Annotated in this window: 43 protein-coding genes; 24 read left to right on the top strand and 19 right to left on the bottom strand. The window is 38.6% G+C overall.

Features of this window, described 5'->3' with window-relative positions:
* Positions 1-74: 74 nt before the first annotated feature.
* On the bottom strand, positions 75-491 hold the full coding sequence (locus ABDZ53_RS05275; RefSeq protein ID WP_343754547.1) for a GNAT family N-acetyltransferase: 417 nt from the start codon (positions 489-491) through the stop codon (positions 75-77).
* 110 nt (positions 492-601) lie between these two features.
* Here ABDZ53_RS05275 and ABDZ53_RS05270 point away from each other — a divergent pair, with 110 nt between their 5' ends.
* The 7 genes from ABDZ53_RS05270 (at position 602) to ABDZ53_RS05240 (ending at position 7,301) form a co-directional block, all read left to right on the top strand.
* Positions 602-1,426, top strand: a complete 825-nt coding sequence (locus ABDZ53_RS05270) for an SMP-30/gluconolactonase/LRE family protein (protein WP_343754546.1) — start codon at positions 602-604, stop codon at positions 1,424-1,426.
* Between the two features lie 118 nt (positions 1,427-1,544).
* Complete coding sequence (locus tag ABDZ53_RS05265) at positions 1,545-1,922, top strand: GntR family transcriptional regulator (protein ID WP_343754545.1); 378 nt, start codon at positions 1,545-1,547, stop codon at positions 1,920-1,922.
* Between the two features lie 3 nt (positions 1,923-1,925).
* Positions 1,926-3,041: a DUF1648 domain-containing protein gene (locus ABDZ53_RS05260; protein ID WP_343754544.1), complete on the top strand. Its 1,116-nt coding sequence runs from the start codon at positions 1,926-1,928 to the stop codon at positions 3,039-3,041.
* A 17-nt stretch (positions 3,042-3,058) separates the two neighbouring features.
* Entirely contained in the window at positions 3,059-3,262 is a 204-nt protein-coding gene (locus tag ABDZ53_RS05255; RefSeq protein ID WP_343754543.1) for a PLD nuclease N-terminal domain-containing protein, read from the top strand.
* The gene (locus ABDZ53_RS05250) at positions 3,262-4,179 is read left to right on the top strand and encodes an ABC transporter ATP-binding protein (protein WP_343754542.1); all 918 of its coding nucleotides are present in this window, start codon (positions 3,262-3,264) and stop codon (positions 4,177-4,179) included. The genes ABDZ53_RS05255 and ABDZ53_RS05250 overlap by 1 nt, the downstream gene beginning before the upstream one ends.
* Positions 4,176-4,943 carry an ABC-2 transporter permease gene (locus ABDZ53_RS05245; RefSeq protein WP_343754541.1) on the top strand — a complete coding sequence of 256 codons (768 nt, stop codon included), beginning with the start codon at positions 4,176-4,178 and terminating at the stop codon, positions 4,941-4,943. The genes ABDZ53_RS05250 and ABDZ53_RS05245 overlap by 4 nt, the downstream gene beginning before the upstream one ends.
* Positions 4,944-5,225: 282 nt before the next feature.
* The gene (locus tag ABDZ53_RS05240; RefSeq protein WP_343754540.1) at positions 5,226-7,301 is read left to right on the top strand and encodes a catalase; all 2,076 of its coding nucleotides are present in this window, start codon (positions 5,226-5,228) and stop codon (positions 7,299-7,301) included.
* Between the two features lie 449 nt (positions 7,302-7,750).
* Here the strand turns inward: ABDZ53_RS05240 and ABDZ53_RS05235 are convergent, their stop codons facing one another.
* A complete protein-coding gene (locus tag ABDZ53_RS05235) occupies positions 7,751-8,251 on the bottom strand; it encodes a hypothetical protein (RefSeq protein WP_343754539.1) in 501 nt (166 codons plus the stop codon).
* 242 nt (positions 8,252-8,493) lie between these two features.
* On the opposite strand from ABDZ53_RS05235, the gene ABDZ53_RS05230 reads away from it, so the two are divergent.
* Positions 8,494-9,021: a cupin domain-containing protein gene (locus ABDZ53_RS05230; protein WP_343754538.1), complete on the top strand. Its 528-nt coding sequence runs from the start codon at positions 8,494-8,496 to the stop codon at positions 9,019-9,021.
* A 43-nt stretch (positions 9,022-9,064) separates the two neighbouring features.
* Here ABDZ53_RS05230 and pulA read toward each other — a convergent pair whose 3' ends face one another.
* From pulA to ABDZ53_RS05215, 3 genes are all read right to left on the bottom strand, one after another.
* The gene (gene pulA, locus ABDZ53_RS05225; RefSeq protein ID WP_343754537.1) at positions 9,065-11,053 is read right to left on the bottom strand and encodes a type I pullulanase; all 1,989 of its coding nucleotides are present in this window, start codon (positions 11,051-11,053) and stop codon (positions 9,065-9,067) included.
* 107 nt (positions 11,054-11,160) lie between these two features.
* Positions 11,161-11,754 (bottom strand): TVP38/TMEM64 family protein, encoded by a 594-nt coding sequence (locus ABDZ53_RS05220; RefSeq protein WP_343754536.1) that lies wholly within the window; start codon positions 11,752-11,754, stop codon positions 11,161-11,163.
* A gap of 83 nt (positions 11,755-11,837) precedes the next feature.
* On the bottom strand, positions 11,838-12,488 hold the full coding sequence (locus ABDZ53_RS05215; protein WP_343754535.1) for a metal-dependent transcriptional regulator: 651 nt from the start codon (positions 12,486-12,488) through the stop codon (positions 11,838-11,840).
* Positions 12,489-12,663: 175 nt separating this feature from the next.
* Here ABDZ53_RS05215 and ABDZ53_RS05210 point away from each other — a divergent pair, with 175 nt between their 5' ends.
* The 4 genes from ABDZ53_RS05210 to ABDZ53_RS05195 are packed head-to-tail and all read left to right on the top strand — an operon-like array spanning position 12,664 to position 16,217.
* Positions 12,664-13,602, top strand: coding sequence for a metal ABC transporter solute-binding protein, Zn/Mn family (locus tag ABDZ53_RS05210; protein ID WP_343754534.1), 939 nt, complete (start codon positions 12,664-12,666; stop codon positions 13,600-13,602).
* A 29-nt stretch (positions 13,603-13,631) separates the two neighbouring features.
* Positions 13,632-14,396: a metal ABC transporter ATP-binding protein gene (locus ABDZ53_RS05205; RefSeq protein ID WP_343754533.1), complete on the top strand. Its 765-nt coding sequence runs from the start codon at positions 13,632-13,634 to the stop codon at positions 14,394-14,396.
* Positions 14,389-15,315 carry a metal ABC transporter permease gene (locus ABDZ53_RS05200; RefSeq protein WP_343754532.1) on the top strand — a complete coding sequence of 309 codons (927 nt, stop codon included), beginning with the start codon at positions 14,389-14,391 and terminating at the stop codon, positions 15,313-15,315. The genes ABDZ53_RS05205 and ABDZ53_RS05200 overlap by 8 nt, the downstream gene beginning before the upstream one ends.
* Positions 15,312-16,217, top strand: coding sequence for a metal ABC transporter permease (locus ABDZ53_RS05195; protein WP_343754531.1), 906 nt, complete (start codon positions 15,312-15,314; stop codon positions 16,215-16,217). The genes ABDZ53_RS05200 and ABDZ53_RS05195 overlap by 4 nt, the downstream gene beginning before the upstream one ends.
* Positions 16,218-16,355: 138 nt before the next feature.
* Here the strand turns inward: ABDZ53_RS05195 and ABDZ53_RS05190 are convergent, their stop codons facing one another.
* The 3 genes from ABDZ53_RS05190 to ABDZ53_RS05180 all read right to left on the bottom strand — a co-directional run bounded on the left by ABDZ53_RS05190 (position 16,356) and on the right by ABDZ53_RS05180 (position 21,055).
* Entirely contained in the window at positions 16,356-17,327 is a 972-nt protein-coding gene (locus tag ABDZ53_RS05190) for a LacI family DNA-binding transcriptional regulator (RefSeq protein ID WP_343754530.1), read from the bottom strand.
* 97 nt (positions 17,328-17,424) lie between these two features.
* Positions 17,425-19,488, bottom strand: a complete 2,064-nt coding sequence (locus ABDZ53_RS05185) for an RNA degradosome polyphosphate kinase (RefSeq protein WP_343754529.1) — start codon at positions 19,486-19,488, stop codon at positions 17,425-17,427.
* 10 nt (positions 19,489-19,498) lie between these two features.
* Positions 19,499-21,055, bottom strand: coding sequence for a Ppx/GppA phosphatase family protein (locus ABDZ53_RS05180; RefSeq protein ID WP_343754528.1), 1,557 nt, complete (start codon positions 21,053-21,055; stop codon positions 19,499-19,501).
* Positions 21,056-21,385: 330 nt separating this feature from the next.
* Here ABDZ53_RS05180 and ABDZ53_RS05175 point away from each other — a divergent pair, with 330 nt between their 5' ends.
* The 5 genes from ABDZ53_RS05175 (at position 21,386) to ABDZ53_RS05155 (ending at position 26,375) form a co-directional block, all read left to right on the top strand.
* A complete protein-coding gene (locus tag ABDZ53_RS05175; RefSeq protein ID WP_343754527.1) occupies positions 21,386-22,606 on the top strand; it encodes a 3D domain-containing protein in 1,221 nt (406 codons plus the stop codon).
* A 194-nt stretch (positions 22,607-22,800) separates the two neighbouring features.
* Positions 22,801-23,589, top strand: a complete 789-nt coding sequence (locus ABDZ53_RS05170; RefSeq protein WP_343754526.1) for an AAC(3) family N-acetyltransferase — start codon at positions 22,801-22,803, stop codon at positions 23,587-23,589.
* Between the two features lie 76 nt (positions 23,590-23,665).
* The gene (locus tag ABDZ53_RS05165) at positions 23,666-24,271 is read left to right on the top strand and encodes an MptD family putative ECF transporter S component (protein ID WP_343754525.1); all 606 of its coding nucleotides are present in this window, start codon (positions 23,666-23,668) and stop codon (positions 24,269-24,271) included.
* On the top strand, positions 24,271-24,969 hold the full coding sequence (locus ABDZ53_RS05160; protein ID WP_343754524.1) for an energy-coupling factor transporter transmembrane component T: 699 nt from the start codon (positions 24,271-24,273) through the stop codon (positions 24,967-24,969). The genes ABDZ53_RS05165 and ABDZ53_RS05160 overlap by 1 nt, the downstream gene beginning before the upstream one ends.
* Positions 24,966-26,375, top strand: a complete 1,410-nt coding sequence (locus ABDZ53_RS05155; protein WP_343754523.1) for an ABC transporter ATP-binding protein — start codon at positions 24,966-24,968, stop codon at positions 26,373-26,375. The genes ABDZ53_RS05160 and ABDZ53_RS05155 overlap by 4 nt, the downstream gene beginning before the upstream one ends.
* Before the next feature lie 213 nt (positions 26,376-26,588).
* Here ABDZ53_RS05155 and ABDZ53_RS05150 read toward each other — a convergent pair whose 3' ends face one another.
* Entirely contained in the window at positions 26,589-27,992 is a 1,404-nt protein-coding gene (locus ABDZ53_RS05150) for an aldehyde dehydrogenase family protein (protein WP_343754522.1), read from the bottom strand.
* 138 nt (positions 27,993-28,130) lie between these two features.
* Here ABDZ53_RS05150 and ABDZ53_RS05145 point away from each other — a divergent pair, with 138 nt between their 5' ends.
* Together ABDZ53_RS05145 and ABDZ53_RS05140 are read left to right on the top strand one after the other, a co-directional pair.
* Positions 28,131-28,634, top strand: a complete 504-nt coding sequence (locus ABDZ53_RS05145) for an immunoglobulin-like domain-containing protein (protein WP_343754521.1) — start codon at positions 28,131-28,133, stop codon at positions 28,632-28,634.
* Between the two features lie 50 nt (positions 28,635-28,684).
* Positions 28,685-29,185 (top strand): hypothetical protein, encoded by a 501-nt coding sequence (locus tag ABDZ53_RS05140; protein ID WP_343754520.1) that lies wholly within the window; start codon positions 28,685-28,687, stop codon positions 29,183-29,185.
* 45 nt (positions 29,186-29,230) lie between these two features.
* Here ABDZ53_RS05140 and ABDZ53_RS05135 read toward each other — a convergent pair whose 3' ends face one another.
* Both ABDZ53_RS05135 and ABDZ53_RS05130 read right to left on the bottom strand, forming a co-directional pair.
* Positions 29,231-29,671 carry a YtoQ family protein gene (locus ABDZ53_RS05135; RefSeq protein ID WP_343754519.1) on the bottom strand — a complete coding sequence of 147 codons (441 nt, stop codon included), beginning with the start codon at positions 29,669-29,671 and terminating at the stop codon, positions 29,231-29,233.
* A 69-nt stretch (positions 29,672-29,740) separates the two neighbouring features.
* Positions 29,741-30,601, bottom strand: a complete 861-nt coding sequence (locus ABDZ53_RS05130; RefSeq protein WP_343754518.1) for a DegV family protein — start codon at positions 30,599-30,601, stop codon at positions 29,741-29,743.
* Positions 30,602-30,719: 118 nt separating this feature from the next.
* On the opposite strand from ABDZ53_RS05130, the gene nth reads away from it, so the two are divergent.
* Together nth and ABDZ53_RS05120 are read left to right on the top strand one after the other, a co-directional pair.
* Positions 30,720-31,352, top strand: coding sequence for an endonuclease III (gene nth / locus ABDZ53_RS05125; protein ID WP_343754517.1), 633 nt, complete (start codon positions 30,720-30,722; stop codon positions 31,350-31,352).
* A gap of 479 nt (positions 31,353-31,831) precedes the next feature.
* The gene (locus ABDZ53_RS05120; RefSeq protein WP_343754516.1) at positions 31,832-32,176 is read left to right on the top strand and encodes a hypothetical protein; all 345 of its coding nucleotides are present in this window, start codon (positions 31,832-31,834) and stop codon (positions 32,174-32,176) included.
* Between the two features lie 367 nt (positions 32,177-32,543).
* Here the strand turns inward: ABDZ53_RS05120 and ABDZ53_RS05115 are convergent, their stop codons facing one another.
* A complete protein-coding gene (locus ABDZ53_RS05115) occupies positions 32,544-32,906 on the bottom strand; it encodes a DUF6568 family protein (protein WP_343754515.1) in 363 nt (120 codons plus the stop codon).
* Positions 32,907-33,096: 190 nt separating this feature from the next.
* On the opposite strand from ABDZ53_RS05115, the gene ABDZ53_RS05110 reads away from it, so the two are divergent.
* Entirely contained in the window at positions 33,097-34,161 is a 1,065-nt protein-coding gene (locus ABDZ53_RS05110) for an NAD(P)-dependent alcohol dehydrogenase (protein ID WP_343754514.1), read from the top strand.
* Positions 34,162-34,248: 87 nt separating this feature from the next.
* Here the strand turns inward: ABDZ53_RS05110 and ABDZ53_RS05105 are convergent, their stop codons facing one another.
* Positions 34,249-34,728, bottom strand: a complete 480-nt coding sequence (locus ABDZ53_RS05105) for a YehS family protein (protein WP_343754513.1) — start codon at positions 34,726-34,728, stop codon at positions 34,249-34,251.
* A 144-nt stretch (positions 34,729-34,872) separates the two neighbouring features.
* Here ABDZ53_RS05105 and ABDZ53_RS05100 point away from each other — a divergent pair, with 144 nt between their 5' ends.
* The gene (locus tag ABDZ53_RS05100; protein ID WP_343754512.1) at positions 34,873-35,856 is read left to right on the top strand and encodes an HRDC domain-containing protein; all 984 of its coding nucleotides are present in this window, start codon (positions 34,873-34,875) and stop codon (positions 35,854-35,856) included.
* A gap of 85 nt (positions 35,857-35,941) precedes the next feature.
* On the opposite strand, the gene ABDZ53_RS05095 is transcribed toward ABDZ53_RS05100, so the two are convergent.
* The 4 genes from ABDZ53_RS05095 to ABDZ53_RS05080 all read right to left on the bottom strand — a co-directional run bounded on the left by ABDZ53_RS05095 (position 35,942) and on the right by ABDZ53_RS05080 (position 38,422).
* Positions 35,942-36,097: a hypothetical protein gene (locus tag ABDZ53_RS05095; RefSeq protein ID WP_343754511.1), complete on the bottom strand. Its 156-nt coding sequence runs from the start codon at positions 36,095-36,097 to the stop codon at positions 35,942-35,944.
* 309 nt (positions 36,098-36,406) lie between these two features.
* Positions 36,407-36,889 (bottom strand): hypothetical protein, encoded by a 483-nt coding sequence (locus tag ABDZ53_RS05090; protein WP_343754510.1) that lies wholly within the window; start codon positions 36,887-36,889, stop codon positions 36,407-36,409.
* 119 nt (positions 36,890-37,008) lie between these two features.
* Positions 37,009-37,569 carry a sugar O-acetyltransferase gene (locus tag ABDZ53_RS05085; protein WP_343754509.1) on the bottom strand — a complete coding sequence of 187 codons (561 nt, stop codon included), beginning with the start codon at positions 37,567-37,569 and terminating at the stop codon, positions 37,009-37,011.
* Positions 37,570-37,642: 73 nt separating this feature from the next.
* Positions 37,643-38,422 carry a dihydropteridine reductase gene (locus tag ABDZ53_RS05080; protein WP_343754508.1) on the bottom strand — a complete coding sequence of 260 codons (780 nt, stop codon included), beginning with the start codon at positions 38,420-38,422 and terminating at the stop codon, positions 37,643-37,645.
* 171 nt (positions 38,423-38,593) lie between these two features.
* On the opposite strand from ABDZ53_RS05080, the gene ABDZ53_RS05075 reads away from it, so the two are divergent.
* The gene (locus ABDZ53_RS05075; protein WP_343754507.1) at positions 38,594-39,331 is read left to right on the top strand and encodes an alpha/beta fold hydrolase; all 738 of its coding nucleotides are present in this window, start codon (positions 38,594-38,596) and stop codon (positions 39,329-39,331) included.
* Between the two features lie 290 nt (positions 39,332-39,621).
* On the opposite strand, the gene ABDZ53_RS05070 is transcribed toward ABDZ53_RS05075, so the two are convergent.
* Together ABDZ53_RS05070 and ABDZ53_RS05065 are read right to left on the bottom strand one after the other, a co-directional pair.
* On the bottom strand, positions 39,622-40,083 hold the full coding sequence (locus ABDZ53_RS05070; RefSeq protein ID WP_343754506.1) for an epoxide hydrolase N-terminal domain-containing protein: 462 nt from the start codon (positions 40,081-40,083) through the stop codon (positions 39,622-39,624).
* Between the two features lie 579 nt (positions 40,084-40,662).
* Positions 40,663-40,965 carry a hypothetical protein gene (locus ABDZ53_RS05065; RefSeq protein ID WP_343754505.1) on the bottom strand — a complete coding sequence of 101 codons (303 nt, stop codon included), beginning with the start codon at positions 40,963-40,965 and terminating at the stop codon, positions 40,663-40,665.
* Positions 40,966-41,161 lie beyond the last annotated feature (196 nt).

The following is a 41,161-nucleotide window of genomic DNA, read 5'->3' as shown; positions in this document are numbered from 1 at the left end:
ATTCAGAACTGAAAAAGTAATGGCTACGCACTATCCCAAAAGGGCGAAGGCGTAGCCGAAGCTTTTTTTAACACTTACAGACTAAAATCATATCGGACAAAGGCCACTCCGTTCAATTGCTGAATGGCTTTGAAGCCGACACTTTGGTAGAAAGCTTTGGTGCTCTCAGTATCATCCGTGATTAAAACCATTTGCCTAATGGATGCATTGTCTGCTATCACTCTTTCCATCAGTTCTTTTCCAATACCTCGTCTCTGAAAGTCAGGATGGACAAGAATATCTTGAATATATAAGATGGAAGCTCCATCACCAATCGTCCGGATTAGACCCACCAAACGCTCGCCTTTCCATGCGCTGATGTAGTAATAGGAGCCGGCTAATAGTTCTTTCATTTTTTCAGGATGATCAGTATAGCCTGTCCATTTAACGCTAGCGTACAAATCAGTTAAGGTATCAACCGAAATAGAATCATTCACTTTGTATTGAATCATGGGTTCACTCCTTTATGGCTCATTTTATCATATAATGGCAATGATTGGAGAAGAGCTGTCATAATCGGTATAGTATAAATAGACACTTAATTTGGAAAGGGTTGAATGACATGACTCATGATTTGAAACCGGAATTGGTTTACTATGCTGGAAACAGCTTATTGGAGGGACCGCTTTGGGATGACGAGCATCAGCTCTTATATTTTGTATCGATTTCAGATAACGTGATTTATCAGTTCAATGAAGAGACGACAGAAATTCAATCGTATGTAACGAGCGGACCAGTCGGAGCAGCGGTGCTAGATAAGAATGGACACATTTTGGCAGCTGAAAAAGAGGGCATTTATTCCATAGACCCGGAAACGAAAGAGCGCACGTTTGTGGTTCAGCCAAATGAAGATGGACGTCTACGCTACAACGACGGAAAAATGGACCCAAGAGGGCGTTTTTTAATAGGGACAATGGGCTACGAAGAAGTGATTGAAGGAGCTGCTCAATTGTTTGTCGTTGAAGGGGATAGCTATAAAGAAATCTTATCAGATTTATCAATAGCGAATGGTCTCGGCTGGTCTAAAGACGGGAAAACTTTCTATCATATCGATACGCCCACTAAAAAAGTCAGACAGTTTGATTATGATTTAGAAACGGCTGAACTATCTAATGAACGGACAGCAGTCGAAATTACAGATGGTGGTTCACCGGATGGTATGTGCGTAGATGTGGATGAGAATATATGGGTAGCCGAATACGGAGGCAAGCGCATATGTAAATGGGACCCTAAAACAGGAGAACAGCTGATTGAGATTCCTATGCCTGTTTCCAACATCACCTCGTGCTGTTTAGGGGGAGTAGATAAAGAGTATCTCTATATCACGACTGCAAAAGAAGACGGCGAACCCCTGTCAGGTGGATTGTTTAGAGTGAAAATCAGATAACGAGCAAGAAAGACTTCTTTTAAAAAGGAGTCTTTTTTTTGAATCAAAATATTTTAGTAGTCAAAATCTGAAATTAGTGTTATACTTGTTATATAACAAACGGACGGGAGTGACTCATATGTTTATCGAAATTGATACGGTAAGTCCGGAACCTATATACACTCAATTAATAAAGCAATTAAAAAAAGCGATTGTAAAAGGTGAAATCGAAAAAGGAGAGCTGTTGCCTAGTGTTAGACAGCTGGCAGGTGATTTAGGAGTGAATATGCATACAGTGAATAAAGCATATAACCTACTAGTAGATGATACTATCTTAGTGAAGAGCCAGAGAGGGTATATGATTAATCCATCAAATGAGAAACCATTAGACTTGGAAGGTCAGATGCAAGCCAGAATAGAAGATTTATTGGTGGACATTTACATTCATGAAATACCTTCTGAAAAAGTAAAAAAATGGACAGAACAGATATCCAACGAATTAAAAAAGGAGTGGTAAGACATGTGGGTATTCAGTATTTTAATGTTTTTTATATTTATCATTATGGGGATCACGACAGGATTAACCCCTCTCTTTAGTCGTCAAGCCACGCCATTTGGGGTAGCTGTGGCCGGGAAACATACTTTCGTTGAAAAACAGAAGAAGAGATTTGCCTTATGGAATGTATCAGCCAGTGTCGTACTCGGCCTGCCTCTGTTTCTCATTCCCTTCATGGAGGATGCAGAAAGAGCAGAATGGGCATCAGCCATCTATGTGACCGCAGGAATGGGTGTCTTTTTATTTTTTTCATTCATTTTATACTTGAAGTTTAGAAGCAACATCTTGAAATGGAAACAGAGCCTGCCAGAAGTGGAACAGAAGAAAGCTAAAAGAGTCGTCGTTGATATGAATTACCATCAAAAGTTAAAAGCAAAAAGCCACGCTACTTTCTTTATATGGCAGCTGGCCATTATACTCATTCCGGTTATTCTGGCATTCGCTTTCTATGACCGGATACCAGAAGAAATTCCTATTCATTGGGATAGTCAATTTGAAGTAACACGCACGATTTCAAAGAGTATATGGGGAATATTGGCTCTTCCTGGCATCCAAGTGCTGATGATCCCGGTATTTAATTACAGTAATCATGCCATAGTGAGATCCAAGCAGCGGCTGTCTCCTCTCGATCCAAAAGAAGCCAGTGAAAAAAGCAGACGGTTTCGTGAAGCTTGGTCGAACTTTACTTTTGGCATAACGATAGCGACTCAATTACTCCTATCATCCTTGTTTTTATATTCTTTATTTAGTCAAGCCCGATTCAACTGGTTTTTAATTACTGTAATTATACTTTATCTCTTATTTACAGTAGGTGGAACGCTTTATTTGACTCTTAAATATGGTCAGGCTGGAGAAAAACTGTTGGAAGAAGAAGAGCAGTACTATGAGGATCCGGACGAAGAATCGCAGTGGGTATACGGCATCTTTTATTACAACAAAGAAGATCCTTCTGTTTTCGTGGAAAAACGCTTTGGAATAGGATCAACGCTTAACTTGGCCCGTTGGCAATCCTGGTTAGTTGTAGTAGGTATCGTGTTGTTCATCGTATTAACTATCGTTTGGAGTATCACACTCACTTAAAAAAGGAGAATCAGACCATGGCTTCAGAAATTATGAACTTTTTACCCATCATCTTGCCGCTACTCGTCTTGCAATTGATTTTACTGGTTGTAGCGATTGTTCACTTAGTTAAAAATGATCGATTAGATCAAACCCATAAACTCATTTGGGCATTAGTGATTGTGTTCGTTAATATTATCGGACCGATTTTGTATCTTATTTTCGGAAGGAAAGATGACTGATGACTATACTGGAAGTGACTAACGTCTCAAAGTCATTTGGTTCTCAAAAAGTATTGGATGGGATTTCTTTTTCTGTCCCTAAAGGATCGGTTTATGGATTTATAGGCAAAAATGGTGCGGGGAAAACCACCACAATGAATATTGCTTTGGGCTTGTTAAAAGCTGACGAGGGTGAGATAACCATACAAGGGCAGACCGTTCGCTATGGTGAAACAGAGACGAATAAGCTGGTCGGTTATTTACCAGATGTTCCCGAATTCTATCCCTTTTTAACTGCTAGAGAGTATTTGAAACTGTGTGCGGATATTAGTGGAATGGATGCTAAGGAAGCTAAACAGAAAATAACCGAATTACTTGAAATGGTTGGATTGGATGATTCGAAAAAGAGAATTAAAACGTACTCCCGGGGGATGAAGCAGCGGTTAGGTATTGCGCAAGCTTTGATAAACGATCCCGTCTTACTCATCTGTGATGAACCGACATCCGCTTTAGACCCTGTTGGAAGAAAGCAGTTGCTCTCAATTTTAAGAAAAGTAAAAGATAAAACCACAGTTATTTTCTCTACGCATATTCTATCAGACGTGGAAAGTATTTGTGATGAGGTAGCCATACTAAATAACGGAAAGATAGTCACACAAGGCACTCTTTCTGAGTTGAAAAGTCAGGTGACATCAGAAAAAATCGCTGTCTTATTTGAAAAGGAAACAGATGCCAGTCACATAAGAGAAATATGGGAGAGTCTCTCTATTTTTTCAGAAATAGAACACTCTACTCTTTTGCTTGAAGGCACAACGACTGACACCAAACAGGCAATGGCTCTCACACTAGACTGGTTAACGAAAGAATCCATCACACCTAAAAAAATCGAGACGAAAGAAGCCAGCATGGACGATGTCTTTTTGGAGGCGATCAAATGAAAGGATTCAGCGCCTTTTTAGGAAAAGAAGTCAAAGAACAGCTCAGAAATTACAAATTTCTTATACTAGGCATTGTGTTTGCTATTGTCGGCTTGCTTAGTCCGTTAAGTTCCAAGTTTCTACCGGTGCTTTTGGAAAGCTTAGTGGATGATAACATTACCATATTATTAGAGGATCCCACTTATATTGATTCATGGATTCAGTTCTTTTCCAATACCAATCAAATAAGTATCATTGTTCTCTTATTACTTTTTAGCCCCATTCTTTCAAAGGAATATGAAAAAGGCTCATTGGTTCATATGGTAACAAAAGGCTTATCTCGACAAAGCATAGTGCTGGCTAAGGGTACTTTGCTGTTCTTCTGCTGGACAGTGGCTTATTGGATGAGTGGCCTGATCACGTGGGGCTACACCCATTATTATTTCTCGGATAGTACAGCAGAGGGACTCTTTTTACCCCTCTTTAGTTTATACAGTTTCGGTTTATTATTATTAGCCGTCTTATTATTAGGAGCGGTTTTATTCAATAGTGCCTTTGTGCCATTACTAACGGTCGGCGGCTTTGTCATTGTCAGTTTTCTAGCGGATATTGTTCCGGTGATACATGAATGGAACCCGCTACAACTAGCGACAAGAAATACCGAAATCCTTGTTTTACAAGAAGGGGATCGGTTATTAGCTCAAGCTATGGGAGTGAGCTACTTCATCTGTATAGGATTGGTTATTCTATCTATAGTCATTTTCAGACGTAAAAATATAGCCTAAATCAAAAAGTCAGTCTTTTAGACACGATTTTAATATAACCCCCCTTAAGAGTAATTAATTTTCATTTAAAGGCGATAAAACTCAGTTTATCCCCCTTCGTAAGTATATGACTATCGTGAAGGGCGATTATCTCATTAATTAACTCCTTTCGCATGTGTTTCTTACAGTGAAGGGAGTTAATTTTTAATTCAAAAAATAATAAAACACAAGATGTATTCTTTGGCTAGACAACTTTTATAATGGTAACTTTAAATTGACCATATTTATGAAAGGATGAGTGCCTTGGATAAAAATAGGGAGCAAATGGATAAGCAGACAAGTAGAGGAGAGCAGCAGGATAATTCAAATAAGAAGCAGGAGCAATTGGATCAGTTTCGAATTGATGATACCAAAGGAGATTTAACAACAAATCAAGGGTTGAAAATGTCAGAAGATGAGTTTTCACTAAAGGCAGGCGAACGCGGTCCGACTCTAATGGAGGATTTTCATTTCAGAGAAAAGATGACCCACTTTGACCATGAGCGTATTCCTGAACGTGTGGTGCATGCTCGTGGATTCGGAGCGCATGGGGTTTTTGAAGCCTATGGGACAGCAGAACCGTACTCTAAAGCTAAATTTTTGAAAAAAGGAAAGAAAACTCCCGTTTTTGTCCGTTTTTCAACTGTTCAAGGATTTAGGGGATCAAACGATACCGTCAGGGACACTCGTGGATTTGCGACTAAGTTTTATACAGAAGAAGGGAACTATGATTTTGTAGCGAACAATATGCCGGTGTTCTTTATCCAAGATGCCATTAAGTTTCCTGATGTTGTACACGCTATCAAGCCAGAACCTCGAAATGAAATACCACAAGCAACAGCTGCGCATAATACGTTCTGGGACTTTGTAGCTAATAATACGGAGAGTGCCCACCACGTCATCTGGAATATGTCACCAAGGGCTCTGCCTCGAAGTTACCGAATGATGGAAGGCTTCGGTGTGCATACTTTCCGATTTGTCAATGATGAGGGAAAAGGGACATTCGTAAAAATGTTCTGGAAACCCAAACTCGGCGCTCACTCACTTGTCTTTGAAGAAGCTCAAATGATAGCTGGAAACGACCCAGATTTTAATCGAAAAGATTTATTTGAAGCAATCGAAGGCGGTAACTATCCAGAATGGGAGTTGGGTGTTCAACTCATTCCTGAAGAAGATGAACACAAATTTGACTTCGATTTACTTGACCCGACAAAACTGGTTCCAGAAGAAGATGTGCCAGTGACACCCATTGGAAAAATGACTCTGAACCGAAATGTCGATAATCATTTTGCAGAAACAGAACAGGTGGCTTTTCATCCTGGACACGTCGTACCAGGAATCGATTTCACCAATGATCCCCTACTTCAAGGACGACTCTTCTCCTATACAGACACTCAATTGATTCGATTAGGCGGGCCTAACTTCCATGAATTACCTATCAACCGTCCAATTAACGGCTTTACAAACCATCAACGGGATGGATACAACCGAATAGCTATCAATACGTCTAATACGGCTTACCGCCATAACTCTATAAATAATAATAAGCCAGACGTTGCTTCACCAGAAGACGGGGGATACGAGCATTATCAAGAAAAAGTGGAAGGACGAAAAGTGCGTGCTCGAAGTGATAGTTTTAAAGATCACTATACACAAGTGAAGTTGTTCTGGAATTCAATGAGCAAGCGGGAGAAAGATCATATTGTATCCGCATACAGTTTTGAGTTAGGCAAGTGTGATATGCCGATACGAGAAATGAATATCAAAGTATTATCAAACGTAGACTTGGAACTCGCTCAACGCATAGCTAAAAATATCGGCGTGACCCCACCGGAATCAGGCGGACTGGATTATGATAAATCCTCCCCCGCTTTAAGTCAGGATAATACGCCACATATGCCAGATACTTTAAAAGTAGGCGTACTGATTGATGATGGCTTTAACGATGAAGAAGTCCAACGCCATTTAGAGGCTTTTGCTTCTGCTAATTTACAGTCCGTTATTGTGAGTGAAGACCAGAATCCGGTGAAAGGGGCAAATGGTACGGAGTTGGAAGTGGAACACACCTTTGACACGACAGATGCGGTATTATTGGATGCCTTGTATGTCGTCGGTGGTCCCGATTTATCCAAAGACTTTGTAAAAGAAACGGTTAAATTCCTACAGAAAGCTTTTGATCACTTCAAACCGATTGGAGCGACACAAGCCGGCATCCCTTTCTTAAGAGAAGGAAATATGCTCGACCATGAAGGCGTTATAACAACTGAAAACACTAATGATTTCTCTACTGATTTTATAGAAGCTATGACAAAACATCGTTTCTGGTATAGAGAAGTGTAAATCGACTCAAAAAAATTCACAGTTAAAAATGAATCCCCCTTAAAGTTGACTGTCAGGTCCAACTTTAAGGGGGATTGTTTCATTACATAAGGGTTTAAGATATTTTAATAGTTAGCCTTATAGTTTGTTACTTATAAAAGTTAAAAAAAGAACCATATCATATGAGTGTCAAAAAAACATCTGAATGAGGGGCAAAAGGGCTAACCCTATCATATGAACGTCTGAAAATTCGTGGAATGATAAGGAAACCGTCTCACCCTATCATATGAACTTTTTTAAAACGACGGTATGAGGGAGAAAGGTAGTTTCATCATCATTCAGAATAAAAAAAAGCAGTCATATGAGGGTGAAACTTATTTATATGTTCGATAGCTGTAAAAAAGAGACAGACCGTTTAATTACAGGGCTGTCTCTCAAATCCAACGCATCAGGATGATTCTAAAGCTTCTTTAAGTGAACTGAACAAATATATCTAAACCGTAAGGCGCTTCGCCTTCAACAACTTCTTCTTTATCTTTGTCGTATTCTAAATAGGGGCCACCTGTCGCATAAACATAGGCAGTCAACAAGTATTTTTCTTGGTACTGTTGAACAGTCAAAGCATCTTCTTCTTTCAAGAATCCGAGGGGAATGCCTTCAATTGTAACTAGAACGCGTCCTTTTTCTTTATGAACAAAATCGACATTCAAAGTGGTGATCGCATCGAACTTATAGGCTCTAGAAGTTAAGGGTGTAAAATCCTCAGCGGTTTTTCCACCATAAAAGGTTTTAAAAGGATCCTCCTCTACCATTTTATCTACAATCTCTTTCACTGTTTGTGGATCGGCTTTTAAGTCACGGGCAGTAAACTTGGTTTCGTATTTTATCGATTCCTGCTCCGTTTCTTCCTCAGCAGGGGTAACTGGCTTGCTCTCTTTCTTTTTACCTTTTAAAAAGTCAAATAAACCCATTTCATCGATTCCTTTCTGATAGTTATAATTCACTTGTGCCTGAAGTCTGTACCTTAAGAATACTGAAATTCAGGTCTTTAGTCAATTCTGGAAGAATAAGCGAACTCTATACTTTACTAAATATAAAAATAAGAATGCAGGCCATTTAAAAAATAATCTCAGCATAATAGCTATTAGTTGACGTTTTTTATGGCGAGTGACACACTAAATGCGAAGGATATTTTACTTAAGGAGGCAATACAATGGTTGATTTACATCGATTAAGAGAAAACCCACCTTTTCCAAATTCTCCTTTGCCTGTTTTGTTTTATCCAAAGGTTCTGGATGAATTTGTAGAAGGAGAGGATGCCGAAAAAGCAACAAAGAACTTATTAAAAGAAAATGGCTACACCAATGCTTGGACTGGCGGCATTCATGATTTTCATCATTTCCATTCCTATACTCATGAAGTGCTGGTCTGCTTAAGAGGGAAGGCCACCGTTCAATTAGGAGGCCCTGGAGAAAAAGAGTTTTCCTTTAGTAAGGGTGACGTATTATTACTGCCTGCAGGAGTGGCCCATAAGTCCATCGACTCTACAGATGACTTTGAAATAGTGGGAGCTTATCCGAATGGAATCGACTTTGATATGCAAAAAGGTGATGAAGACAATTATGAAACCATTCAGCAGCGCGCCAATGATGTCCCTGTTCCTGAAAAAGATCCTTTGACAGGGAGTGACGGAGCGGTTCAGGCATACTGGGACTTAACAAAAGGGTCAGAATTTGACTAAGAAAAAAACAAGAGGCCGAATCCGGTTCTCTTGTTTTTTCTGATTATTTAGCGACCATAATGAGAACTTCCCGTGGATTAATTATGAATTGATTACCTAAAACAGTCCCTAGAGGCTGCAGGCCAGCTGTGTGCCTGTTAGCAATAATGGTCCATTCTTTAGGAAGAGGGTAGCTGCTTCTCAAAGCCACTCGGTCAGGCTGCATATTTGTATTGATCACGACGGCCATCATTTTCCAATCACCCTCATCTAATACATTAGGAATAGTATAAGCTATGAGGTTTTCTCTCAGCTGAGAAAAAGTAATGGCGTCCCCTGTTTGATTGCTGGGATCACGCAAAGGAGCGTAGGCTTTTCGAATACGAATCATCCCTTTGTAATATTCTAATAAATCTTTATTTTCATAAGTCCGTGTCCAGTCAAGCATATTCACATCAATAGAAGATTGGTAGCTGTTCTCATCTCCAAATTTAGTTCGACCCCACTCTTCTCCCGCTTGGAAAAAGATTCCTCCCAAAGAAGTAAACAAGACAGCGGCATTGATTTTATTAAGCTGAATTAAATCCAAGTCACGCCCATAAGAAGGGGTGTCTTTTTTAGTCAGAGCTAATTTATCGTAAAGAGTCAAATTATCATGAGCAGAAGCATACGTTACCACTTGAGTAGGGTTTCTCGCCCATTGCTTTTCATCGGGCAACTTGAATCGGCCAACATCTGACTGAGTATTAGCTAAAATACTGGCAATTAAATCCATGTTAGAATAATCGCTGTCATCGCGGCCATTCGCTCCCTGTAAAAAAGCGCCTTTTTTAGCATCAAAAACAGGCCCTTTAATCGCATCTCTAAACTCATCATTGAAAATAGCTATCCCATCCGCAAAATCACCAATATGGTACTTATCTGCGGGCTTATTCGGCTCATAAATAGCCACGCTTCCTGCATTCCAAGGCTCTCCGTAAAGTAAAACAGACTCGTATCCTCTCTCATTCAACGTTTTTCGAAGCTCATTCATCGTGTCCACATCATGAAGTCCCATCAAATCAAAACGGAAGCCATCTATATGATACTCTTCCACCCAGTATAAAACAGAATCAATCATGTGCTTGCGCATCATTTTCCGTTCACTGGCCGTCTCGTTTCCAGTACCCGAACCATTAGCTAAAGTTCCATCCTTATTCATCCGGTAATAATAATCGGGCACTGTGCGCTGGAAAACAGAATCCTCAAAAGAAAACGTATGGTTATATACCACATCTAAAATAACCCCAATGCCTTGTTTATGGAGGTGAGCGACCATATGTTTAAACTCTTTAATACGGGCTTTAGGGTCGCTTGGATCAGAAGAGTACTTTCCTTCTGGCACCATGTAATTTTTAGGGTCATATCCCCAATTGTACGCTTCGGATTGTTCGTCATTTTCAAAATCAAAAGCTGGAAGCAGGTGCACATAGTTGATGCCGAGTTCTTTAAGGTAAGATACCCCAGCTAGGTGTTCTGGGTCATCATTGACCCGTACATTATCTTCCGTAAAAGCGAGGTACTTGCCTCTGTTTGCTTTAGAAAATTGAGCCGATTCATCACTGGAAAAATCTTCCACGTGAATCTCCCATATGATAGCGTCAGTTATAGAGGAGACTGGCTCGAAAACATCTTTTTCCCAGCCTTCGGGATCGGTGTCATCTAAAGAGAGAATAGCTGAACGGTCTCCATTCAGCCCGACTGCTTTACTATAAACGTCAGCTGTTTCGACTGCCTCTTCATGATGAATAAAACTATAGGTATAAAAGAAGCCGTCCAAATCTTCATCAACTGTCGTTGTCCATACATTATCTTTCTGAATTAATTGTATTTTTTTGTAAACAGATGAGGTCTCGGCTGTTTCATAGAGATTGAGCCAGGCTTCCTTAGCGGTGGGGGACCACACTTTGAAAGTCGACTGCTCTTTTGAATAGGACAGACCTAAATCATCGTTTTCATATACTGTCCCTTCTAAATAAGGGATACGTTTTTCAATAGGATGACTCGCATGCATAGTATAAAATCCTTTCCGTCCTGTAGTATGGTAAGTATACCATGTAGCCTTGTCAAACCGTTAACAATCCAAACAAAAAAGCAACCCCACTCGGTTGCTTGTGATGCTTATAAGATGCCAATCCATTCAAGAATCGTGGTTAAGCCCAGACCGTAAATAACAATCGACGTGGGTTTCCCAAGGAGAATGAAAGCAATCACCTTTTTAGGCGACATATCGGATAAACCCGCTAAATAAGTAAAGATATTATCGGGAGCAAAGGGAACAAACATGACGATGGCAAACAGACGCTCGAATTTTTTCCCATTGGTTAGTTTATCTTCATACTTCTGAATCTTCTTTTGACTGACCAGCTTTCCAATGGCTCTTTCTCCGTATCGTTTAACGACTAAGTATGTCAGGATGGAGCCTAAGGAGATGCCTATATAACTATATAGATTACCAAAAACAGGACCGAACAGGACAATCCCTGCGGGGATAGTTATGGCAGATGGGAGTAAAGGGAGAAACACTTGAACCGTTTGAAGGACCGTAAACAGTAAAACGGAGTATATTCCGAAACTATTGACATATTCTACAAATTCCTCTTGAGATTCAAATGCACCAGCTTGCCAGGCAAAATAAACTAAAAATAAAGTCAACCCCAAACCTATCAAAGAAAGGGCATCTTTCCATTCCCATTTTTTTAAGATGTTTTCCATAACGGCTGCCTCATTTCGGTAAAGATAAGACTAGTGTATCAAATTTAGCGAAAAGAGTAGCGCGAGACGCTCTAAAAATGAGGTTAGACCTTTTCGACCAAAATTTTATGGGCTGCTTTATGTCCAATAATGGTTTGTTCTCCTGAGAGAGATTCGAGAGTGAGTGGCCCGTCGTAGGGTTCGCTGGCGACAAGCTTATATTCCTTTCCAAGAGACACTTGCTTTTGAAGTAAGTACTCTAAAAAATCCTGCTGATCATCCACTTCTTTAATTTTAAAGTGTTCACCCACTTCACATTCGATTAAAGGGGTTGACTTAATTTCAGGAATCGTCCCGTCCTTATTAGGGATAACGCCACCGTGCGGATCGAAAGTGGGTTCTTCTAAAAACACATTTAAGCGTTCAATGAGCAAATCAGACGACGCGTGTTCAAGCAAGTCCGCATCCGCATGGACTTCATTCCAATCATACCCTAATTTTTCTGCTAGAAATACTTCCCAAATTCGATGTTTCCTTTTCAATTGATTGGCTATACGCAATCCTTTTTCAGTCAGTTTGACTCCCTGGTAGGGGATATGAGTGATTAAATCTTCTTTTAACAACCGTGTGTTCATGTCGGTTACCGATGCAGCGGAGATAGAGAGACGTTGAACCAAGGATTTATTTGAAACCACCTCTTCTTCACCGCCTAGTTCATAGATTGCTTTGATGAAATCTTCTTTGTTGGGTGTCATGTACGTAGCCCCTTTTCTGTAGTCATATCATTTTTACCATAGTTTGACTCAATCTGTCAAAGTCCTTTAAACCCGGCTGATTATGGTTGACTAAAATATATTTTTAGTATAGACTAAAAAACAAATGAATGCTACCTTTAAAATGAAGAATGAATAGATGAAGGCGATGATACCGATGAAACATGTATATAAATTAATATCCGGCCTACTCACTCTCTTTATACTAGCGGGCTGCCAGGTGACTCCGCCTACAGAAGAGGCAACCGATTCTGGCTTGTCCGTTGTAGCGACCACTTCGATGATAGCTGATTTAGCCCATCGTGTGGGAGGAGAACATGTCACCGTCACTGGCTTAATGGGCCCTGGAGTAGACCCCCATGATTACCAGCCCTCAACATCCGATGTGATAAAAATGGGAGAAGCAGACGTCGTGATTTATAACGGCTTATCTTTAGAAGAGCGATTTGTCGAAGTCTTTGACTCACTTAGTGAACGGGGCGTACTATCCATTGTTGTAGCTGAGGGAATAAGTGAACGGGATTATAGGAATCCTGAAGAAGACGATGATTTAGAATACGACCCGCATATTTGGTTTAGTGTGCCGCATTGGCAAGAAGGAACGCAGCATGTAGCGGATCAACTGAGTGAAAAGGATCCTGAGAACGCTTCTGCATATCAGCAGAATGCGAAAGAGTATATAGAAGATTTAGAAGAATTAGATGCTTATATTCGAGAACGCATTGAAGAAGTTCCTGAACAGTCACGTTATTTAGTGACGGCTCACGATGCTTTTCAGTATTTTGGAGCAGAATATGGGTTTGAAGTTGTGGGACTGCAAGGATTAAATACTCAAACGGAAGCAGGGACAGGCGATATCAGTCGCTTGGCTGACTTTCTTGTTGAAAAAGAAATTCGAGCGGTTTTCGTAGAAAGTTCTGTATCTCCTAGAAATATAGAAGCACTGATTGAAGCGGCAGGCAGCCGAGGTCATGAGGTCACGAATGCTGGAGAATTGTATTCTGATGCCTTAGGAAGCGCAGAAGAGAATGCAGAGACGTATATAAAAATGTACACATCCAATATTGATACGATAGTGGATGCCTTAAAAGACTGAAATCAGATAACTAGAAAGAAGGAAATGACGTGGAAAAGAGTTCAGCCATTACAATTAATCGACTGACTGTGGCTTATGATGCCCGACCTGTTTTGTGGAATATAACAGCCTCTCTGCCTAAAGGTCAGCTAAGTGCTATTATTGGGCCAAATGGAGCTGGAAAGTCGACCCTCATTAAATCGATGGTGGACTTTATCAAACCTATTACAGGTACCGTTTCATTTCAGACAGATGGGAAAAACAGCCAATCTTACCAAGAAGTAAAAGACAGGCTGGCTTACGTTCCCCAAAATACAACAGTCGATTGGGATTTCCCAACGACTGTCATGGATGTCGTCTTGATGGGACGATATGGGAAATTAGGCTGGTTTAAGCGTCCAAAGAAAAAAGACAGAGAAATAGCCAAGCAGATGCTCATGAAAGTCGGCCTGCCTACTTTTGCGGACCGGCAGATCAGTCAGTTATCAGGTGGGCAAAGGCAAAGAGTGTTTTTGGCACGGGCTTTGGCGCAGGAAGCCGATATTTATATTATGGATGAACCGCTCTCGGGTGTGGACATGAAAACAGAGCGGATTATCATGAAGCTACTAAGAGAATTAGTGAATGAGGGAAAAAGTGTCGTGGTGGTCCACCATGATTTACAGACCGTTGAAGAGTATTTTGATTACGTGCTGTTGATTAATCAGGAAGTAGTAGGAGCGGGTCCTGTGGAAACGACTTTCACTGAAGAGCTGATTAATGAAACCTATCATCAAGACCGTAATCTTGGAGAGGTGAGCCGTAGCGATGTTTAATCAATTGAGTGCCTTGCTTACGGATTATACGTTTCAAGTAGTCGCCTTGGGGACTGGTTTTTTAGGCTTATTGAGCGGGGTTATCGGCACTTATGCCACCTTGCGAAAAGAAAGCTTGTTAGGAGATGCTCTTAGTCATGCTTCTCTCCCGGGTATTGGCATAGCCTTTCTCATTGTTCAGCAAAAAGATTTAATTTTACTGCTTTTAGGAGCTGTTTTTTCTGGAATGATAGCTACAGTGATTATTCAAGTGATGAGCCGTAAAACAGTGGTAAAGCTAGATAGTGCCCTTTCTTTAGTTTTATCGAGTTTTTTCGGTTTAGGCTTAGTCATTCTGTCAGCTATACAAAACAATCCTAATGCCCAGCAGGCTGGATTAACGAACTTTATCTTTGGTCAAGCGAGTGCCATGTTGTTGAGCGACATTCAGATGATCGCTGCAGTAGGTCTAGCGATGCTCATCTGTGTTTTGCTTTTATGGAAAGAGTTTAAGGTGATGACCTTTGACCCCTTGTTTGGAAAAACACTAAGTTTCTCCAGTCGCTTGGTTGAATTTATATTATCGACTTTAATTGTTGTGACGATTATTCTTGGGCTGGAATCTGTGGGAGTTATTTTGATAAGTGCCCTGCTTATAGGACCTTCTATCGCAGCAAGGCAGTGGAGTAATCGGTTGAGTGTCGTCATGATTATAGCTGCCATCATAGGTTTTTTATCCGGAGTGGCAGGAACGTTTATCAGTTCTATTGGCACCCAAATACCGACCGGACCAAGTATTGTTGTCGTTTTAAGCCTTATCGTCTTTTTCAGTTTGTTTTTCGCGCCTAAAAGAGGCATTTTGGCTAACCACTTAGCTTACAAGAGAAGACAAAGAGAGATAGTCCTGCAATTAGAAAAATGGGAGGAGGAACAGAGATGAGCATGTTAACTGAAATAACCATCATAGCTGTAGTGGTGGCTATAGCCTGTGCTCTTCCTGGAGTGTTTTTAGTGCTTAGAGGGACAACAATGATATCGGATGCGATAACCCATACAGTTTTGCTTGGTATCGTTCTCGCTTTCTTTGTGACGGAAGACCTGAACTCTCCCTTACTGACAATAGGAGCGACCCTTGTTGGAATTGCAACCGTGTGGATGATTGAAGCTCTGCAAGGAACGAAGCTCGTATCTAAGGATGCAGCCATCGGTATAGTTTTCCCCTTGTTTTTCAGTATAGCCGTCATATTAATCACTCAATATGCCGGAGATGTGCATCTAGATGAAGATGCGGTGTTAATGGGAGAGATAGCCTTTGCGCCCTTTAGACGACTGACTATCATGGGACTGGATTTCGGTCCGAAATCCCTCTGGATGATGGGAGCCATTCTGCTGATTAACAGCGCCTTTATTTTTCTGTTTTTTAAAGAACTGAAATTGACGACATTTGATGCGGCTTTTGCTGCATCCGTTGGCATTTCTCCTGTTCTGGTCCATTATGGATTAATGACGATTGTTTCTCTCACAGCAGTAGGAGCTTATGATTCTGTAGGGTCTATCTTAGTTGTTGGCTTTATGGTTGGGCCTGCGCTGACTGCTTATCTTCTGACCAATAAACTGACCAAAATGATTGGTTTATCCCTTGTGTTTGCTATCTTCAATAGTGTAGTAGGCGTCTGGTCAGCCTTTTTAATCGATACAACGATTTCTGGAATGATTGCTGTTGTAACAGGAGCAACCGCGTTGATTGTCTTTGTCATCTCACCTAAAAAAGGCTTAATCAAAGCATCTGTCAACCGTCACCGTGAACGAAAGAAAATGAATGAACAGTTGAATACGAATTAAAAAAACGGTGTTTGGCTGAGTAGTTTAACTCATTCCAAACACCGTATTTGATTCCTGCCGCTCATTAGATTGAAGACTTAAGTGAATGACTGAATGGGCTTGAGTTGATTGAGACAGATTACTCATGCTTCCATCCCGTCACTTGGTTGTTCCTCTTTTGATCAATTTAAAAGACAAAGGGATGAGTGGCTTGGACTCATCCTTTAAGTGATGGAGAAGGAGGCGACAGGCATTTCTCCCTTGATCTTCGATACCATAATCGACTGTGGTCATATTCATCATATCGCTGATAGGTAAATTATCGAAGCCGATAACTGCCGTCGTGTTGGGAACGTCTATATCACTCCGTCTCAATCGGGAAACAATCAAAGCAGCCGCCGTATCTGAATGGGTTGTAATCACATCGGGCTTCTCCTTCTGACTGGCGATCCATTGAATCAGGCGGTCTATACTTTCATCCGAACCGATATGAAAGAAAGGTTCAGATGAATAAGGGGAATGGCCTTTTTCTAAGTGAAAATCCCGATATGCATCCAGACGCCTTTGGGTATTCAGTCCTTCTGGCGTACCGTAGACATTTAAAAGCCGCCGACAGCCTATATCCCAAGCGTACTCCAGAGCTAATCGCATGCCTTTGTAATGGTCGATAAAAACAGAAGGGATGCGACGGGACGCTACATTATGTAAAGTGACAATAGGACCGTAATCGGCATAAGATTCCAGTGTATGCCAGTCATTGGCTCGGTAAATTAAAAAGATGCCATCTAGCTGCTTGGATTTGAGTAAATCAAAGGCTTCTCGCTCCCTTTTCTTTTCTCCATTGGTAATAAACAAAGTGGTCGTGTATCCGGCTGAATAAGCTTCATCAATAAAAGGGTTGATCCGTGACAAAACGGTTTCATTAAACTGTGTACTGACAATGCCTAAATTTTTAGTTGCTCCGGTGCGTAAATACTGAGCATTTTTATTAGGGGCATAATTTAATTCCTTAATCGCTTCATTTACTTTTTCGCGAGCAGCAGCACTGACATAGCCACTTGAGTTAATGGCTCTGGAGACTGTCGCTGCGGATACACCAGCTAATTTGGCAATATCTTGAATGGTTGGCATGTAATCACCTGCTTCTCATCTAGTATATCAAATTGTATGCATAGAAAGTAAAAAAATCAGTGATATTCCAACTATCTAGAATACCACTGATGGATGATCAGGGAGAAAACAAGTCTATCAGTGTCTGCTGGGCACTGATGGGTTTATTTCCCTGGGGATTCAGTTTATGATACACCCCTTGGGCATTTAATTCCCATGCTTTTGTATTGTCATATAAATAAAGCTTCAAAATGGATAAGATGTGCTTTTCTAATTCACTGTTTAAAATAGGGAAAGCTATTTCAACCCGTTTAATCATATTTCTAGTCATCATATCAGCTGATGACAAGTAAAGTTCTTCTTCTCCGTTGTGATAAAAGTAGTAAATACGGCTATGCTCTAAATATCGTCCAATTACACTACGGACAGTAATATTTTCACTAATTCCTTTAATCCCTGGAATCAGACAGCAAATCCCTCGAACAATCAATTCAATCTTAACTCCAGCCTGACTCGCTTCGTATAATTTTAAAATCATTTTCTTATCCGTTAAGGAATTCATTTTAGCAATAATATGGCCATTGCCGAATGACTGGTGTAATTGAATTTCTTTTTCTATATTATCAATGAAGCGATCCCTGATATCAAAAGGCGAGACATGAAGAAGGGTATAGTTTGGTTGAGTCGAATAACCACTCAAGTAATTAAAGAAATCAGACACATCCTGCGCCAGTTCTTCATTTGAAGAAACGAGACCCATATCCGTATATTGCTTGGCTGTTTCTTCATTATAATTCCCCGTTCCTAAATGAACATACCGTTTAAAACCCGACCGTTCTTTTTTTATGACGAGAGTTGCCTTACTATGCGTTTTCAGGCCTTTGACCCCATATAAAATGTGAGCCCCGGCTTCCTCTAATTCTTTGGCCCAGTGAACGTTATTCGCTTCATCAAAACGGGCTTTTAATTCCACTAAAACAGTCACTTGTATGCCATTATTTGCGGCATATTTCAATGCTTCAATTAAAGGAGAATCCTTACTGACCCGATACAGTGTCTGCTTGATAGACACGGTTCTTTTATCTTCCGCTGCTTCTTTGACGAAAGAAATCACCGGTTCGAAGGATTCAAAGGGGTGATGAAGGAAGACATCTTGTTTTTCAATCAGAGAATAAATGGACTGATTCTCTAATTGAGCAGGATAATAAGGGGTAAAGGAAGGGTATCCTTCAAATCCTTTGCTTTCTAACAGGTCAGTCACTTCGTCTAAACAGGTTAAGTCAAGCGGGCCATTAATTCTGTAGACATCCCGTTTTTTTACCATGAGCTCTTTTTTTAGATATTCAATATCCTCTTCCACTGGAATGTCAGCCAAGCGTTCATCGATTTCAAGACGAACAGCCCGTCCGTTCTTTCTTTTCTCTAAATAATCTTTGATTACTTCAAGTAAATCTTCTGCTCCTTCTTCTTGAATTTCTAAATCGGCATTCCGTTTGACTCGAAACGTGAAGGAGTAAGTGATGGTATAGCCTTTGAATAAATCATTCAAGAAAGCGTAAATAATATCTTCAATAAATAATAAGAGGGTTTGTCCTTCTCTTGAAATAGGATACATACGTTTGAGTCGAGTAGAAATAGGAATAATCGCGATAAAGGGTGTGCCTGTTCTTTCTAATCGAACAAACAGATGCAGGACGCCATCAGATAAATGAGGGAACGGCCGGTAAGCATCTATGCCATAAGGAGTTAAAGCCGGCTCAATTTCTTCTTCAAACAAACGCTTTGCTTCTGCTTTCTCTTCTTCTATCCAGTCCTTGATGGATTTAAAATAGACACGATGCTCTTCCAATTCCTTTTTTTTCAAGTCAAACAGCGCGTACTGTCTTTCAACATTTAAACGATTCTTTTTTGTTATTTCTTTTAGCTGCTTTTCAGGCGTCCACTGTTTCTTCGTATCGACTTCATTGACACCCATTTTTGATTGATCTTGAAGGCCCGCTACGCGTACCTTATAAAACTCATCAAGGTTTGAGCTGCCAATGGATAAAAAAGTGAGTTGTTCTAGTAATGGGTTAGTGGGATCAATGGCTTCTTCTATGACACGACTGTTAAAATCAAGCCATGAGAGTTCTCTGTTTTGATAATACTTGGGATCGCCAAGGGTAGTTATATTGTCAACCATTTCATCCCTCCTATTGTGATGCAGCTTCCGACTCACTGTGGAAGACAACATCTAATGGTTTACCTAATGCACGTTCTAGATGGTTTTTGTGCTTGTTAGCGCGGTACTCTTCTGCAATAGCATCCCCTTTATACGTGACATGAAGCTCATAGGAGCCCTCTTCGCCCTCTAATAAATCCATATCCTGTACAAAATTAACATGTGAGTCACTAAGAGCTTCGGCGAACTTAATGATACATCCCAAATAAAGCAAGGTGTCTTTTTCTTTCTCTTCATACCAATCGTCTACATCATTGACGTACTGCTTAAACAGGGATCGGTTTTTATAACTGGCCATCAAAGCCAAACGAACCCTGTCTTGATGAGTGAAGCCATGTAAGTTTGAATTTGAAATAATGTAGAACGTGTGTTGAGATTTTGAATCATCTTCTATATAACTGCCTAAATAGTATAAGGTGGCGCCGTAATGGAGTAAATCAAGTTCGTTCTGCTCTACATTTAACACACTTTTTTCCGTCAATAAAGCAATCAAGCGATCGGCCAGAATAATGCGCTGATGAGCACTGATCGGGCGAATATTATACTGCTTGAATAGGCGTTGAACGGTTTGTCTTTTGACTCCGTACAAGTCATAGGCATCTGGATTTTTTTTATTGATTTCTTCAATCATGATACCTTCCCTTAAACCGCGATTACTTATGATAAAGGCTTTTGATTTCATTGCCTTCATCAGTTCCGTAAAGACAATACCAGCAGGAATGATGATGTCTCTACGGTCTTCACTGAGTCCATCCAAATCACTTAATTCTTCCATTGAACTGGATTCTAGCAAAGAAAAGGTCTGATTCAACTCTTTGACGTTCATTTGATATTCGTGTATGCCCGCAATAGGGTAGTCGACTTGACGCTGGTGAATTTCTGCATAGTTACGAGCAGACCCTCCGATTCCAACTAAAGGGACTTTAGCTTTAACTAGCCAGTCTAATGAATGAAACTGATCGCTTACCCATTGACGGGCCTTTTTAATGGCATTCTTATCATTATGATTTTTCCCATCAAAAAATTGCTTTTGTAGAGATACAGCCCCGAAAGGGAAACTGATGGACTCTTTGACTTCTTTATCTTTGAAATAGGTCAGCTCCGTACTTCCCCCACCTATATCGATACTAATCCCATCCATGACATCCATTGTATAGCGAACGGCATAGTTTCCGTAGTACGCTTCTTTTTCTTCCGGCAATATTTCTAATGTCAGACCTAATTCCTGTTCCACACGTTCTAGAATAGCGTCTCTATTAGCCGACTGTCTGATAGCGGCTGTGGCGATAGCCCTGCTTTTATGAATAGAGTAACGTTCAGCTATTTCTGTAAAACTTCTAAGAACATTAATGAGAACAGTGATGCCTTCCTCTGACATGTTTCTATCCTCATCGAGATACTGCACTAATCGGGCAGGTGTTTTGATGTTTTGTAATTCATATATGCTGTGAGATTCATCCATCTCAAATACAACGAGACGAATCGTATTGGATCCAATATCTAATAAACCAAAGCGTTCATTCTTCATAAAAAAACTCCTTTTATCTCTGTCATTCGTCTTAAGTCATACACATTCGTGTTACCTTAATGATACTATTTATGGTAGGGCATTGTCTAAAATTCCACCTTTTGTTGCATAAATATTACAAAAATGTAGAAAACGCATTCAATCGCCGTCTCTTTTACAAAAATACGGATAAAAATTAAATAATAAGGATTAAATTTCCATGCTTTGTAACAAATTGTAAGAAGATAGAAATGTACATAACAGCTTTTCTAGGTATAATGACGGGGCATTGAACGATTGAGTTGTATAAAAATAAGTAAACGATACAGGAAAGGAATGTTCTTTAAAGCGATGAAAAAGAATATAGTTGGTATAGTGGTCCTCATGTTAGGGTTACTCCAGTTAGGCTATTCTCAAACAGCCTCTGCCAATACCCTAGAAGCTATTCAAGAGCAACAAGAACAAAAGAAAGAACAAATCAATACCCTGCAAAGAGAAGTGAATAGTGTTTTAGAAGAAGTCAGTGTACTTAGCCAAGAGCTTACCGATCTTGAGCAGAACATCAGTGACAAAGAAGTTGAGATTGAAGAAACAGAAGTAGAAGTGCAAGAGCAAGAAGAACTTGTGGAAGCGAGATTAGAACAGGCACGTCAACGTGTTCAATCGTTACAATTGAATGAAGTGAATCAGAATATTGTGTTGACTATACTTGAAGCAGAAAGTTTATCGGATTTATTTAATCGAGCGTTAGTTATTAAGAGATTGACAGATGCTGGAAATCAGCAAATTGAATTAGCAGAAGAAGAAGTTCAAAAATTAGCGGATTTAAGAGAGCATCTGGTTGAGACAAGAGAAGAACTTAAAGACCAGCAAGCCAAAGCGGTTGCTCAAAAAGAAGCCTACGATGAAAAAGTAGCTAACTTACATGCCTTGATTCAAGAGAATCAATCTGAATTGACGACCTTAGTTGAAAGAGAAGCAGAAGAAGTAGCCCGTATTGAAGAAGCGCGTCGTCAAGCAAGAGAGGAAGCGGCAAGAGCAGCAGCTAGACGGGAAGCAGAAGAGAGAGCAGCCAAAGAAGCACAAGTGCAAGAAGTATCGGTCTCTTCGTCAGAACGTTCCGCTTCAAGCGAGACAGCTTCAACACAAAACTCTCAGCCGGCTCAGAAGACGGAAGCAAAGGCAGCTGAATCCAAACCGGCTCAGGCGAAGCAGACAGAATCAAAATCTGCTGAAACGAAACAGGCGGAATCCAAACCAGACCCTGCACCTAAACAAAGCAGCGGAAAATCATTTGTTGTTCAAGCAACGGGTTATTCAACAAAGCAGCCGAACTTAAGCACGCATACAGCTACCGGGATTGACTTGAGAGTGAATCCGCGAGTCATTGCGGTTGACCCTTCCGTTATTCCATTAGGATCGATGGTAGAAGTAGAAGGTATGGGCGTTTATATTGCTGGAGACACAGGAGGCGCCATCAGAGGGAATATTATTGATATTCACTTTGAAACAGTGGGGCAAGCTCTTAACTGGGGCCGACGCAGCGTACGCATTACCATTTTAAATAGATAAATCAGACTATCAGCCAGCTTTCAAAGGGAGACATTCTATCTTTGAAAGCTGGTTTTTTGCTGGACAAAAAGCATGGAGTAAAAGACAGGGTGGAAGAAGTGAGTTAAACCAAAGATGTGGCATAGATTAAAATAAGAAAGCATGCTATTCTATAGAGTGAGTGTATTAAATAATAAGGAAGTAAGGAGATTAGCATGCATACAAAAGAGTCGTTAATGAAACAGTTAGAAGAACTGAAAATAAAAAAAGAAGGCACCCTTTTAGTCCATTCTTCTTATAAAAGCTTAGGAGTAGTAGAAGGGGGGCCGGATACAGTCCTGGATGCGCTGAGTGAGTACATGAAAGATGGCCTACTCGTTTTACCGACCCATACTTGGGAATATATTAATAAAGACAATCCCGTCTTTGATGTCAAAAACTCCCCAACGAATGTGGGGATTTTAACTGAATTATTCAGAAAAAGAGAAGGTGTGATTCGGTCCGAACACCCAACGCATTCTGTGGCGGCCCTTGGAAAGGATGCGGAAGCCTTCGTTGCTGGGGAATATAAACATGAGACTCCCTGTGCTCGTGAATCGGTTTATGGCAAACTAGTCGACAGACACGCTCAAGTCTTACTCTTAGGTGTAGACTTCAAACGAAATACCTACATTCATGGGGTGGAAGAGTGGATTGACATCCCAGAGCGCGTCACGGATACGCATGAACAGCTCTTTAGTATTTTACATACTGGAGAAAAAGTGGAGGTCCCTTCTAGAAGACACTATGGCTTATCTTGGTCTGAACACTTTTGGAAAGTAGAAGAGCTACTAATGGAAGAAGGGTCTTTGTATAAAGGGAAATTAGGAGATGCCACCGTTTTAGTGGATGATGCCGCAAAGACAACGGAATTATTAACGGAACTCCTTCAAGCGAACCCTGATCTCTTTTCAGACAATGAACCCCTTGAAGAAAAGTGGCGCACTTTTTTCCATAAAAAATAAAGGAAAGGCTCTCATGTATTGCATTTACGTGAGAGGTTTCGATATACTATTAGAGTCATTTTTTAGGAGGTTAAATATGAAACGTAAAAGAAAACGTGGGATACACATTCCGCAATTGATATCCATTGGTGTCTATACAGCTTTATACTTTGTAACAGTGGGGATATCTGCCATGTTCACAGTCTTTCTTGTTCCGGGCTACTCATTCATATTTATTCCGATTGTATCTGCCTTACTAGCGGGTACGGTATTTTCACTTATGGTAGCCAAAGTGCCTCAGTTTGGAGCTATTACTATTATGGCTTCCATTATGGGCTTGTTTTTCTTCTTAAGTGGGCGCTTTCCCTTTGCTTTATTTCCAAGTATAGGTTTTGGACTACTAGCAGATGCTATAGCGTATGCGTTCAAGTATAGAAGTAAAAAAGGGTTACTGTTGAGTTACGTTGTTTTCTCGTACGGGACAATCGGTCCGATACTGCCCTTCTTTTTCTTGCCTGAGTTTTATGCACAAGACTTGGTCGATCGTGGAAGAGACATGACTTATATTGAAGGAGCCTTTGCGAATATATCAGGCAATACAGCTGTCATCATTGGGGTATCCATATTAGTGGCTGCCATCATTGGTGGGTTGTTTGGACAACGCATGATGAAAAAACATTTTGAAAAAGCCGGGATTGTCTAATGGTTAATGTATTCGACCCGAGAACAAAAGTCACCTTACTGCTCTTATCTCCCGTTTTAATGGGCTTATCTATTGGGATAGGATTAGAAATACTGGTTATTCTGGTTTACGTCACCCCTTTTTTCTTATCCAATGAAATAAAGTGGGGTGTAGGCTTTTTATCTCTCTTTTTCCTGCAATTATTTTCTGCCTATTTTATTCTCCCTCATTTATCCAGTCCATTTATTCTGTATACAGTGTCTCTATTAGTCACAGGCTTTAGACGGATGATGCCGAGTATCATAGCAGGGGCTTTCGCACTGAAAACGACCCACATCAGCGAATGGATCAGTATGTTGAAAAAGTGGCACATGCCGACCGCAGTCATTGTCCCTCTTGCAGTTATGGCTCGTTTTTTTCCGACAGTGAGAGAAGACTACCGTCATATTCGTCGAGCAATGGCCTTTAGAGGAATAGGAATCGGGTCTATGGGAATGGTAAAAAACCCGATGCAATCCTTCGAATTCATCCTTATTCCTTTATTAATGAATGCCAGTCAAGTCGCTCAGGATTTAACGATTTCTGCTTTAACGAAAGGCTTGGGCATGCCTGGTAAACATACCTCTTTAGTAGAACTCAAGATGAGAACTCTGGATTATACGTATATAGGCATAGCGCTCATCCCAATCACTTTACATTTTGGAGGACAAATACTATGAAACCAGCTGTAGTGAGCGAATCGGTCTCTTTTCAATTTCTGCATACAGAAGACTCCTTTTTAAAAGACATTAACCTGACTATTCAACCAGGAGAGTGTGTCCTTATTTGTGGGAAGAGTGGGAGCGGAAAGACCACGTTCAGTCGTTTGCTGAACGGAGTGAGCCCGAACTTTATTGAGGGAGAGTTACAGGGGCATTTAAATACCGTTGACTTAGTCGCCGGAGAAGCAGAGATTGAAGAATACGTTCCGCTAGTAGGAAGTGTTTTTCAAAATCCGAAAACTCAGCACTTTAGCATGGACACAACCAATGAACTGGCTTTTCCTTGTGAGAACGTCGGAATGCCAGTGAAAGACATTTCCAAACGCATCGAAACAGTTGCTAAAGAATATGAAATAGAATCCTTACTTGGACGAGACATCTTTAAATTGTCTGGTGGAGAAAAACAACAGATTGCCTTTTCTTCTGCCAATATGCTTAAACCTCAAGTCCTAGTACTAGATGAGGTAACAAGTAATTTGGATGACCAAGCTGTTGAGCGTATCCGTCATATGATCCGTCGTATGAAAGAGAGCGGCATAACGATAATCTTAACAGAGCACCGTTTAGCCTGGACAAAAGGACTTGTGGATCGCTATGTATTGTTTGAAGAAGGAAAGGCAACGAATGAGTGGAACGCAGATACTTTTTCACACCTATCTAATGAAGAACTTCATTCTTACGGTTTGCGTGCGATGGATTTATCTCTCCATTCAAAAATAATTAAAGAAAAAATGCAAGCAAATAAACAGACGTCAGAAGCTGCTTTACAGACAAAGAATTTAGCAATTGGCTATGATAAAGAAGTGCCAGTTTTATCCGATTTAACTATTGGCTTTTCTCAAGGAGAGACAATTGGAATAATGGGGTCAAACGGGACAGGCAAGTCTACTTTAGCCAGTACCCTAATCGGTTTACAAAAGCCATTGTCCGGTTCTATATTATGGAAAGGCAAGCCAATTTCATCAAATGGACTTATCAAAAAAAGCTTTTTAGTTATGCAAGATACCAACTATCAGTTGTTTAGTGATTCTGTTTCTGAAGAAGTACTAATTGGAGCAAAGTATTCTGAAAAGAAAGACCAAATTCTTGAGCAGCTGAACTTAACAAAGGTAGAGGACCAGCACCCGATGAGTTTATCGGGCGGACAAAAGCAACGAGTCGCTATCGCTTCAGCTATTTTATCTGGTAAAGATATCATCATATTTGATGAACCGACAAGCGGGCTGGACTATGATAATATGGAACGATTCGGAAAATTACTAGAAGAACTAAAAGATTCAGGAGTCGTCGTCATCGTGATTACGCATGACATCGAGCTCGCTGCCAACTGGTGCGATCAGATTATTTATTTAAATGAAAACTAAAAGAACTCTCGAGCGTGAGAGTTCTTTTTTGCATCATACAGTCACTCTTTAAAAAAAAGTTGAGTTTTCTTCTAACTCAAATATAAAACGACTGTGAGTTAGCACATAACTATGAGTTTTCCTCCAACTCAAGTATAAATGTACTGTGAATTAGCATAAAACAAAGAAAAACGGAAACCGCACTATTAAAAGTGGGCTTCCGTCATATTTAAATTAGATAAACAAAGCTTTAATTTCAAGATAATCTTCGACTCCGTAAATACCATTTTCGCGTCCTAAACCGGATTGTTTATAGCCACCGAAGGGAGCTTTCGCTGTTTTTTCACCGTCATTTATAAAGACATTACCGCTTCTGATTTGTCTGGCTACTTTAATCGCTTCTTCTTTCGGACCGACCACGCCGCCAGATAAGCCGTAAATGACGTCATTCGCTATGTCAACAGCTTCTTCCACTGAATCATAAGTGATGACTACTAAAACGGGGCCGAAAATTTCTTCCTGGGCAATCGTCATATCGTTTGTCACATTAACAAAGACCGTCGGCTCAACGTAGTAGCCTTGCCCTTCTATTTTATTACCACCTAACAGCACTTCAGCGCCTTCATCTTTTCCTTTTTGGATATAATTCAGCACTGTGTCGTATTGATCTTTTGAAGAAATCGGACCAACAACCGTATCGTCATCTGCTGGATCTCCAACTTTAACATCTTTATATAACTCTTTCAGAATCTCTTTTGTATTCTCCAATTCATCTTTAGGCACAATGAGACGGCTTAAAGCAGAACAAGACTGACCTTGATTGTTTAGCAAAGTAGTCGCAGCTTTTTTCACCGCTAACTCTAAGTCTCCGCCTTTGAGATAAACCATAGGCGACTTCCCGCCTAATTCCAAAACAAGTTGCTTGACTGTTTTCCCAGCCTTTTCATATAAACTTTTACCGACTTTGGTAGAACCAGTAAAGGAAATGACATCAACATCGGGATGACTAGTTAAAAAGTCACCTGCTTCTTCGCCACTCCCTAGTATAAGATTGAATACACCTTTAGGTAAACCAGCTTCATCAATAATTTCAGTTAAAAGTAAGGCTGTTAAAGGGGTTAGTTCAGCTGGTTTCACAACGACTGTATTTCCAGCCAATAGGGCCGGTGTGATTTTACGTTGAATTTGGTTCAACGGGTAATTCCACGGTGTAATACACGCAACCACTCCAAAGCCTTCTTTTATAATAGTCGCATTGTCTACTTTCTCTTCGAATTCAAATGATTCAAATTCTTCTAAAGTGGCTTCCATTTCGCTTGTTGAAAGAGTGACCTGAGTTTCTTCCGCAAAGGTTTGCGACGTGCCTAGCTCTTTGACCATCATATCTGCGAGTTCTTGTTTCTTGTTTTTTATGCCTTCTAAAATATTTCGAACGTATTCCGTTCGTTTAGATGGGGAGGTTGTATTCCACTCATTGAAAGCCGCTTTAGCTGACGCCACTGCCCGATTGACATCCTCTTCAGTTGCTTCAATAATTGTCGTGATCACTTCTTCTGTTGCAGGATTAATCACTTCGATAGTTTTATCAGATTTTGATTTTTGCCATTGTCCGTCATAATAAAGTTTATGTTCGTTCATGAAAAATCTCCTCCTTCAATACCCATTATGAAGTAAAAGAAAGAGAGAGCCAAATAAAAGGCATTAGAAAGTGATTCTTGTAAGCGGTATACATATCAGTTATACTTCTCATAAGTACTGGACGAGAGGGGCACATCAATGAAAGCAATAGGACTAATTTTAATTGCTCTATTTTTAAACGCATGTGGTATAGAAAATGATGGAGCAGATAATTTATTTAGTTTTCACCAAATTGACTATTCCTATCCCTTTAATAATCCTGACCGACAAGACGAATTGAATGTGGATTTAACTTTTGAAGAAATTGAAGAAGGAGAAGTATATTCAAAAAGTGAACTGGAAAAATTGTATATTAGTGTGACCTATGAAGGCAACTCTACTGAAATAATTGAATTAGGAAGAGCCTTTGATGTCTTAGAAAGATTGGATGGAGAAAATTGGCAAACAGTTAGACCGGTAGAAGGATATGATGTTCCCAGCGACTTATTAACATTATCTACCAGCAATCCAACAGTAACCATTCAAGTGAGTCTTGATCCTTATTTAAGAAATGAAGATGAATTTAAGGGTGGAACATATCGAGTAACTAATCAAGATGCTGTATTCTATTTTAGTGTTGGTGAAATTCTAGTAGAGGAGTAATTATTATATCAAAAAACACAAAATTCATATTAACGCTAGGAAGTATTCTAGTGGTCGCTTTTTTCGTCAGCAGGATCTTAGCAGATGATAACGAAGAAATTGAGCGCGCTGTCCAGGCTCTTCAGCAGCCGATGACTGATATCAAACATATCGAATACTTAAACAACAATGAAGCGATTGCCTTCTATGAGTGGGGTCAGGAACCAGAACATTTTGGTCATGGAATGTTTGAAAAACGTCTATTAGGATGGGAGTTTTATGGAGGAAGTACATACTGGGTTGATTCAGAGATGGATTTTGGCTTAACTTTTTCTAACTTAGAATTCAGCTCATCTACCCATACAGATTTAATTAGCGGGATAATTGGGCATCCTGATATCGTAATGGTGGAAGTAGAGACTCTCAGTGGCAATACCTATGATGCAGAGATTATAGAATATGATGCGGGTGAGAGATTTTGGTTTTTACTGACTGACGGAGATAATACAGTAGGCTCAATTGTAACAGGGTTAACAGAGGATTCTGAAGTAATTACCCAAGAAGGAATATAAAAAAATGCACAGAAAAGTTAAATTCTGTGCATTTTGTGTATCTATTTAAATCGTTACATATTCCAACACAGATACAGCTTGATCGATTGTTTCCACTGTAACATTCGCTTTATTAGATAATTCTTTAATCGCATGAATTAAGCTTTCCGGGCGAACGATAATCAGGGGTTTACCTTTATTAACAGCTGTCGTCGCATCCATTGCGGTATTCCACTGACGGTACTCTTCGCCAAATAAAGCAATCACAATATCTGCTTTATTCATTAATACCTGAGTTCGGAAGTTATTGATATCTGACGCTGCATCATCTTTATAATACTTTCCAGGCTGTTCGCCTAAAACCTGTTCACCAATATCGTCTGATAAATCATGATTGGTTTGAGGTGAAACAAACTCAAAAGGCAAGTCTTTCTCTTGTACCTTTTCAATTAATGTTTCCCTCCAATCGTCATGAATCTGTCCGGCTAAATAAACAACAAAAGTCATAAAATTACCTCCTATAAAATAGCTTCTCTCTTCACTATTACATATCTGTCTTCTGTAAGCAAAGAATCCTTACTCTTTCGAATAGTCAGGGGTTAAAGTAATACCCACTGCACTAGGGCCAGTATGGACACCAATCACACCAGAGAGTCGAAGCAGTTGATTGTCTTTATTATCCGGATATTTCTCTTTTATTCTTTTTCTTATAGATTCCGCTATCTCTGGAATATTTCCATGCGCAACGTCAATACGAACTGGGTAATTGAGTGAATCAATGTAATCGTGAGCGATCTGTTCCATCTTTTCTAGTGCACGCTTAGAAGTTCGAACGGCTCTTTTAAATTCAATGCCTTTAGAAGACAGTTTCAGTATGGGTTTAATCTTAGTAAAAGTAATGACTTTCTCAGCTAAATGTGAAATACGTCCACTTCTCACTAGATTTGAAAAATCATCGAGCATCACAAAAGCTAAGGTTTTATCTTTCATATCTTCGAGTCGGTCGATAATCGTCTGTATGGATTCACCTAGATTAATCAAGCGTTTGGCTTCAAGTACTTGGTAACCTGTTAAAACGGACACCATCTCTGAATCAAACACCGTAATTTTCTTTTCATCGACTTGTCTCGCAGCCATTTGTGCAGTTGAAACAGTCCCCGATAGTTTTCCTCCTGGATGAATACTTAAGATTGCATCGTATTCTTTTAACACTTTTTTATATAGCTTTATAAATTCTCCAATAGTCGGCTGTGACGTTGTGACCACTTCATTAGAATCGCCCATTTTGTTATAAAATTCACTTAACGTTAAATCATACCCGTCTTTATATGTAGTCCGTCCAAAAATGATATCTAAAGGAATCAAATGGATGCCCAATTCTTTTGCTTTTTCAAGCGAAATACTGCTGGAAGTGTCTGTTATAATCACTGTCTTCATAGTCTTATACCTCTCGCCGTTTATTTTATTATCCTATCTAAGTGTAACATAATTATATTTAAATTATAGCGATTCAAGTATGGTATATTAAAGATAACTTATACAAAGGAAGATGATAATGTTAACTGATGAATCCGCTCGTAAAGTCATTTACACCATTATGGATATGTACCCAAACGCCATTCCTAAAATGCGTTACGATGACCCCTTTAAATTACTGATGGTTGTCATTTTGAGTGCACAGGCAACTGATGAATCCGTTGCTAAAATCCGTGATGCTCTTTTTAAACGATATCCCAATCCGCAAACTGTGGTCAATTCGTCACCTGAAGAAATAGAAACGTATATAAAAACAGTCGGTCTGTACCGTAATAAAGCAAAATACATATACAAAAGCAGTCAGCAGTTACTCGACCACTTTAATGGAAAAGTACCTCAAACACGAAAAGAGCTGTTAACCCTAACCGGAATAGGTCCAAAATCAGCCAATATACTCTTAAGTGTAGCGTTTAACGAGCACGCTTTTGCGGTCGATACCCATGTGGCCCGAATCTGCCGGCATCATAAGATTGTCGAAGAGAAGGCGAGTGTCAAAGAAATAGAAGCGCGCGTGACTGAATTGATTCCTTCAGATTTGTGGGGAAGAGCCCACCAGTCCATGATTTCATTTGGAAAAGAAATATGTACATCACGCAATCCGAAATGTCACGAGTACCCAGAGTTGTATGACGGATTGAAATCAGTAGAATAATGTTCACTTTACTTCAGCGTCTCTTATTAGTAAGGTCGCATAGGAATAAAGTATCTAATTATTTAAATAATAACAGGCGAAAGTTTCTATCCCTTAACGGTATAGAAAGTGATATACTATTCATAAATCTGAATAAAGCATATCCAAATGGAGGAAACGTTATGTCACTCAAAAGAAGTAGCTATGGATTGATAGTTATAACAGGCTTATTACTGAGCATATACAGCTTGTATATTTTATTGCCCGAAAGGATTAATTTAGGATACAATCCAATAGGGATTGTCCAACTCTTTTTAGTGCTCGGGACACTCGTTTCACTGGTTTTTACTCTTAATAAAGCAAAGACAGTCTCAAAAAAGACACTATTAGCTTACTGTCTTCTTTTAATATGGCATATATTATTAATTTTATTTATGGCTTTTAGCCTTTTTGTTTGGTTTGCCTTCCGACCTGTTTAATTGTAGAAAGGAATATATATAATGAGTAATTATAAAAAGATATTTTCAGGACTTTTGTTTTTGTTAATATTAGGTTTTTGTTTGTATATTGTATACTTGTATCGAGATATCACAGCTATCAATGAAGCCATTGCTGAAGAGGGATGGACTCAATCAATTGAAACCGAAAGAACTGGATTTGATTTTAAAACAGGATCATTCTATAAGCATGTTACTTACAAAGATTCGGATGGGATTGATTACTATTATATTGTGAATAGATATCTTGGAAGCGACAGTGGAATAGTTTTTTCTATTGCAATGGATGAAGAAAATGTAGATATAGATGACTCAACAAAACCATATCAGCTTCAGTATTCCGAATAAACTTCTTATCTTAACACCCTTAAAACTCACTTTAATTCTTGATTTTTAGTATTTCCAAAAGTCACAAAAACGGTGGAAGATAAAACTTTCAGTCAGATGATAAAAAGTTAGATAAAAATCTCATAAAAGAGTACAAAGGAAAGAGCAGCGGTCGGGTAATTCGGAACCGTTGCTCTTTTTTTCTATTTTATAGAGCTCTATACTCCCAAATAACCAATAAATAGTCAGCTCGAGTCTTATAGAACCTCTCTATAAGACCTCATTCGTATTATTAAACCCTATCTGGTCGTATAGAGGGCATCTAATCGACCGGATTAAGATAAAATTCTTCTGTCCGGTCTAATAGGAAGAAAAATGCTTCCTAAATTTAGGATACATTAATAAACTCTGCTATCTCTTTCTCGCTCATAGAACTGTCGCTGACCGTTTTATGCCCGTCATCATTTTTATATAATAAACTTGGAACAGTCGGCATATCATAGTTACGTCTAAAGCCTTCAATCTCTTTATAATACTGTTCATCTTGAGAGTGGATGAAATACACAGTCTTATTATTTTTCTGGGCCACTTTATGAATCTTAGGCATAAACTTCCTACAATAAGGACACGTTTCACGTGCAACTAAAATAACGACTTCTCCGTCTGCTTCTAATAATTCATTTGCCTGTTTAGGTGAAATACGTTCGAAGTCTTCGGCCAACTTTAAAAACTCTTTTTCATCTGATGCCATAATTTAAACACTCCTTTAAATTTTGTTCATCTTAATCCTATCAGACAAAAAAACTCTCGCCAACTATTAAGCATACAAATAGAGTGTTATGTTTGCTATAGCTTTAAACCTTCTGCTATCTTTAAAAAAGAAGATACAAATAAATCAGACAGTTTTTAAGTTATTCACTATAGAGAGGATCGGTTTTATAATGGAAATAAAAGCAGCAGTCACTCCGAAAAAAGGAGAAGAATTTGAAATCAAAGAGGTGAAGTTACCTGAACTCACTTCAAAAGATGTTTTGATAAAAGTCGTTACATCAGGTATTTGCCATACAGATGTTTCCGGAAGAGACACAGACATGGTTAACCCCCCGTCGGTATTAGGGCATGAAGGATCTGGAATAGTTGAATCAGTAGGGGACGAAGTAACGGCTGTTGAAAAAGGAGATCATGTCGTTGTTTCTTTTTCTAGCTGTGGAGAATGTGAAAATTGCTTAAATGATCATCCCGCGTATTGTAAAAAGTATGGAGAGCTTAATCTAAATAGCCATATCGATGAGACGAACACTTTAGTCGATCGATTCTTTGGTCAGTCATCCTTTGCGACGTATTCACTTACTAACGAAAGAAATGTAGTCAAAATAGATAAAGATATAGACTTAACACTGGCTGCTCCTCTTGGGTGTGGCTTACAAACAGGTGCATCAACCGTTTTAAATGTATTGAAGCCAGAGGAAGGTAGCTCTATAGCCGTATACGGAGTAGGGTCAGTTGGATTAAGTGCTATAATGGCCGCAAAAATTGCAGGATGCAAAAATATAATTGCGGTTGATCTGCATGATAATCGCTTAGAGTTAGCCGAAGAGTTAGGTGCTACTGCTACAATTAATAGTAAAAATGAAAACGCAGTAGATAAAATTAAAGAAATCACTGGAAACGGTGTTGAGAATGCTCTCGATACAACTGGTGTAGACGAAGTCATTGAGCAAGCCGTTGCAGCACTTGATACATTTGGCAAACTCGCCTTTGTTGTTACAGATTTTGGATTTTCTATTCCGTTTATGGATTTAGTCATTGGTGGCAGACAAATTATAGGTTCGACTCAAGGAGACGCTATCCCTCAGAAGTTCATACCACAGTTAATCGACTACTATAAAGAAGGAAAATTTCCATTTGATAAAATGGTTACTATGTACGAGTTTGATGACATTAATAAAGCCTTTGAAGATTCTGAAAATGGTTCAGTCCTGAAGCCTATCCTGAAAATAGGGTAACCGCTCGGATAGATAAATCACTATAAATTAATAAAGGTGTTAGCGAAAACTTGCTAACACCTTTTATTTAGTACTATAAAAAATGTCTTACATAGCCAGACCTTTTAAGAAGTTCCGTATATACCTGTCTCCACACGGCTTATAATTACGGTGACCTTCTTTTCTCAACACCGCGCTTAATTCACTTTTCGATATCTCTACTCCAGCATCATCTAGAATATCCAATATATCATCGGATGTTAAAGACAAAGCAATTTTTACTTTCTTTAAAAAAATGTTATTCGCATTAGCTTGGTTCAATTCCAGCTCAGGTTCTTTCCCGTCTTTTGGTCCTCTTTCAAAAGTAATGAAGCCGTTTAAAAAGCGTTCGAACATTTCGTCGGAGCATTCCAATTCATATTCATTTTCAGTTCCAACCTCTTCATCACTGGTTGATTTTTTAATCATTAAGGCTTGAACCTCTTTTTTATTTAATGACACACCACCTAAGTGAAAAATCTTAACCATATCTGCATCTTTAATATCAAGCGCATAGCGCAATCGCGTTAATCGATCATTGTGATTCATTTGTAAACTTCCTTTCTTTTCCTCATGATGATTATAACAAACATCAGGCTATTAATCTTGGTGTATTTATGCTGATTTTAAATTTTACTATCAAGAAGTATGATACAATTTAATCAATATATATCATTTCAAAGGAGCAAATATATGACCATATTTCAAAAAATAAAAGAACCTATCTTTTTAAAAGAGAGCAAGAATGCTGAAGAACAAATTGAGAAATTGAAAGCCTTAAAGCCGAATCTTAATGAAGAAGGACAAACACTTTTAGAACAAGACATAGCCTTTTTAGAATACGGCATAGCTGGAGAGAAGAATATAGAGTTTGAGCTGAAAAATAGTCATATGCCCATGTACATTCTTCACGATATATATTTAAAAGAAGGAGATTTGAGTGCACAGATTGATTACTTAGTTTTTACTAACAAGTTATGTTTTATAATAGAATGCAAAAATCTATATGGGAATATCGAGATTAATAATGCAGGAGATTTTATCCGGGTAACAGAATATAGAGGAAGAAAACAAAAAGTCGGTATTTATTCCCCTATTACTCAAAATCAGCGTCATATGGATTTAATGAAAAAGATTAGAATAAACAGCAGGGGAAATAAAATAACTCAATTAATCTCAGAAAAGTATTTCCATACTGGTTATAAACCGATCGTTGTGTTGTCAAATCCCAAAACTATACTTAATGCGAAATTTGCGGCAAAAGAGATAAAAGATAAAGTAATACGGGCTGACCAGCTAGTAAAATACATAAAGGATGCCAATAAAGCATCCAAGGAAAGTATCGTTTCAGAAAAGACAATGCGTGATCGCGCACAGTTTTATTTAAATAAACACAAAGATGTAGTTAAAGATTATACGAAAAAATATGAAACATATAAATTAGAAAAAAGCGATACGGACTTGTTTGGTGAATTGAAGGCCTATCGGTTGAATAAGAGTCGTGAAGAGAAAATAAGAGCGTATTACATCTTTAGCGATAAGCAACTAGAAGATCTCGTTTCTAAAATGCCAAGAACCAATATAGAATTACAATCAGTGGATGGTTTTGGAAAGATTAAAGCAGAAAAATACGGAAATGATATTTTAAAAATAATACAGCCATATTTGGTTGATTAGATCAATAAAAGATATAAAAAAAGCATTTAGCCATATATTGCTAAATGCTTTTTCAAAACAAACTATAAGTCAAAAATTTTTCTTCCTACACTTTACGGATAACTCCTTCATCTTTAGAGATCTGGTAAATTCTATATGTCGCTGCAGCTCCGTATAAGCCTGCAACTCCAACTCCTAAAATCATATCAAACATAAATTCAGAAAGTAGCTGGGCCTCACGAAGAATCGGGATTAAATTCATCACGACCATACTTAAAGTAAAACCAAACTCTTGCAGTGATAGATATATTAGTAGAGCATAGACAAGATAGTTTATAAGGAGTAAGGTGAGAACAACGACTCCGACTACTGAAAGAACTCCCGAAAGAGCAAATATACCGCCATTTTTTCTATAAAACTTAAATGCAAGGTGGACACCTATAATTCCAGCAAACCAACCGTAAAAGCCAATATATAATAGAATTCCCCAAATGACTGCTCCGATTAATGCACCTAAAAAAGCTCCGCCAAGGCCAGATTGAATAGATTTTTTATTGCCGCCACCAAATTGTTAAGAATCTAAATCATCTTTAATGGTTTGATAACTGCGGTCACTTAAAAACATAAACGTGTTCTCCATTTGGTAAAGTGAAACAGTGTCATCCGTGTCGCCGTATAAAAAGTCTCCTGTATGAATACCGAGTTCTTTTAGCTGGGCGACTGCCTCATTAATTAAAGAAGAGATGTGTTTTTCAAAGGCTTTTTTTCGCATCGGAATGGTTCCAGCTAGTGACAGATGATTAGATTTCATCTCCACAACTAATGGCTTATGCTTTCCGACAAATCTTTCATTGAGCTTATTTATGACTTCTGAAAAGTCATTGTTTTCACCAGAGACACCAAATTTAATTAAATATTCACCTGGACCATAACTTGTTTCATTAACTTCAACAACTGTATAATACCCATCCACTTTTCCTGAAAAACTAAGAGGAAATTTAGATTGTTGTTTCTCTAAGTTAAAATCATTCATTAAAAAATTTGAACGTGCCATACGACCAACCCTTTCACCTTTTTTCAATTCTATCGTATCATAATACTTGTCTGTACAAGATTGCAAAGAGTAACGGTATGGTTCGGAATTTGTTTATATATCATTCAGGATGAAAAATTTTAATCTTTGACATCGATTTCTCTGAGGACGCGTGCAGGGACTCCGCCTATAACAACATTATCTCCAAAGGACTTCGTTACTGTCGCTCCCGCTGCAATGACAACATTATCGCCAAGAGTTACGCCACCAACAATCGTAACATTCCCGCCAATCCAACAATTATCTCCAATAGTTATCGGACGCGCAAACTCGTAACCGGAATTTCTTTCTGTTGGATCCAGTGGGTGTTCTGGAGTTAGGATGTGAACGGCTGATCCTAACATAGCATTTTTCCCAAACCGAATAGGGCAGACGTCTAAAAATACACAGTTAAAGTTCGCAAAGAAATTCTCGCCAACGTGAATGTTGTATCCATAATCCACTTGAAAGCTAGGCTCAATCATAATACTTTCACCAGTGCTTCCTAAAAGTTTTTTCAAAATGTTTTCTCGCTCTTCATATGATATGGGACCATTGTATTCTTGAGTCAACTTTCGTGCATTCGCTCTTTCTTCAACTAAAACCGAATCTTCCGGAGAATACATTTCCCCTGCTAACATTTTTTCTTTTTCTGTAAGCATTTTATTCCTTCTTTCTATACTTGTTATTCCACTATATGCATTATATAGGTAGTCTAGTCCTGAATAAAGAGTTTTACACCGCTGTACTCAAATGGTTTGAATTGTGAAACATAATATTTGAACTTTTTAACTGCTTTAAATAGAAAGCTGAGGTTCTAAAAACTCTTCTAGTCGTCTTTCCGTGTTTATCTAGCTTTATGTGGTCTGACTGAATCCCTTGTTCGTGCAAGAGGGCAATGTTTTCTAGGAGAAACTCATCACTCCCCACAACATAATAAAAGGCATCTTTGTCTGTGGCTAATTGTTTAACACGCTCGTAGTAATCGTTTCTGTTGTCCACAAATTCTGAAGAGAATGCTTTATCTGAAACCGTCTCGAAAAGATCAGGGAATAAGTAATGTCTTGAAGAGTCCACATTTAAAGAATGAATTGAACCGACATTTTCCGGACTATTAAAGTAATCCAGTACAAGAGGTCTAAACGTTGCCAGACCAACACCTGATGATAAGAAATAAATGTTTTTATTTTCTCGTCTGAGTGGGACGTTAGAATGAATTTTAAATACAGCCACTTCGTCACCAACTTCTAGCGTTCTCAGAATCTGTTTAAACTCAGAGCATTCTTCTTTTATACGGGTGGTAATCCCAATAGACTGTTCTTCTGGTAAAGTAGAAATAGACATGTGACGAACTAAACTACGATTCGGCTTTTCTTCTGCATTAAACCCTTTTAAGGCTAAATGAATATGAGCGCCTTCTTCCCATGTCACATCTTTAGGGCAATCTAAATAATAGGTTTTTATTTCAGGACTTTCATCCACTATTCGATTTATTTTCGTCCAATAAATTTGCATTTTATAATCTCCTCACTATTTTATCTTCTCTATATTCAAGATACACTAACTGATAATGATTCTCAATTAAAAGTGATCTTTTTCTCAAAAGAAATTCTGGTTCTTAATAAAGTAATATAAGGGCGGTACTTCTAAGGAATTATGCTATGATAATAAAGAGGTGTAAAAAGAATGAAATTAACGATTAGAAAAAGAACACTAGGGACTATACCACTTTTAGAAGTGGTTCAAAGAGAGAGGAGGAACGACTTACTCCCACTCATTGTTTATTATCACGGATGGCAATCTTCGAAGGAATTGGTATTAACCCAAGGTAGAAGATTAGCAGCCGCTGGTTTTCGTGTGCTGCTTCCTGATGCAGCGAATCACGGAGACCGAAAACAACCCATTACGAAAATACCTTCTTTAACTTTCTGGCAGAGTATTCATACCAACTTATTCGAGTTTGGTTACATTATTAACCACTTTGAAAAGTTGGGCTTAGTGGATGAACGAATTGCTGTAGGAGGTGTGTCCATGGGTGGGATGACGACTTGCGCACTGCTCACGCATCATCCTGAAATTAAAGCAGCGGCTTGTGTCATGGGATCACCAAAACCTGTTGCTTACAGGGAACGTATTCAAAAGCATGCGTCAGAATTAAATCGTTATATGCCAAAAGATTATTTGGACTTATTAACTTGGATACCGGCATATGACCTGTCTTTAAATCCGGAAACGCTAGAAGATCGTCCGCTTTATATTTGGCATGGAAAACAAGATATAGTAGTGCCTTATGACCATACCCGTGAATTTGTGGAGGGAAATCCTGATTTAAATATTATTTTTGAGGATGAGGATGAAGAACATCTAGTCAAAACTGCAACAATGGATAAAATCACTCAATTTTTTGTGAAGGAAATGCTTTAATAAAAAAAAATTGCGCATCAAAGAAAACTTACTTTCTGTTGTCTTTAGTCGTAAAACTGAAGCGTATGACTTGATCAAAACTGTTTCATCATTAAATCGCAATTGAATGATAAAAAACATTTTATCCATGACTATTCGTGATTAACGTCATTCAATTGAAAATTACATACGCGAATGACTCTAAGTGGTTCATTAGCTCTATTGAGCTGAAAAAAATTCTTGCGAATAGCTCTAAAATAGAAATTAGAGGTATTCGTCTGTTCAAATTTCTTGCGAATAGAGCTAAAAGGTTATTTCAGTGTGTGTATAGTATATATTTTAAAAGAAGGAATAGATGAGTAGTTTGCAAAAGGTACTATAACATCAAAAGAGTTACGAGAATCCCCACCAAATTTTTCAGGGGTTGTAAGATAAGGTATTAGTTCCAGCATTTCATAAACGGATCCAGGATAACCGTGTGGAATTAAAATGGGTATAGAATTGTCTCCGCTCCCGCGTTCATAAATAAAGTAAATATCTATTCCATCTATATTTACTTTATAATTGGAAAAAGCATTCAATTTCTTTTCGACTTTTCTCCAATCAAATTCCTCTTCCCAATAATCAGAAACTTCTTTCAGGAGTGATAGAGGTATTCCGTATTGCCAACCAGTATTGGGTATCTCATCTGGAAATCTCGTCATACCTAATCGCATTTTTAAATCATCTATCTCTTTATTAGAAATATTGATAGTGTAAGGTGTGATTTTCATATATCCTCCAAATTATTAAATTTTTTGTATATTAACAGAATAACAGAACACCCGTTCCTTCTCAACGTTTTAAAAATAAATAGCAGCGTACTATATTTTACACATTATTATGGACTTGACTTAACCATTAGTTATTACGTGTAGTTAAATACATGAAATTGCTTAAAGTAATGTATTTATGGTTCTGTTTTAAAGTGTGATTCTATAACCAATATTATTTGAAAAAATTATAATTCAAGTAGAGAATAACGATTTGGATTTAACAAAACACTCCCAGTATCGCTACTCGATACTGGGAGTGTTTTGTAATAAGGAATGTTTATGTTTGAACATTATTTATTTTAAGATACTTCAAAAGTATTTCTGTCAATCGCATGTATATCGTTGATGTAAAGCTTAATGTCAATTAATTCAGGCTTCGTTTCATCTCACAGTATGTTATCGTCTCTAGTGATCATTTGTGACAAGCAAGAGAACTGTTACATGTGAATTAGGAAAATATTTTTTTCTTGATAAATCATCTTGTTGTAACTATTATTCAATTAAATATTGTAAATACCTGTATGGATCTTGTCGGAACTATAGAGCTGATCCCATACTTATGATAAAAGTTACCCACATAAATCCAATTGTCAGCAACAATCCAGAGACTACGTAGCCTATTGCATAAATAAAATTCATTTTATTATTTCTGATTGCCATGATTAGAAACGACGTTCCTGCTAACCAAACTAAATATGTGAGGGCAGCACCAATCCAGTAAAAAAAGAGTCCATTTCCCCAATAGGCCATAATTTGAAAAGCGATACTTAATAGGTAGACACTAACGGCACTTAAAAGAGATATAACTAAATAGTGCTTCTCTTTTATAATTTTATTCATTTTTAAACCCATCTCCTTCCCAATACTATAAAGGCGTTAAAATCAATTATCAGGTATAGATTCAATATTAAATTATATTTAGATGTTACCACACTAGCTTAATACCGTCTACGGATGAATAAATTAAATCACTAGTGTTGCATAAAACTATATTCTTACCGGATTCTATATTTGTTAATTAAATCACAAGGTGTTT

Source organism: Alkalibacterium iburiense, assembly GCF_039521845.1.
Taxonomy (GTDB): Bacteria; Bacillota; Bacilli; order Lactobacillales; family Carnobacteriaceae_A; genus Alkalibacterium; species Alkalibacterium iburiense.
The sequence above is the reverse complement of the archived record's forward strand: the minus strand, read 5'-3'. Positions and strand labels throughout refer to the sequence as shown.

What these genes read in the sequence shown, in the direction of transcription:
- ABDZ53_RS05275 (WP_343754547.1), bottom strand. Translation starts at nt 491, where the DNA reads ATGATTCAATACAAAGTGAATGATTCTATTTCGGTTGATACCTTAACT.
- ABDZ53_RS05185 (WP_343754529.1), bottom strand. Translation starts at nt 19,488, where the DNA reads ATGGTTGACAATATAACTACCCTTGGCGATCCCAAGTATTATCAAAAC.
- ABDZ53_RS05075 (WP_343754507.1), top strand. Translation starts at nt 38,594, where the DNA reads ATGAAATTAACGATTAGAAAAAGAACACTAGGGACTATACCACTTTTA.
- ABDZ53_RS05105 (WP_343754513.1), bottom strand. Translation starts at nt 34,728, where the DNA reads ATGAATCACAATGATCGATTAACGCGATTGCGCTATGCGCTTGATATT.
- ABDZ53_RS05120 (WP_343754516.1), top strand. Translation starts at nt 31,832, where the DNA reads ATGAGTAATTATAAAAAGATATTTTCAGGACTTTTGTTTTTGTTAATA.
- nth (WP_343754517.1), top strand. Translation starts at nt 30,720, where the DNA reads ATGTTAACTGATGAATCCGCTCGTAAAGTCATTTACACCATTATGGAT.
- ABDZ53_RS05250 (WP_343754542.1), top strand. Translation starts at nt 3,262, where the DNA reads ATGACTATACTGGAAGTGACTAACGTCTCAAAGTCATTTGGTTCTCAA.
- ABDZ53_RS05145 (WP_343754521.1), top strand. Translation starts at nt 28,131, where the DNA reads ATGAAAGCAATAGGACTAATTTTAATTGCTCTATTTTTAAACGCATGT.
- ABDZ53_RS05080 (WP_343754508.1), bottom strand. Translation starts at nt 38,422, where the DNA reads ATGCAAATTTATTGGACGAAAATAAATCGAATAGTGGATGAAAGTCCT.
- ABDZ53_RS05175 (WP_343754527.1), top strand. Translation starts at nt 21,386, where the DNA reads ATGAAAAAGAATATAGTTGGTATAGTGGTCCTCATGTTAGGGTTACTC.
- ABDZ53_RS05200 (WP_343754532.1), top strand. Translation starts at nt 14,389, where the DNA reads ATGTTTAATCAATTGAGTGCCTTGCTTACGGATTATACGTTTCAAGTA.
- ABDZ53_RS05065 (WP_343754505.1), bottom strand. Translation starts at nt 40,965, where the DNA reads ATGAATAAAATTATAAAAGAGAAGCACTATTTAGTTATATCTCTTTTA.
- ABDZ53_RS05090 (WP_343754510.1), bottom strand. Translation starts at nt 36,889, where the DNA reads ATGGCACGTTCAAATTTTTTAATGAATGATTTTAACTTAGAGAAACAA.
- ABDZ53_RS05230 (WP_343754538.1), top strand. Translation starts at nt 8,494, where the DNA reads ATGGTTGATTTACATCGATTAAGAGAAAACCCACCTTTTCCAAATTCT.
- ABDZ53_RS05260 (WP_343754544.1), top strand. Translation starts at nt 1,926, where the DNA reads ATGTGGGTATTCAGTATTTTAATGTTTTTTATATTTATCATTATGGGG.
- ABDZ53_RS05110 (WP_343754514.1), top strand. Translation starts at nt 33,097, where the DNA reads ATGGAAATAAAAGCAGCAGTCACTCCGAAAAAAGGAGAAGAATTTGAA.
- ABDZ53_RS05180 (WP_343754528.1), bottom strand. Translation starts at nt 21,055, where the DNA reads ATGAAGAATGAACGCTTTGGTTTATTAGATATTGGATCCAATACGATT.
- ABDZ53_RS05160 (WP_343754524.1), top strand. Translation starts at nt 24,271, where the DNA reads ATGGTTAATGTATTCGACCCGAGAACAAAAGTCACCTTACTGCTCTTA.
- ABDZ53_RS05190 (WP_343754530.1), bottom strand. Translation starts at nt 17,327, where the DNA reads ATGCCAACCATTCAAGATATTGCCAAATTAGCTGGTGTATCCGCAGCG.
- ABDZ53_RS05170 (WP_343754526.1), top strand. Translation starts at nt 22,801, where the DNA reads ATGCATACAAAAGAGTCGTTAATGAAACAGTTAGAAGAACTGAAAATA.
- ABDZ53_RS05235 (WP_343754539.1), bottom strand. Translation starts at nt 8,251, where the DNA reads ATGGGTTTATTTGACTTTTTAAAAGGTAAAAAGAAAGAGAGCAAGCCA.
- ABDZ53_RS05210 (WP_343754534.1), top strand. Translation starts at nt 12,664, where the DNA reads ATGAAACATGTATATAAATTAATATCCGGCCTACTCACTCTCTTTATA.
- ABDZ53_RS05270 (WP_343754546.1), top strand. Translation starts at nt 602, where the DNA reads ATGACTCATGATTTGAAACCGGAATTGGTTTACTATGCTGGAAACAGC.
- ABDZ53_RS05150 (WP_343754522.1), bottom strand. Translation starts at nt 27,992, where the DNA reads ATGAACGAACATAAACTTTATTATGACGGACAATGGCAAAAATCAAAA.
- ABDZ53_RS05165 (WP_343754525.1), top strand. Translation starts at nt 23,666, where the DNA reads ATGAAACGTAAAAGAAAACGTGGGATACACATTCCGCAATTGATATCC.
- ABDZ53_RS05100 (WP_343754512.1), top strand. Translation starts at nt 34,873, where the DNA reads ATGACCATATTTCAAAAAATAAAAGAACCTATCTTTTTAAAAGAGAGC.
- ABDZ53_RS05130 (WP_343754518.1), bottom strand. Translation starts at nt 30,601, where the DNA reads ATGAAGACAGTGATTATAACAGACACTTCCAGCAGTATTTCGCTTGAA.
- ABDZ53_RS05245 (WP_343754541.1), top strand. Translation starts at nt 4,176, where the DNA reads ATGAAAGGATTCAGCGCCTTTTTAGGAAAAGAAGTCAAAGAACAGCTC.
- ABDZ53_RS05155 (WP_343754523.1), top strand. Translation starts at nt 24,966, where the DNA reads ATGAAACCAGCTGTAGTGAGCGAATCGGTCTCTTTTCAATTTCTGCAT.
- ABDZ53_RS05095 (WP_343754511.1), bottom strand. Translation starts at nt 36,097, where the DNA reads ATGAATTTAATCCCGATTCTTCGTGAGGCCCAGCTACTTTCTGAATTT.
- ABDZ53_RS05085 (WP_343754509.1), bottom strand. Translation starts at nt 37,569, where the DNA reads ATGCTTACAGAAAAAGAAAAAATGTTAGCAGGGGAAATGTATTCTCCG.
- ABDZ53_RS05115 (WP_343754515.1), bottom strand. Translation starts at nt 32,906, where the DNA reads ATGGCATCAGATGAAAAAGAGTTTTTAAAGTTGGCCGAAGACTTCGAA.
- ABDZ53_RS05255 (WP_343754543.1), top strand. Translation starts at nt 3,059, where the DNA reads ATGGCTTCAGAAATTATGAACTTTTTACCCATCATCTTGCCGCTACTC.
- ABDZ53_RS05070 (WP_343754506.1), bottom strand. Translation starts at nt 40,083, where the DNA reads ATGAAAATCACACCTTACACTATCAATATTTCTAATAAAGAGATAGAT.
- pulA (WP_343754537.1), bottom strand. Translation starts at nt 11,053, where the DNA reads ATGCATGCGAGTCATCCTATTGAAAAACGTATCCCTTATTTAGAAGGG.
- ABDZ53_RS05220 (WP_343754536.1), bottom strand. Translation starts at nt 11,754, where the DNA reads ATGGAAAACATCTTAAAAAAATGGGAATGGAAAGATGCCCTTTCTTTG.
- ABDZ53_RS05135 (WP_343754519.1), bottom strand. Translation starts at nt 29,671, where the DNA reads ATGACTTTTGTTGTTTATTTAGCCGGACAGATTCATGACGATTGGAGG.
- ABDZ53_RS05195 (WP_343754531.1), top strand. Translation starts at nt 15,312, where the DNA reads ATGAGCATGTTAACTGAAATAACCATCATAGCTGTAGTGGTGGCTATA.
- ABDZ53_RS05265 (WP_343754545.1), top strand. Translation starts at nt 1,545, where the DNA reads ATGTTTATCGAAATTGATACGGTAAGTCCGGAACCTATATACACTCAA.
- ABDZ53_RS05215 (WP_343754535.1), bottom strand. Translation starts at nt 12,488, where the DNA reads ATGACACCCAACAAAGAAGATTTCATCAAAGCAATCTATGAACTAGGC.